Source organism: Arthrobacter sp. UNC362MFTsu5.1 (genome assembly GCF_000685965.1).
Taxonomy (GTDB): domain Bacteria; phylum Actinomycetota; class Actinomycetes; order Actinomycetales; family Micrococcaceae; genus Arthrobacter.
Genome location: NZ_JMLE01000001.1, coordinates 169,739 through 227,409 on the forward strand (window position 1 = coordinate 169,739; position 57,671 = coordinate 227,409).

A 57,671-nucleotide genomic window follows, 5' to 3' on the forward strand; every position below is an offset into this window, starting at 1 on the left:
AGATTCCGGTCGGACGCTTGTCTGCGGTTGATGGCCCCAAATTTACGCGACGATACGTTCCGTGAATCGGCGCATTGCCCCATTTTTGCAGTGACTGATTCAAGCGGCGGCGCAGAGCCCCAGCCGCATTTGGGAACCTCCGTGCCCCACGGTGCGTGTGATAAGCGCACGGAGAACGATATGAGGGCACCCCCCGTGCCTACCCCAATATCCACAATCCCGGCTCCGGTAACGGTGATCCGGCCGCCGGCCTGTAGTGCTCGAACAGCGCTCTTCCGCCACGTCTGTGTGATGGGAGGGCTTGTTCACCAACAACGATAGCGCGATGGCCGGAATCAGAATAGGCGCAATGGGTTATTTTTTGCGCACATGTACTGCGGCCTAGCCTTTGTCGGTCATTTCTTCCGGGACGGCCACCACATGCAGTTCGGTTCCGTCCCGGAGCGCCGAAATGTCCAGCGGCGCTCCGATCGCCTCGGCGAACAGGAGCTTCTGGAGGCTCTCTGCGTTCGAGACGGACTTCCGGCCGACGCTCAGCAGCACGTCTCCGGCGCGGAGGCCCGCCCGTTCGGCGGGTGATCCCGGAAGGACTTCCACCACCAGGAGCCCGTCACGGTGACCGGTCCGGACCACGGAGCTCACCGGAAGCTGGACGGGGGTGTTCACCAGTCCGAGGTAGGCGCGCCGGACCCGTCCGTCCGAGAGGAGCGAGGCGATGATTCGGCGCGAGGTGGCATTGATCGGAACCGCCAGCCCCAGTCCCGCACCGGCGACGGCCGTGTTGATTCCCACGATCCGGCCGCGGGCGTCTGCCAGGGCCCCGCCGGAGCTGCCGGCATTGAGCGCGGCATCGGTCTGGATGACGTCCTCGATCACGCGGCGGTTGCGTCCGGACCATACAGGGATGGAACGTCCCAGGCCGCTGACGACTCCCGCCGTCACGGAGCCCGAAAGCCCCAACGGGTTGCCGACAGCGATAACCAGTTGACCGACTTTGAGGAGTTCAGCGTCACCGAATTCGGCCGGCTGGGCAATCGGTGCCCTCCCGTGGACGATGGCGAGGTCGGACAGGGGATCGGCGCCTACGACTTCCACGGCCGTCCGGGTGCCGTCGGCAAAGACCGCGTGGCCTTTTCCGGCCGAGCCCACCACATGGGCGTTGGTCACCAGGTATCCGTCCGAGGTGAACAGGACTGCCGAGCCTGCGCCCGCGCGGTACCTGCCGTTGCGGCCATTGCCGGTCATTTCGACGGCGGCAACGTGCGGGGTGACGGTTTCGGCCACGCGGATAACCGTGGCGGAATAGGAATCCAAGGGGTCTTCGGTAGCGTTCGCTCCGTTGAATCCGCTGCTGACTGCCTCCATGGCGCGCCTCCTGAGAAGATGCTTACCTATGTCAACGGTTGGGCACCCGGCGGTAGTCCGGCGACGGCTACGCCTTCAGAGAAATCCGGCAGGGAAATCCGTCAGGGAATCCGTCCGAGGAATCAGCGGTGGTCCTGCTGCAGCCGGCGCCAGAGGTCCGGCCAGGCTGTTGCGAACGCCGGGTGCAGTTCCCGGTCCTGAACGGAACCTGCCGGAACCCACCTGAGCTCGATGCTCTCGGCATCGTTGATGGCGGGGTCGAAGGATTCCACGACGCGGACCGCCACCGTGGTGTAGGACCAGTAGCCGACGTCGAACACGGACGTGAACAGCACGCGGACGTTCTCCGGGGGCACGGCGGCTTCTTCGTGGGCTTCGCGCAGGGCGCCGGTGATGGCGTCTTCGCCGTGGTGGAGCGCGCCGCCGGGCAGGCCCCAGGTTCCGCCGTGGTGACTCCACGCGGCCCGGTGCTGCAGCAGGATGCCTTTGGCGGGATCCTGGACCAGGAGCCCGGCCGATCCGAAGCGGCCCCAGAATTTGCCCACCGCGCCTTCGACCCAGGCATCGCCGGGATCGCGCGGGCCGGACGGGTGGCGGAGGTGTTCCGGGAGGCTGGCGGCTGCAGTGTCCATGGGACCAGTTTCCCACGGTCCGTTTTCCGGCCGGTCACAAAGCGTCACCGGTGAGTCGTTGCAGGTGTGGAACCGGACCGTACGGTTCTAGCGGGGCCGCCGTGCGGCGTGTTCCCGCGCCATTACGGCGTAGCGGTCGTCCGGCGTGCCGGCGGTGAAGCTTCCGTATTTGCGCTCCACGGCGGTGCGGATCAGGAAGTCGGCAATGGCTGGATTCTTGGGCAGGAGTGATCCGTGGAGGTAGCTCGCCACGATATTCCGGTAGCGCGCCCCTTCTTTCCCGTCGCTGCTGTTGTTGCCGGTGCCCTTGGAGGTGGTGCCCAGCGGCTGAACGCCGGGGCCGAGGGTCGTCTGGCCGCTGTGGTTTTCGTAACCCAGGATGTCCCCGAACTCGGGAGAGGACACCGTGACATTGCCGATCAGGCGTTCATCGGTGCCGTGCGTCTCGACATCCAAGACGCCGATGCCCGGAATCACCGAACCCGTACGCGTCTTGAAGAACCGTCCGAAGAGCTGGTAGAGCCCGCAGATCAGCAGCATGGGCGTTCCGCCTTCAGCCAGTTCCTTGAGCGTCGATTCACGGGAGAGCAGATCGTCCTGGATCACCAGCTGACCGCTGTCCTGCCCGCCGCCGCCCACGATCAGGTCCACATCGGCCGGAAAGTCGTCGCCGACGTTGTATTCGAGCAGCTCCGGGGTGTAGCCGTGCCAGCGGAGGCGCTGCTGGAGGACCAGGGCGTTGCCCCAGTCACCGTAGATGTTCATGTCGCGGGGATAGAGCTGCAGGACCCGGATGGTTCCCTTGCTTTCTTCGGACGCCGGGCTCATGAGACCACCTCCACTGTGGTGATTTTGGACAGCTCGCGGCGGATGGCCAGCATTGCCGTGTAAGTGCAGAAAATACGCTTGGGCTTGTCCTTGGCACCCTGGATGAATGCGGCAAGAGCCGGTGCGATTTCCGGGTTCACTGCGCCGATTGCCACCTCGTCGTACTGCAGCCGGAGGGCCATGTCGTAGGCCCGGGAACCGGACAACTGGTCCACGCCGCCTTCACGCAGCGAATCGAACTCCACGTCCCAAAGCCAGGACATGTCGCGGCCGTCGGCGTAGTTGTCATTGATCGCCACCATCGTGGCGTAGCCGCCGGCCGGGAAGGACTTCAGGCCCAGCCGGAAACCGCTGGGGTTCTTGACCAGCACCAGGTCCAGCGGCAGGCCGTCAACCACCAGGCTCTCGCCGCGGCCGAAGGCGGGCGCAACCTCGGACAGGGCCTTAAGCAAGCCGCCATGATCCGTGGGCGCGGCGCCGTTCCCGGCGATGCAACGGGCCAGGACAAGCGCGGCCGCGGCATTGAAAATGTTGTAGACGCCGCGGAGCTTCATCCCGGTGGTGACCGTGGCGCCGTCGTACTCAAAATCGGCGTCATCGGTGCCCACCCGGCGCAGTACGACGTCGGCGTGCGGCTTTGCCGGCAGCGCCGGCGCCGGGCTGCCGGGCCCGGCGCGGAGGTCGTCGTCGTTCGGGAACGTGCTGAGCAGGGAATCGTCGAGGCCGAAGTAGCGCACTTCGGGACCGTCCAGGGTGTCCGCTATGCGGGCGACGCGCGGATCCTCACGGTTCAGGACCACGGTGCCGGTGGTCTTGGACGCGATGTGCTGCAGCAGCTGGGCGGTTTTGTCGATTTCGCCGAAGCGGTCCAACTGGTCGCGGAGCACGTTGAGCAGCAGGCTGTAGCGCGGCGGAACCCTGTTGACGAAGTGCACAGCGTGCGCCTCATCCAGTTCCAGTACCGCGATGTCCGCGTCGAGCCGGCCCCGCCAGTCGACATCGCCCAGCAGGGCTGCGGCGACTCCGCGGGTGAAGTTGCTGCCGGTGCGGTTCGTGAAGACCTTCAGCCCCTGGCTCTCCAGCAGCTCCACCACCATTTTGGTGGTGGTGGTTTTGCCGTTCGTCCCGCTGACCACGGCGACACCCAGGGGCAGCGTGGACAGCGTCCGCTGCATGAAACCGGGGTCGACTTTCTCCACTACGAGGCCGGGGAGGGCAGAGCCTCCGCCCCTGAGCCGGGAAACCCGGCGGACGAGCTTGCCGAGCGGAACGCTGAAGTAAAGCATGCTCTGAATATATCCCAGTCACGGCATGGAACCGGGCCGGCCGGCCCCGCGCGGCAAGCCTCCGGCCATGCGGAGCACTATGCTGATTGGATGACCAACCCCCCTTCCACGGACTATTCCCGCGCGGGTGCAGGCCTTCGAATCGGTGTTCTGGCGCTCCAGGGCGACTTCCGGGAGCACCTGCGTTCGGCAGAAGCAACCGGCGCCACCGGCGTCGGAATCCGGCGGCCCTCCGAACTTGACGGCATCGACGGACTAATCATTCCCGGCGGCGAATCCACCACGATCGACAAGCTTGCCCGGGCGTTTGAACTCGCCGACCCCTTGCGCAAGCTCATCGCGGACGGCCTGCCGGTCTACGGCTCCTGCGCCGGCATGATCCTGCTCGCCGACGAAATCGCGGACCCCGCCACCGACCTGGCGGGCAATCCGCAACAGACATTCGGCGGGCTGGACATCACGGTCCGCCGCAACGCTTTCGGCCGACAGCGGGAATCCTTTGAGACCGACCTCGAATTCAAGGGGCTGGAGTTCAGCGACACGGGCGGCGGTGTGGCCCCGGTGCACGCGGTGTTCATCCGCGGGCCCTGGGTGGAGCGCGTGGGCCCGGGCGTGGAGGTCCTGGCGCAGGTGGAACCCGCGGATCCGGTCCACGCTTCGCATGCGGCCGCCCTGCAGGGGACGGCTAGAATTGTTGCAGTGCGTTCCGGCCACCTGCTGGCCACCTCCTTCCACCCGGAAGTGACAGGGGAGAAGCGCGTGCATGAACTGTTTATTCGAATGATCAGAGGAGAAGCGTAAAGCATGTCAGGCCACTCCAAATGGGCGACGACCAAGCACAAGAAGGCCATCCTTGATAGCCGCCGGGCCAAGTCGTTCGCCAAGCTGATCAAGAACATCGAAGTAGCGGCGCGGATGGGCGGCCCGGACCTGTCCGGCAACCCTGGGCTGGAACTCGCGGTCACGAAGGCCAAAAAGACCTCTGTCCCCGCCGACAATATCGACCGCGCCATCAAGCGCGGCGCCGGCCTCACCGGCGAGGTCGTGGACTACACGGAGATCATGTACGAATGCCGCGGCCCGCAGGGTTCGGCGCTGCTGATCGAATGCCTCACGGACAACAAGAACCGTGCAGCCTCCGAGGTCCGGCTGGCCATTTCACGCAACGGCGGCACCATCGCCGATCCCGGTTCCGTCAGCTACCTCTTTTCCCGCAAGGGCGTCGTCACGCTGCCCAAGAACGGGCTCAGCGAAGACGACGTTCTGATGGCCGTGCTCGACGCCGGCGCAGAGGAAGTCAAGGACAACGGAGACACCTTCGAAATCCACTCGGACCCGAAGGACCTCCAGGCTGTCCGCGACGCGCTCAAGGAAGCCGGTATCGACTACGACACCGACGAAGCAGAGTTCGTTCCCTCCATGGAGGTGCCGCTGGACCTCGACGCCGCCAAGAAATTCATGAAACTGGTGGACGCACTGGAGGAACTCGACGACGTCCAGAACGTCTACAGCAACGCCGACCTGAGCGACGAAGTGCAGGCCGCACTGGAAGCCGAGTGATCCGGCAGCCCTGCTGTGAAACTGAGGCCCGGCCTTGACTCTCCGCGTGTTGGGAGTCGACCCGGGCCTCACCCGTTGCGGCATCGGCGTTGTGGACGTCGAGAAGAACCGCCGCGCCACCATGGTGGCTGTCGGCGTTGTGGGAACATCGCCGGAGGAGAGCCTGGACCAGCGGCTGCTGGTGATCGCCACATCCATCGACGACTGGCTGGACCGCTATGAACCGCATGTCCTCGCCGTGGAGCGGGTGTTCTCCCAGTTGAACGTCAGTACCGTCATGGGTGTCGCCCAGGCATCCGGCGTGGTGATTGCCGCCGCCGCACGCCGCGGTATCCCCGTGGCCCTGCACACGCCGTCGGAAGTTAAAGCTGCCGTGACGGGCAGCGGAACATCCAACAAGGATGCCGTCACCAAACTGGTCACGAAGATCCTGCGCCTGGACGCCCCGCCGCGTCCGGCCGACGCCGCCGACGCGCTGGCACTGGCCATCACGCACGCGTGGCGGGCCGGCAGCGGGGCTGCCATCGCGACGACCGGCCCCGGCAGCCAGTCGCTGACCCCTGCCCAGCGGGCGTGGGCAGAGGCGGAAGCCAAAGCGCGCCGTGCACGGTGAATGTCCGGGCTCCTTGCTAGGGTATTCGTAGATATGTTCGGATAGCCGGTTGAAAACCGGTTGCATTTTTTTTGCAGTAGACCCAGGAGCCCGGCCTTGATCAGTTTTCTCCGCGGAACCGTAGCGCACGTCGGGTTGTCGTCCGCCGTGATCGACCTCAACGGCGCCGGCATGAGCGTGAACGCCACACCCCAGACCCTCAGCGGGCTGCGCCTCGGAGAAGAGGGCAAGCTCTACACCTCGCTGATCGTTCGTGAGGATTCACTGACGCTGTTCGGCTTCTCCAGCGATGACGAACGCGAGGTGTTCGATATCCTGCTCAGCGTGAGCGGCGTCGGGCCCCGCCTGGCACTGGCCGTCCTTGCCGTCCACGATCCCGAAGCCATCCGCGTCGCGGCGCACACCGGCGACGGCAAAGCGTTCACCAAGGTCCCCGGCATCGGACCGAAGGTCGCCGGCAGGATAGTCCTGGAACTCGCCGGAAAACTCGTGCCGCACGGCACCGGTTCGGCGGCAGCACCCGCAGCAGCCGCTCCCGCCCCGTGGAAGCCGCAGGTGGTGGCAGCAATGACGAGCCTCGGCTGGTCCGAAAAGGATGCCACTGCCAGCATCGACAAAGCACTGTCGGATTCCCCGGAACTCGAGGCCGGCGGCCAGGTGGCCGAAATCCTGCGGGCCACGCTGCGCTGGCTTGGCCAGGACGGCGCGCGCGCGGGCAACCGGGTAGGCAGTCGTGGCTGAGCCCACCCTGGTTGGCGGGGGAGAGGAGCCGGAGGAGCGGGTCATCGAGGCGGCCCTCCGGCCCAAGAACCTGCACGACTTCGTGGGCCAGCACCGTGTCCGCAAGCAACTGTCCCTGGTGCTGGAAGCATCGCGAATGCGCGGCCGCAGCGCCGACCACGTCCTGTTGTCCGGCCCGCCCGGCCTGGGCAAGACCACGTTGTCCATGATCATCGCGGCCGAGATGAACGCCCCGCTGCGGATCAGCAGCGGTCCGGCCATCCAGCACGCCGGAGACCTGGCCGCCATCCTTTCCTCCCTCTCGGAAGGAGAGGTCCTCTTCCTCGATGAGATCCACCGCATGTCCCGGCCCGCGGAAGAAATGCTGTACATGGCCATGGAGGACTTCCGCGTGGACATCGTGGTGGGAAAGGGCGCCGGAGCCACGGCAATTCCCCTCGAGCTGCCTCCGTTTACCCTGGTGGGCGCCACCACGCGTGCCGGCCTCCTGCCGGGGCCGTTGCGCGACAGGTTCGGCTTCACCGGCCACCTGGAGTTCTATTCCGTTGAGGAACTGGAGCTCGTCCTGAGGCGTTCGGCCGGCCTGCTGGACCTGAAGGTCAACTCGGCGGGCTTCAGCGAAATCGCGGGCAGGTCCAGGGGCACTCCCCGAATTGCGAACCGCCTGCTCCGCCGCGTCCGCGACTGGGCGCTCGTCCACGGCATTGAGCAGATCGATGCGCGCGCGGCCTCTGCCGCGCTTGACATGTACGAGGTGGACAAGAGGGGCCTTGACCGGCTGGACCGCTCCGTCCTCGAAGCCCTGATCACCAAGTTCGGCGGCGGGCCGGTGGGCCTTTCAACACTGGCCATTGCCGTGGGTGAAGAGCCGGAAACGGTGGAGACCGTTGCCGAGCCCTACCTGGTCCGCGAGGGGCTCCTCGGGCGGACGCCGCGCGGCCGGATCGCGATGGCACCGGCCTGGACCCACCTGGGCTACGCGGTTCCGGACGGAGTGTTCGGCCAGGAAACGCTGGCCCTGTTCGAAACGGACGACCTCAGCGTCGAGCCGGTGGCAGGGTGGCTGCCGAACGGCCAATAGCAGCGTCCGGCTTACTTTCCCTTTAGACTGGTATGACGCTCGGCACGTTCGGGTCTTTGTTTCTGTGGGCGGCTCCGGCCGCCGTTGGCTGGGCATGGTTTTTCTGCCGGGTGGGCCGAAACGAAGCCGACGTTGCTGTAAATCAGCTACGCAAGTACAGAACGGAAACTTCCTGTGTTCGGACATATTACTGCCCAGGCCCAGCCGCAGGCCGGCGGCGGCATCGACATCATGACCATCCTGCTCTTCGTGATGCTCGGAGTCTTCATCTTCATGATGTTCCGCCGCAACAAGAAGACCCAGCAGCAGCAGGCAACGCTTCAGTCGCAGTTCGCCCCGGGCGTCGAGGTCATGACCAGCTTCGGACTCTTCGGACGCATCGTCTCCATCAACGAGGACGAAAACAAGGTCGTCATCGAACTGTCCCCGGGCAACCTGGCCACCGTGCACCGCCAGGCCGTCACCAAGATCGTTGAGCCGGTTGTTGCTGCCGAAGAGCCCACCGTCGTTCCGGACGACGCCTCCTCCCTGACCGGACACGACGCCGACCGCGCCGATGCCGTTAACCGCCCCGAGGCCGTCCGCACCGACGTTGCTAACGAGACGCCGGAAGAATCGCTGAAGCGTCTTAACGACGAAGGCAAGAAGGACAGCTAGTCTGGCGTTTCCGCCAAGTCCCGCTAAGTAGAATTAACGACGGTAGCGGGCTGCCGCCGGAGTGTGAGCGGAGCTCGCCCCGGCGGCTCCTCCGTAAACAATAGAAAGATCGACAATGGCACGTACTGGCCCCAAAAACTCAGCACTCAGGGTGCTGGTCTGGCTCGGCGTTATCCTCGCCGTCATGACTGCCGTGCTCGCCGGCGGCTCCATTTCCGGCCAGGCCAGCTGGGCACCAAAGCTTGCACTTGACCTTGAGGGCGGAACCCAGATGATCCTGGCGCCCAAGGTCGAGGGCGGTTCGGACATCAACGAGGATCAGCTCAACCAGGCCGTTGCGATCATTCGCCAGCGCGTGGACGGCTCGGGCGTCGCGGAAGCGGAAATCAGCACGCAGTCCGGCCGCAACGTGGTGGTCAGCCTTCCGGGTACCCCGTCCAAGGAGACCCGCGCCCTCATCCAGGCTTCGGCCGACATGAACTTCCGCCCGGTGCTCCAGGCCGGAGCCGGCGCCGCCGTGCCTACGGAATCCCTGACTCCGGACGACAAGCTGCCCAAGCCGACGGCTGAGCCGGCCAACAGCAGCGACGTCAACTGGGTCACGCCCGAGGTGTACAAGAAGTTCGAGACGCTGGACTGCGACAACCCCTCGCAGGACAAGCAGGAACGCTCGGACCCCGCCAAGCCGCTGGTGACCTGTGAGCCGGCGACGGCCACGTCCCCGGCCATCAAGTACATCCTGGGTCCGGTGGAAGTGAAGGGCTCGAACATCAAGTCCTCGTCCTTCCAGCTGCAGCAGGGAGCACAGGGCGCTGTCACCAACGAATGGGCCGTGAACATCCAGTTCGACGAGCAGGGAACCGCCAAGTTCAAGGAAGTCACTGAACGGCTGTACCAGTTCTTCGTGGCCGCCGGCGGCGAATCGGGCAACGACCCCAAGGCCCAGTTCGCCATTGTCCTCGATGACCAGGTCATCTCCGCTCCGCGCTCCCTTGCTGTGATCACCGACGGCCGTCCCCAGATCACCGGCGGATTCACCGAGCAGTCCGCAAAGGCATTGTCGGACCAGCTGCGCTTCGGTGCACTCCCCATCAGCTTCGAGATCCAGAGCGAGCAGCAGATTTCCGCAACCCTGGGCGGTGAGCAGCTCAAGATGGGCCTGCTCGCCGGTGTGATCGGCCTGCTGCTCGTGGTGGTCTACTCCCTCTTCCAGTACCGGGCGCTCGGATTCGTCACCATTTTCTCCCTTGTGGTGGCCGGAGCCCTGACCTATCTGGCGATTGCCATCCTGGGCTGGACCGAGAACTACCGCTTGTCACTCGCCGGCGTCGCCGGCCTCATCGTGGCCATCGGCCAGACGGCTGACTCGTTCATCGTCTACTTCGAACGAATCCGTGATGAACTGCGCGAAGGCCGCGGGCTCGTCTCCGCCGTGGAAAACGGCTGGAAGCGTGCCAAGCGCACCGTCCTGGCCTCCAAGGCAGTGAACCTGCTGGCAGCGCTGGTCCTCTACTTCGTCGCTGTGGGCAACGTGCGCGGCTTTGCGTTCACCCTGGGCCTGACCGCCATCGCCGACCTCATCGTCGTGTTCATGTTCACCCACCCGACCCTGCAGCTCCTGGCCCGCACCAAGTTCTTCGGCGAGGGCCACCGCTTCTCCGGCCTTGACCCCAAGCGCCTCGGCGCCGTGCCGCTCTACCGCGGTGCAGGCAGGCTCCGCACACCGGAAGAAAAGCCGGGTGTGGTGCGCGCCAAGAACACCGGCGCCGCAGCTGAAGCCGAGCGCCGGATGACCATTGCAGAACGCCGCCTGGCGGAAAAGCAGGAGCAGCTTGCCGGTTCCTCCAAGAGCACGTCCAAGGAGGGCAAGTAAATGACCACGAATTTTGCCACGTTCGGCAATGAGCTCTACACGGGCAAGCGCTCGTACAACTTCGTCGGTTCCAAGAAGATCTGGTTCATCATCGCGGCCGTCGCCGTGGCGCTGTCCATCCTCCTCCCGGTGGCCAAGGGCGGATTCAACCTCGGCATCGAGTTCCGGGGCGGGTCCGAATTCACCGTCTCCAACGTGAAGACCACGGAAGCGTCCCTCGGCGAGAAAGCCGTCCAGGACGTCGTGGAGGGCAGCATTCCACGCGTGGCCAACGTCGCCGGCAGCACGATGCGGATCCAGACGGACAAGCTCACCGATGACGAAACCCTCCGCATCAAGGAAGGGCTGACCACCGCCTACGGTGTCACGGACAACGAGGTGACCTCCACCTTCGTGGGTCCCACCTGGGGTGCTGACGTCACCAAGCAGGCGCTCCTGGGCCTGGTGATTTTTGTCGTCATCGCGGCCGTCCTGATGGCGCTCTACTTCCGGACCTGGAAGATGTCGCTTTCGGCGCTGGTAGGCATGCTCGTGACCATGTTTGTCACTGCGGGTGTGTACGCCCTCAGCGACTTCGAAGTGACGCCGTCCGCCATTATCGGGTTCCTTACGGTGCTCAGCTACTCGCTGTATGACACGGTGGTGGTCTTCGACAAGATCCGCGAGAACACCGCAGACCTTGACGCCTCCACCCGCCGCACGTTTGCCGAAGAGGTCAACCTTGCCGTCAACCAGACGCTGGTCCGGTCCATCAACACGATGATGGTGGCCATTCTTCCCGTGGGCGCCATCCTGTTCATCGGTGCCGGCCTCCTGGGCGCGGGCACCCTGCGCGATCTGTCGCTGGCCCTGTTCGTTGGAATCCTGATCGGCACGGCAGCAACCATCTTCATCGCGGCCCCGCTGTATGCCTGGCTGAGGCAGAGCGAACCCGCGCTGGTCAAGCAGGCAGAGCGCGTTGAACGCCGCCGTAGCGAGTCGGCTGCGAAGGCAGCCGCTGCGCCGGAGACTGCAACAGCCTAATCTGTTCGGCTGCCGAGGGCCGGACTCCGTCATTCGTGACGGGGTCCGGCCCTTCGCATCTGCGTCCCGGTTACGGATGTGTCCTGCCGCGGGAATAGACTGGGATAATTAACGGGTCGTGAGGGGTGCTTCATTGGAAGAACGTTCGACGTCGGCGCCAACGGCCGACGGTGGTGAAGGTCCGGGCCAGGGTCCGCAGACCGGTTTGGTCGCGCCCGGGCACCCGGATGCAGGCGTGCCGGTTGACAGTTCAGGGTTCCGTCCCACCTTCCCCGGACGCCGCGAACGCACCAGGTCCAGACTGGCGCGGCTGACCGGCCGCGGTACGGCAACGTACTCGCCCATCCTGGAACCGCTACTCCGCACCGTTCGGGCCAACAACCCGAAAGAGGATTTCGACCTCATCCAGCGGGCCTTCGTGGTGGCCGAACAGAGCCACCGGGGGCAGAAACGCAAGAGCGGCGATCCGTACATTACCCACCCCGTCGCGGTGGCCACCATCCTGGCCGAACTCGGACTGAGCGGCACCACCCTGGCAGCCGCCCTCCTGCACGACACCGTTGAAGACACCCCCTACACGCTTGCGGACCTCAAGAGGGACTTCGGCCCCGAGGTCGCCATGCTGGTTGACGGCGTGACCAAGCTGGACAAGGTGAGCTTCGGCGAAGCCGCACAGTCCGAAACCGTCCGCAAGATGGTGGTCGCGATGGCCAAGGACATCCGCGTGCTGATGATCAAACTCGCGGACCGGCTGCACAATGCGCGCACCTGGCGGTTCGTGTCCGCGGAGTCATCGGCCCGCAAAGCCCGCGAAACGCTGGAAATCTTCGCACCGCTGGCACACCGCCTCGGAATGAACACCATCAAGTGGGAACTTGAAGACCTGTCCTTCGCGGCGCTGTACCCGAAGGTATACGAGGAAATCGTGCGCATGGTGGGGGACCGGACCCCGGAGCGCGAAAAGAGCCTGAGCGTCATCCGGAACCAGATCACCGACGATCTCCGGACCGCCAAGATCAAGGCCACCATCACGGGCCGGCCCAAGCATTACTACTCGATTTACCAGAAGATGATTGTCCGCGACAAGGACTTCGACGACATCAACGACCTGATGGGTGTTCGCGTCCTGGTGGATTCCGTCCGGGACTGTTACGCCGCCCTGGGCACGCTGCATTCGCGCTGGAACCCGCTTCCGGGCCGGTTCAAGGACTACATCGCGATGCCGAAGTTCAACATGTACCAGTCCCTACACACCACGGTCATCGGGCCGGGCGGCAAACCGGTGGAAATCCAGATCCGCACCCACGAAATGCACCGCCGCGCCGAGTACGGCGTCGCAGCGCACTGGAAGTACAAGGATCAGCCGAACAGGACGGCCGCCGGCCCCGGCAGCCCCCGCGACGGCGACATGGGCTGGCTCCGGTCCCTGGTCGACTGGCAGCAGGAAACATCCGACCCCGGCGAGTTCCTGGACTCCCTGCGGTTTGAAATCAATGCCCGTGAAGTGTTCGTGTTCACGCCCAAGGGTGAAGTGATGGCACTGCCTGCCGGATCAACGCCCGTGGACTTCGCCTATGCCGTCCACACCGAAGTGGGCCACCGGACCATCGGAGCCAGGGTCAACGGCAAGCTGGTTCCCCTCAACAGCGAGCTCAACCACGGTGACTGGGTTGAGATCTTTACCTCCAAGGCGGAGGGCGCCGGCCCCAGCCAGGACTGGCAGCACTTCGTCAAGAGCGCCCGAGCCCGCAACAAGATCCGGCAATGGTTCAGCAAGGAACGCCGCGAAGAGGCAATTGACCGCGGCAAGGAACTCCTGACCAAAGCGATGCGGAAGCAGAACCTTCCCCTGCAGCGCCTGATGACCCATGACGCCCTGGCCGAAGTCGCCGAGCACTTCAAGTATGTGGACATCTCCGGCCTCTACGCCGGGGTGGGTGACGGGCACACGTCGGCCCAGTCCGTCATGGAGCGCCTTGTGGAGACCCTCGGCGGGAACGAGGGCCCGGAGGATGACCTGACCGAGGTCAGCATCCCCACCCAGGTGAGCAAGACGAAGTACTCCGACTCCGGCGTGATCGTCCGCGGTGTGGGGGACGTCTGGGTCAAGCTCGCCCGCTGCTGTACGCCGGTGCCTCCGGATCCCATCCTGGGGTTCGTGACCCGGGGATCAGGAGTGTCTGTGCACCGCACGGACTGCACCAATGTCTCCGACCTGAAGGACCAGCCGGACCGCATCGTGGAAGTTGACTGGGCTCCCACCCAGTCCAGCGTGTTCCTCGTGGAGATTCAGGTGGAGGCCCTGGACCGGAAGTCGCTGCTGTCCGACGTCACCAGGATCCTCTCCGAAAATCACGTCAACATCCTTGCCGCCAGCGTGCACACGTCAACGGACAGGGTGGCCATCTCGAAGTTCGCATTCGAGATGGGGGACCCCAAATACCTCAGCCACGTGCTCAGTGCGGTGCGCCGGATCGACGGTGTGTTTGATGTTTACCGGACCACAGGAAACCGGCGGCGCAGCTAACAACCCGTCGGGGGAACCGGCCGCGGCTAAACCTGTCGGGGGAACTAGCCGCGGCTATCCGGGCTCGGGCTTTAGGGCCGAGAGTATCTCCAGGGCCGCCTTCTTGTGCGGAACCCGGGGCGTGGCCTCGACGGCCAGCGTGAGCAGCCGCAGCCTGACATCCAGCTCAGGGCGTGCCAGCATCTTCCGCAGGGCCGGCAACGCCCGTTCCGCGTCCACGTGCAGGGCGATGTCCAGGGCTGTACGCAGCGGACTGGAAACCATCAGCCCGCCCAGGCTGACGACGTCGAACGGGCCAAGCCTGACTTCGTGCAGGGTGCAACCGCGGGTGGACCTCAAGCTGGAAACCCGGCGGGTGGCATCCACGAGGAGCGCAAGGCGGTCCGGTTCCCCGGCGCAGCCGTAGATCCATGCCGCCGTCATCCTGCCCGCCACGACCCGCTGCCGGATACCCGGCGGGACGGCAAAGGAGGCCGCGCGGGCCCGCAGCTGCGGAGTGGCCGCAGTACCAGGCAGCATGTACCCGCGCTGGTACAACTGGCTCAGGAGGCCGTCCGCGGCCATCGCCTGCAATTCCGGCCACGAGAATACACGGCCGGGCGAATAGAGTTCCGTGGGCCCGGGGACTGCGGGCACATGGTGCGCCGGCACGGTGCGTGGGGTGAGCGGAGACGAGGTAGCCATTCAGCCATCTTTTCCTGCCGGCTTAAACGGGTACAGGCCCCGTTCCGGATATGTGGATAAACGGAACGGGGCCTGTACTTGGCGCCTGTGTGCTTATGACAGTTCGCTGGCCGAGCGGGAGATCTGGTCAAGCCACGCCTGGCGTGCCTCCAGGGCTTCCTGGGCGGCCTTGATCTTGCGCTGGTCCCCGGCCTTCTCCGCCTTCGCGAGGTCTTCCTTCAGCCCGGCGATGGCGGCTTCCAGCTGCGACAGGGCGCTATTGGTCCGCGCCTTCGTCTCCGGGTTGGACCGCTTCCAGTTTTCGTCCTCGGCGTGGCGGACAGCGTCCTCCACCTTCCGGAGCCCGGCTTCGATCCGGCCCATGTCCGCACGAGGAACCTTGCCGGCCTCCTCCCAGCGGTCACGGATGGACTGGAGCGCCTTCTTGGCCGTGCCGAGATCCTTGATCGGCAGCAGGGCGTTCGCTTCGACCAGAAGGGCTTCCTTCACGGTCAGGTTCGCGCCGTATTCCTGGTCGATCTCGTCGTTGGCTGCCTGCCGCGAGGTGAAGAAGACGTCCTGAGCGGCGCGGAAGCGCGCCCACAGTGCGTCGTCGTCCTTGCGGCTTGCCCGCGGTGAGGCCTTCCATTCGTCCATCAGGCGGCGGTATTCACCGGCGGCGAAACCCCAGTCGGTGGAGGAAGACAGTGCCTCAGCTTCAGCGATCAGCTTTTCCTTCGCGGCCTTGGCTGCGGAGTTGTTGCTGTCCAGCTGCGAGAAGTACGCCCGGCGGTGGCGGTCGAAGACCGTCCGCGCTGCCCGGAACCGCTTCCAGAGAGCGTCCTCGTTGCTGCGGCCCAGCCGGACGCCGTTCTTCTGCGCCGTCTTCCAGCTTTCGAAGAGTTCGTTCATCCGGGCGCTGGAGGTCTTCCACTGGATCTGCGCGGGATCATGACCGGAAATTTCTTCAGCCTCCGCAACGATCGCTTCGCGGGCGGCCAGTTCGGCGGCGCGCACGGCGTCGTGTTCGGCCTTTTCGGCCTTTTCCAGTTCCGCAATCTGGGTGGACAGCGTGTCGAGACGGGCCTCGGCCGAGCGGAGATCGCCCACCATGTTCCGTTCAGCGAGCTGCTCGCGCAGGTGCGTCACGGTTTTCTGCATGTCGGTGGTCGGGGCCTTGGAGCTCACCCGCTGTTCAAGCAGGACAATCTGGGCCACCACGTCGTCGTACTTCCGGGCGAAGTAGCCAAGGGCTTCCTCGTCGCTGACGTCCGGGTACTGACCGACGGGGTGTTCTTCGCCGTCGATGGTCAGGAAGACGTGGCCGTCGCCTTCGACGCGGCCCCAGCGTGCGGCTTCGGCCAGGGATGCAGCCGAGGAGACCGGAGCGGGGACGGGAACGGCAGGGGAGGACGCAGCCTTCGGCCGTGCCGCGAAGGCAGCCGGTGAAGGCGCCGGGCGGGCTGCCGGACGCGGAGCCGGCGCTGGCGCGGCGGGAGCGTCAGCCTCCGCAGCCGGAGTCTCTGAGGCCGGAGCCTCAGCAGGCACGTCAGCCTCTGCGGACGGAGTCTCTGCCGCCGGAGCCTCGGCGGGCACGTCAGCCTCCGCAGCCGGAACCTCGGCCTCGGCGGGCACCTCAGCCTCCGCAGCCGGAACCTCGGCGGGCACCTCGGCCTCCGTAGCCGGAACCTCGGCCGGGGCCTCAACCTCAGCCTCAGGTGCGGAAGTTTCCTGGTCCGCTGACTGCGCATCTGCCGTAGCTTCGGGGGCTGCGTCGTTGCCGGCCGCCTGTGCGTCGTCAACCACCTGAGCGCCGGTCTCGGCTTCGTCGGAGGCTGCTGTTACTGTTTCGTCGGATTTCTGACTGTCTGTCACCGCTAAAAGTCTTTCGCTTGGAGGGAAATACCTGCACCCGCAGCGTGGAGGCCGGGGCTGGTTACTTCAGAGAGAACGAGTCTATCGTGACTGGTTCCGCAGGAGCGCCGTCTGTTGCGCTTCCGCCTGTCTTAATACCGCCTGCGGCGATATTTGCCACCACATCAAGGCCGGATGTCACCTTGCCCACTACCGTGTAGCCGCCGGCCTCATCGGCCGGAATGACCGTGTCCTTATAGACGATGAAGAACTGGGTGCCGTTTCCGTAGGCGTTGCCTCCGGTCCGCGCCACTGCAATGGTTCCGGCCGGATACTTGTTGTCTGCCGGCGTGTTTTCCAGCGGACCCCAGGTGTACGCGGGGTCGCCCTGTCCGTCACCGGTTTTCGACCCGCACTGCAGGACGCCGAACGTCTCGCCCGTGGTCAGCCGGTGGCAGCTGATGCCGCTGTAGTAGTTCTCGTCGGCCAGGGATTTGAAGACCGCGGCCGCCTGCGGTGCCTTGGTTCCGTCCAGTTCAACGGCCAAAGCCCCGCTGTTCAGCTTGAGCTCGCCGGTAAAGACCTTGCCCGCCGCGGTCTCCGGCTTAGGGATATTGGTGCCGTTTGTGGCCGCCGGCGTCGGTGACGCCGAAGGGCTGGTCAGCCCGGCCTGCGCTGCCGCGTACTCGTCCTCTGAGGGGTTGCTGGCGAAGACGGTGAGTTGAAGGACGACGGCGAGGACCAGCGCCCCGGCGCCCGCCCCGACAGCAAGGAGGTTGTCGCGCTTACGGCGTTTTTCCTGCTGCCGCCGCAACTCGCGCTTCGCTTCCATCTGCAGGATGCGCCGCTTAGCCTCGCGGGCGCTCCGTGAACTGGCCGCCAAAAGTCCTCCTGGGTGTCGGGCCGGCCCGCCGGACGGGCCAAGGGCGACGTCCGGTGTCCGGCAGCAAGCGGCAGGCGGTGCTCCGGGCACCTCCATTAGAAGTTGCAGGCGCCGAAAGCATAAACTGACTGCCGCACATAGTTTATGCATGACTGGCTGGACTCCCGCCCTTACCGCCGCTTTTTGATCACATGGCGGAATCGGATCACCGGGCAGGGTACTCCGGCCTTCTGTTACCTGAGGAGAAAATCCACCATGGCACGCACCGCCTCCCTGTCCGGATTCCCCGAGTGGCTTCCCGAGGAGCGGCTGGTGGAGCTGCATGTGCTGGACACCTTGCGGCGTGTCTTCGAACTGCACGGCTTCTCCTCGATCGAGACCCGCGCAGTGGAAACCGTGGGACAGCTGCTCCGCAAGGGCGAGATCGACAAAGAAGTTTATGGACTCAGCCGCCTGCAGGAGGATGAAGAGGAGTCCAGGGCCGCCAAGGGTGACCACCACGCCCTCGCCCTGCACTTCGACCTGACCGTGCCGTTCGCCCGTTACGTCGTGGAGAACGCCGGCTACCTCGCATTTCCGTTCCGCCGCTACCAGATCCAGAAGGTGTGGCGCGGCGAGCGTCCGCAGGAGGGCCGCGCCCGCGAATTCACCCAGGCGGATATCGACATTGTGGGCGACGGCGTGCTGCCGTTCCGCTACGACGTCGAAATCGCGCTGGTCATCGCCGAAGCCCTCGGCGCCCTCCCGATTCCCGACTTCCGCCTGCGCATCAACAACCGCAAGCTGGCCGAGGGCTTCTACCGCGGGATCGGCCTGACGGACACTGCCGGAGTCCTGCGGAGCATCGACAAGCTGGAGAAGATCGGCCCTGCCAAGGTGGCCGAGCTGCTGAAGACGGAGCTGGGAGCCACTGAGGAACAGGCGCAGGCCGCCCTGAGCCTGGCCGGCATCCGGACCGAGGACACCTCCTTCGTTGAAAAGGTCCGTGCCCTGGGCGTGAAGGACGAGCTGCTGGAGGAAGGGCTGAACGAGCTGGAGCAGGTCATCGCAGCCGCCGTGCACCGTGCTCCCGGCAAGGTGGTGGCGGACCTGAGCATCGCCCGCGGCCTCGACTACTACACCGGAACCGTGGTGGAAACCGTCCTGGTGGGCCATGAACAACTCGGCTCCATCTGCTCCGGCGGGCGCTACGACGCCCTGGCCAGCAAGGGAAACCGTAAGTTCCCGGGTGTCGGCCTCTCCATCGGCGTCACCCGCCTCGTCTCCAGGATCCTGAGCCAGGAACTGGCCCAGGCCACCCGCAAGGTACCCACGGCAGTGCTCGTCGCGCTGAACAACGACGACAGCTGGGGCGCGGCCCAGGATGTCGCCGCGCAGCTCCGCTCCCGCGGGATCTCCACCGAGGTGGCGGCGAAGGCTGAGAAGTTCGGCAAGCAGATCAAGTTCGCGGACCGGCGCGGCATCCCGTTCGTCTGGTTCACGGACGACGACGGCAAGCACCAGGTCAAGGACATCCGTTCGGGCGAGCAGACGGACGCCGACCCCGCCACGTGGACTCCGTCGGACGAGGACCTGTACGTCCGGGTGGTTAACGCCTAAGCGGCCGTCACGGACGCAGCCGCCGCTTCCGGAGGCGCAGCACCAGGAAGCGGCCGGCTACTCCGGCGGCCAGTACGGCCGCCATGCCGGCCACCGAAGCCAGCGGCAACGTGAAGGCCAGGACCAGGCATCCGACAAAACCGGCGGCATTCAGCCAGCGGGGTGCGGTGCCCGGCCGCTCGGCCATGGTGAAAGCGGCAGCATTCGTCACCGAGTAGTAGATCAGCACGCCGAAACTCGAGAAGCCCACCACGGTGAGCACATCCGTGGTGACGAGCAGTGCCACCACTGCGGCAGCCACTGACAGCTCGGCGACGACAGGCACGGTGTGGCGGCCGCCCACCCGGGCCAGGGGAGACGGGAGGTCCCGTTCCCGGGCCATAGCCAGTGCCGTGCGGCCCACTCCGGTAATGAGGGCCAGCAGGGCTCCCAGGCAGGCGGCTGCTGCTCCGGCCTGGACGAAAGGTCCCCCGGCGCTGAATCCCGAGAGGAGCACCGCGTCCAGCAGCGGTGACACGGATTCCGCCAGCCGGGCCGGGGAGAGGTGCCAGAGCAGAAGCACGGCAAGGCCAAGGTAGATCACGAAAGCCGCGGCCAGGGCCGCCAATATCGCCCGCGGTATGGTCCGCGCGGGATCCTTGACTTCCTCGCCCAGCGTGGCGATCCGGGCGTAGCCGGCAAAGGCGAAGAACATCAGCCCGGCGGCCGGCAGGATTCCCCAGGCGCTGCCGGCATTTGCCGCCAGGGCGCCGGGTTCCGGGTGGGGGCCGGATAGGCCGGCAACGGCAACAAACACCAGGGTGGCCAGCACGATCCCGAGCAGGATCCGGGTCAGCAGCGCGGTGCGGGTGATGCCCATGAGGTTGACCACCGTGAGTACTGCGACGGCGGCGATGGCCACGGGCGTGGCATAGCCCGGTGCCGCGTAATGGCCGAAGGTCAGGGCCATGGCCGCGCAGGATGCGGTTTTTCCGGTGACAAAACCCCAGCCGGCGATGAAGCCCGGCCATTCGCCCAGCTGTTTGCGGCCGTAAACATACGTCCCTCCGCTGGCCGGGTATTTGGCAGCCAGCTGGGCTGACGCAACGGCATTGCAGTAGGCAATCGCGCCGGCGACCAGCACGGAGACAATCATGAGCGGGCCGGCCAGGGCGGTGGCCGGGGAGAAGACGACGAACACGCCGGCACCGAGCATGGAGCCAAGCCCGATTGCGGTGGCGTCAAGCACTCCGAGCCGGCGCTGAAGCCGTTGATGGGTCTGCATGGCGGAAGGAAAGCCTCTCCAACGGGTAAACTCGAACGGGGCTGTTCCCGTAACGGTCCTATTCAACATCATCTCTGTATTCCTGCTGTCTCCTTCAGAAAGGCGTGCTGTGCTGCGCACACATGACCTCGGATCCCTTCGCTCCGAGCACATTGGACAAACCGTAACCCTTGCCGGCTGGGTGGGCCGGCGTCGTGATCACGGTGGTGTGGCATTCGTTGACCTTCGCGATGCCTCCGGCGTCGCCCAGGTGGTAGTCCGGGAAGAAGAGGTTTTCCACGGCCTCCGCAATGAGTACGTGCTCCAGGTCATCGGGACGGTTTCGCAGCGTCCGGAGGGCAACGAAAACCCGGCCCTGGCCACCGGCCAGATCGAGGTCATCGCGGAGAAGGTGACCATCCTCAACACCTCGGATCCGCTGCCCTTCCAGATCGACGAGCACGTCGAGGTGGGCGAGGAAGCCCGGCTCAAGCACCGTTACCTTGACCTGCGCCGCCCGGGCCCCGCCCGCAACATGCGCCTGCGTTCAGAGGCAAACCGCGTGGCCCGCGAGCTGCTCCACCGCGACGGTTACGTGGAGATTGAAACCCCCACCCTGACGCGCTCGACGCCGGAAGGCGCCCGCGACTTCGTGGTCCCCGCACGCCTCGCACCGGGTTCCTGGTACGCGCTGCCGCAGTCGCCGCAGCTTTTCAAGCAGCTCCTGCAGGTGGGCGGCTTCGAGAAGTACTACCAGATCGCGCGCTGCTACCGCGATGAGGACTTCCGCGCGGACCGCCAGCCGGAATTCACCCAGCTGGACATCGAAGCGAGCTTCGTGGAGCAGGACGACATCATTTCGCTCGGCGAAAACATCGTCAAAGCCTTGTGGCAGCTGATCGACGTCGAAATCCCGACGCCCATCCAGCGCATCACCTACGCCGACGCCATGGCACGCTACGGCTCGGACAAGCCGGACCTCCGCTTCGGCCAGGAACTGACCGAACTGACGGAATTCTTCAAGGACACCAACTTCGGCGTGTTCAAGGCGCCCTACGTCGGTGCCGTGGTCATGCCGGGCGGCGCCTCGCAGGCACGCCGCGCCCTGGATGCCTGGCAGGAATGGGCCAAGCAGCGCGGCGCCAAGGGCCTTGCCTACGTCCTGTTCAAGGAAGACGGCGAGCTGACCGGTCCCGTGGCCAAGAACCTCACGGACACCGAGCGGGCCGGCCTGGCCGACGCCGTCGGTGCCAAGCCGGGCGACTGCATCTTCTTCGCTGCCGGCGAGAAGACGCCCTCCCGTGCACTCCTCGGCGCCGCGCGCGTTGAAATCGGGCACCGCACCGGCCTGATCAACCCCTCGGACTGGGCGTTCTGCTGGGTGGTTGATGCCCCGATGTTCGAGCCGGCCGCTGCCGCGGTGGCCTCGGGCGATGTTGCTGTCGGTGCCGGCCAGTGGACCGCGGTCCACCACGCCTTCACGTCGCCCAAGCCCGAATTCATGGATTCCTTCGACCAGGATCCGGAGTCCGCCCTGTCCTACGCTTATGACATTGTCTGCAACGGCAACGAAATCGGCGGCGGTTCCATCCGTATCCACGAGCGTGACGTGCAGGAACGCGTGTTCGAGCTCATGGGCCTGGACAAGGCGGACGCCGAGACCAAGTTCGGGTTCCTGCTGGAAGGCTTCAAGTTCGGCGCTCCGCCGCATGGCGGCATCGCCTTCGGCTGGGACCGCGTTGTCGCACTCCTGGCCGGCGTGGAGTCGATCCGCGACGTCATCGCCTTCCCGAAGTCCGGCGGCGGCTACGACCCCCTGACCCAGGCTCCCGCGCCGATCACCGCGCAGCAGCGCAAGGAAGCCGGCGTCGACTTCAAGCCGGAAGCCAAGAAGGACGACAGCGCCAAGTAGCACCGCATGATCAGCAGCAAAGGCTCTCCGGGAAACCGGGGAGCCTTTGCTGTCCCGCCAGCAAATGAATGAGGAGTCCGATGGAACGGCAGACGATGCCTGCCCTGGAGGAATTGATGGATGCGGCCTGGCCCGCTCCCGACCGGGAGGAATCCGGCGGCTGGGTGCTTCGCGCTGCGGGCGGCGTGACCCAGCGGGCCAACTCGGTCTGGCCGCGGTCCGAGCCGGCGGGAAGCCTGCACCACCGGATGGTGATGCTGCGGGATGCGCGGGCCTGGTACCGCAGCCGCCGTCTTCCCGTCATCTTCCAGGTCTTCGACGACTCCCGCCGTGCCGCCCTGAACGCTGTCCTCGACGAGGAAGGCTTCACGAGGCAGTCCGAGACCTTGATCCTGGTGCGCGACGCCGGCGCGGCTACCGCAGCCCCAGGGGCGGCACCGGACGCCGGCGTCGAGATTTCAGGGGTCGAGATGTCAACGGAACCGTCGGAGGAATGGCTGCGCCTCTGGTGGAGCGTGGACGGCCGCGGTGGCGAGGAGTCCCTCGCCACCGCCCGCACCATTCTGGAGGGCTGCCGGTCGGCCTACGCATTGGTGAGGGACGACGACGGCGTGCCGGCCGCCGTCGGACGCCTTGCCGTTCCTTCGGTCGGCGGGGAGGGTGGCCTGTACTGCATGGCCACGCGTCCGGATGCCCGCCGGAGGGGTTTCGGCTCCCGGGTCCTCGCGTCCCTGCTGCGTGAGGGTGACGCCCGGGGCGTCAGCAGCTACTGGCTGCTGGTGACCGCGGCCAACGCCGGTGCCCGGGAGCTGTATGCCCGTTCGGGCTTCACGGAAGCCGGCCGCTATTACTACCGGCAGGAGCGGCCGAAGCGGCACCTGACCGGCTGCTAGGAACCCCGGCCGCCGTGCGGCGGGCGGTACCGGCCAGGTAGGGAGCACCCAGTTCCTCGATCGGCGTCTTGAACGTCTCGCGGGAGTAGTACACCGAGGCGGCTGCGACGAGCATGCAGGCTGTGCCGAACACCGCCACGGGAACCCAGCCGGTGGCGCCCGGGGTCAGGAGCATGCCGGCGATCATGGGCGCGAAGCCGGCCAGGACGAGTCCCAGCTGGTTGCCCATCGCCATGCCGGTGTAGCGCACCGGGGCGGCGAACTGTTCGGCGAAGAACGAAGGCCAGATGCCGTTGAAGCCCGAATACAGCACGGTCATGTTCAGGAAGGCCGCCAGGAAGACCAGGACGATGTTCCCGGAGGACAGTGCCAGGAAATACAGGAAGATCGTGGCTGAGCACCCGAAGGCGGCAGTGAGCAGCAGCGGCCGGCGGCCGATCCGGTCCGACAGCCTGGCCGCCAGCGGCATGGCGAACATGGACAGGCCGATGGCGACGGCGTTGACGGTCAGGATGGAGCCGCGGTCAAAACCTGCCGTGGAGGTGGCGTATGCCAGGCCGAAGACCGTGAAGATGGTCTGCATGACGGACATGATCGACATTCCCACAACACGCAGCACGTCCGCGCCTTGGAACCTGAGTACTTCCTTGACGGGCATCGGGGCGACCTGGCGGCTCTCCTGGGCTTCCTCGAAAACCGGTGTTTCGTCCAGGTGGGTCCGGACCCAGTAGGCGATGGCCAGCACCACGATGGAGAGCCAGAAGGGGATGCGCCAGCCCCAGCTCAGCATCGCATCCTGGGGGAGCGCGGTGACCGGAATGAAGACCAGGGTGGCCAGCACCATGCCGGAGGCATAGCCGGTCATCACGAAGCTGGTGAAGAAGCCGCGCCGTCCTTCGGGCGAGTGTTCGAGCGTGAGCGTGGAGGCGCCGGCCGATTCCGCGCCGGCCGAGAAGCCCTGTGCCAGCCGGCCGGCCACGAGGAGGATCGGGGCCCAGACGCCCACCTGTTCGTAGGTGGGCAGGAAGCCGATGCCGAGCGAGGCCAGGCCCATGATGCCGAGAGTAAGCAGCAGGATCTTCTTCCGGCCCAGCTTGTCACCGAAGTGGCCCATGACCAGGCCGCCCACCGGCCGGGCCACGTAGGCCACGCCGAAGGTGGCGAAGGCGCCGATCAGCCCGATGGCGGGGTCCGCCGAGGGGAAGAACAGGTGCGGGAACACGAGTGCTGCCGCGGTCCCGTAGATGAAGAAGTCGTAGTACTCCAGGGTGCTGCCGAGGAATGATGCCAGGGCTGCCTTGGCTGGCGTTTTCCGAGGGGCAGTACGGGGGATAGTGCCTGCGGTCTCGTGCCGGGTCTGGCCCGGTGTTGTCCGGGCTGCGCCCGGTGTTGCGGGTGAGGTGTGCATGGGGATCTCCTTAAGACGTCGGTGTCTTAGTGGCAGCCGGTGTGGAATCCCCGAGGTGGAAGTCCACCGACAGGATCTGCTGGCTGTTGGGGAATGAGTAGGCCTTCAGTGGCTCGTGCAGCGGATGGGTGTTGTACACCGCGATGTCCTCGACGGTTTCGAAATCGGCCACAATGGCGTAGTCGAAGGAGCGCTCCGTGTTGAGCACGTCCGGGCCGTGGGTCAGGCTGAGCATGCCGGGGATATTCCCGGCCATCCGGCCGAGCCCGGCGATCCAGGCCTGCTTGTCGGCGGGCGGGAAGTCCGGTTTGAACTTGAAGAGTACGGTGTGGCGGATCATCTCAGGCTCCCACCAGGTCCATGGCCTGCCCGGCCTGTTCGGCGGCCTGTTCAGCAGGACGGTACTCCGGGGATTGGCCGGCGATGGTGCGCCCTGCCAGGTACCCCATGGTCATGATCGGTCCAAGGGTGGCGCCGGCGCCCGGGTAGCCCGCGGCGTAGGCGTTTTCGGTGGTGTTGCCTGCGGCGAACAGGCCCTCGATGGGGTGGTTGTCGACGTCGAGCACGCGGGCCAGGCCGTCGGTTGCCACGCCGCCGTTGGTGCCGAAGGCGCCGTTGACCACTTCCATGGCGTAGAAGGGCCCGGTCTGCAGCGGTCCGAGGGACGGGTTCGGGTACAGGTTGTCCTCGTCGCCCCAGTACTTGTCGTACGCGCTTTCGCCGCGGCCGAAGTCCGGGTCTTCGCCCTTGACGGCATACTCGTTGAACCGGGCCACTGTGGCGCTGAGGTTTTCTGCCGGCACGTTGATCTTCTCCGCCAGTTCGTCCAGCGTTGCGGCTTCGGTCAGGTAGGCGGGGGCGGGCTGGCCGGCGCGGTGGGCCAGGATGCCGTAGCGCTCCATGTAGGCGTGGTCCACGATCACGTGGGCCGGAGTGTTGAGGGTCCGGTTCGCGGCGGAGTCCCAGGACTGCAGGCTCCGGGCGAGGTCGTTGTAGTTCTGCGACTCGTTGGCGAAGCGGCGGCCGTGTCGGTTCACCATGATCGACCCCGGGCCCTGGCGTTCGAAGCGCAGCAGGGTGCCGATCGGCTGCCCGTCGCGGGTGTCGCCGGTGACCGACATGGGGGCCCACCAGGCTTCCCTGGTGCCGCGGGTCTGGCCGCCGATCCGCTGGGCCATCCGCAGGCCGTCGCCGGTGTTCGAAGGCGGCGAGCACATCGTGTAGAGCCGCGAGGCGAGCATCGAGTCGGCCAGTGCCTTGTCCCATTCGAAGCCGCCGGTGGCCAGCACCACGCCGTCGTTCGCGTGGAACAGCTCACCGGATTCAAGCTCGACGCCGGTCACCCGGCCCCCGGCGGTGAGCAGGCGGTGCCCCCGGGCACCGGTGACGAGCGCTGCCCCGTCACGGACCAGGCTGGCGAGCAGCATGGACACGAGAGCCTGGCCTTTGGCGACCAGCCCGTTTTCCTGGCGCTGGCTGAGGGCGTCCCAGGGGAACTTGGTGAAGGCGCCCCAGTTTTCGTATTCCTGCATGGTGAACGGGGCACGGCCGTCGCTGCGGACATGTTGCTTGAGGTCGCCCAGGGCCTCCCGGCTGTTGAACAACTCCGGTTCCACCGTGCGGCCCCCTTCCACGGCGCCGGGGAGGTCCTGGCGGTAGTCGGGGAAGTTGTTGAGGAAGATGAAGCGGAGCCCGCACTCGTCTTCGACGAAGCGGAGCATCCGGTCGCCGTAAGTGAGTGCTGCATCCAGCAACTCGTCGCGGCCGCGTCCCCGGGCCACGGCGCGAACGTACTCTGCGGCCGCTTCCTTGGAGTCGGCAATACCGGCCTCGCGGGCGTGGTGGTTGTCCGCCACCCAGAGCATGCCGCCGGAGACGGCCGACGTCCCGCCCAGCAGGGCGCTCTTTTCCAGGACGACGACGGACTTGCCGGCCCGGGCAGCGGTGGCCGCGGCGGTGAGGGCGCCGGCACCGGAACCGACGACGACGACGTCGTACTTGTCCGCTGCGGTTCCATTAACGAATTTCATGGGTGTTGCCTTTCAAGAAAAGAAGATGAGGGTGCTGCAACCGGTGTGTCTCAGACGGCGGTGTAGCCGCCGTCGATCACGAGCTCGGAACCTGTGGTGAAGCGGGATTCGTCGGAGGCCAGGTACAGCACGCCATAGGCGATTTCGTCCGGCTTGCCCTGCCGGGGAAGGGGGTTCGAGCCCACGAGCTGCTTGTAGTAGGCCTCGGGGCCGATCTCCGACTGCTCGGCGGAGCGCCGGCTCATCCGGGTGTCCATGGAGCCCGGGTGGATGGAGTTCACCCGGATGCCGTGGACCCCGTAGGCCGCGGCATCGGACTTGCTCAGGAGCCGGACGGCGCCCTTGGTGGCGTGGTACAGAGGCACGTTCCGCCCGCCCGTGATGCCGTGGATGGAGGAGAAATTGATGATGCTGCCGGCGCCCTTGTCGATCATGCCGGGGACCACGTGCTTGGTCATCAGCCAGACACCCTTGACGTTGACGTTGAAGATCGTGTCGAAGTCCGTCACCGAGGCGGTGTGCGAAGCTCCGGCGGGGCCGATGATTCCGGCGGCGTTGACCAGGATGTCCGGTGTGCCCAGTTCGTCGCGGACCCGGCGGATGGCAGCGGCGACGCTGTCCTCGCTGGTGACGTCGACGTCGAACTCGCTGATATTCGCATGGGCCGCGCCGGCCGGGATGCCGGCAACGTCGAGGCTGGCGACGACGGCGCCGTGCGCAGCCAGCAGGGCGGCTGTGGCGCTGCCCAGGTCGCCGCGGCCGCCGGTAACGATGGCGGTCTTGCCGGCCACGCGGTTCGCTGTGGTGTTCATGTGGTGTGCTCCTCGTAACTCCTGCAGCCTCATTGCTGCGTCCTAGCCAGAGTTGCAGGGGAGGTGTGACTGGAACCACAGGATTACCGATGAACGGCAAAAGCGCCGTTGAGTGGCTCTGTTAAGTTGCCCTGTTGAGTTGCCCTGCGCACTGGCTCTCCTAACTGGCCCTGCTCAATGGCTCTGGCGAAGAGTGCCTTTAAGCTCGCCGCGCCAGCCGAGGGCCCTGGAGATGCCCCGGGCAGCGGCCATGAGGACGGGGACCCTGGCGGGCGTGTTCTCCTCGTTGCGCGGGACCACCACGCTGAGCGCGGCGCGGACGCTGTTGTCCGGTCCGAAGACGGGGACGGCGATCCCGCTGGATTCGGGCACGATCACGCCCGGCATGGCGGCAAAGCCGCGCTGCCTGATCTCGGCCAGGTGGCGGCGCAGCAGGGACGGTTCGGTGAGGGTGGTCTCGGTGAACTTCGTCAGGGGCCGGGCCAGGAAACTGTCCTGGTAGGCGGCCGGAGCGTGCGCCAGCAGGACCAGGCCGGAGGACGTGGCGTGCAGCGGCAGCCTGCCGGCAATTTTGGTGATGTCCACGATGGTCTTGTCGGAGCCCAGCCGCTCGATGTACAGCACCTCGTCCGAATCCAGGATGCCGAGGGTGGTGGAGTGCTGCACCACGGCCTGCACGTCCTCCATGAACGGCAGCGCAGCCTCCCGCAGTCCAAGCATTTTGGACCCGCGGGAGACGAGCTCCCACATCCTGGTTCCGATGTGGACGTCTCCGCCGGGTTCGCGTTCGAGGAGCCGTTCCGCGAGGAGGTCGTTGACCAGCCGGTAGGTGGTGGTGACGGGCAGTCCGGTCCGGCGGCCCAGTTCTGCGACGGTCATGGACGTGTGGCGGTCGTCGAACGCACTCACGATTTTCACGAAGCGGCCGATAATCGACTCGCCGGACGCGGAATTGGCCACTGTTCCTCCTCAGGATTCCCGCTCAATGGTAATCCTCCTGCCAACAGCCGGAACCGCCGGGTCTACTGGGGCTTTAGCCTTCCACCCGGCTGCCGCAAGGATGCGGACGGCCGACTGAATGGAGCAGGATTTATGAGCACCGCAAGCACCATGAACAAGACACCGGCCGCGGGCACCACCGTCTGTGACGTCCTCGTCATCGGCTCCGGCGTGGCCGGGATGGCCGCCGCCTTGAAGGCCGCGTCGCAGGGCCTGACGGTAATTGTTGCGGAAAAGGAGCAGTACTTTGGCGGAACCACGGCCATTTCCGCCGGCTGGGCGTGGGTCCCCGGCAATAAGCAGGGCGTGGCGCAGGGTGATACCCGGGAGGACGCCGAAACGTACCTGAGGAACCTGGCCCCGGAGACGTTCAACGAGGCGGGCGTCCGGGATTTCCTGGATACGGTGCCCGAGGCGATCGCTTTCTTCGAGGACGAAACCGAGGTGAAGTTCACCTACCCGGAAAAGTCGCCGGACTACCAGATGGACCTGCCCGGGGCGAAACTCTCGGGCCGCGCGATCCTGCCGCAGGATGTTGACGCACGTGTGCTGGGCGACAAGCGGCTCCTGATGCAGCCGTACATGAGCTCCTACACGGTGTTCGGCTACATGCCGCAGGTGGGCCCCGACATCAACGAGTTCTTCCACGTGAACCAGTCGGTGAAATCGTTCGTTTATGTGGCGAAGAAGCTGCTGCGCACGTGGGCCGACGCCGCCCGCTACAAGCGTCCCGTCCTGCGTTCGAACGGCAACGCGCTGATGACCCGCATGGTCATGAGCGCCGACCAACTGGGCGTGCGGCTGTGGAAGTCTTCGCCCGCCCTGTCACTGACCCGTGACGATGCCGGGACCGTCACCGGAGCGGTGCTCGGGGGAGAGCATGCCGGCCTGGTGACGGCACGGCTCGGTGTGATCCTCGCCGCCGGCGGCTTCTCGGGCAACAAGGAACTGCGTCAGCAGTACTTCCCGCACGACGCCGACGGCGATGACCACTTCACCCCGACACTGGGCCACGGCGGGGACGCCGCCACCCTGGCGATCAGTGCCGGCGGACAGATTGATGACTCCGTGTCCAGTGTGGGCTCCTGGGCCCCGGTAACGGTGTTCAAGTACCTCAGCGGCAAGGAGCGGCTCTTCCCGCACCTCCGGGCCATCGGCCTGCCGGGCCTGATCGCCGTCGACCGTCACGGCAAGCGCTTCGGCAACGAGGCGCTGAGCTACCACGACTTCGGCGGCGCGATGATCGGGCACAACAAGGACGAGGACAAGACGTTTGGCTACGTGATCGGCGACGCGAAGACGATGCACAAATACGGCATCGGCTACGCCAAGCCCTGGCCGATGCCCCGCGGCTATTTCTACCGGACCGGATACCTGGTCAAGGGGAACACGCTGGCGGAGCTGGCCGGAAAGCTCGGCATCGACGCCGGAGGCCTTGCGGCCACCGTGGCTGAATTCAACCCGGCGGCCGTGCGCGGTGAGGATCCGGCGTTCGGCCGGGGTTCCACCCTGTACAACCACTTCCGCGGCGACCTTGAACACCAGCCGAATCCGAACCTGGCCCCGGTCGGCAAGGGCCCGTATTTCGCCGCAAAGATCCAGATGGGTGACCTCGGTACTTTCGCGGGCGTCGGCGTCAACGAGCATTCGGAAGTCGTCACCGCCGACGGGGCGGCAGTCCCCGGCCTCCTTGCCGTCGGCGCGGCCGCTGTCAGCGTCTTTGGCGGCGGCTACCCGGGATACGGCTCGCATATCGGGCCGGCCCTCGTGTTCGGCTACCGGGCGGGCCGTGACATCGCCAGGCTTGCGGCCGGCCGGGACGCGGACCGCGCCGCCAGCGTCGCAGCAGTCTAGGGCAGCGGCCGGAGGCGTCCATGGCTAACTCACCGTCGGGTGAATCCGTCATCAGCCGCGTCGTGCGGCTCATGAGTGCGTTCGACCGGGACCTGCCCACCATGACGCTCTCCGGCCTCGCCCGCCGCGCGGGCCTGCCCCTGACCACAGCCCACCGGCTCGTGGACGACCTCGTCCTGCACGGCCTCATTGAGCGGTTGCCGGACGGGAACCTGCGCTCCGGGATGCGGATGTGGGAGCTGGCAGCGCGGGGGTCGCGTGCGCTGAACCTCCGCGAGCTGGCACTGCCGTTCATGGACGATGTCCAGGCGGCCGTGCATCAGCACACCACCCTTGCCGTCCTGGACCACGGGACGGTGCTCTACGTGGAGCGCCTGTCCTCGCCGGAATCCAGCCTGGACGCGGCCCACATTGCCCAGCGGATGCCGGTTCACGCAGCCTCGTCCGGGCTGGTGCTGCTGGCCTACTCTCCGCCTGCATTCCAAGACGAGGTCCTCGCGCGCCCGCTGCCGGCGGTGACCGCCGAGACCATCACCGACCCGGCCCTCATCCGGAAGCATCTGGCCGAAATCAGGCAGCGCGGCTATGTGGCACTGCCGGGAATTGGCGTCACGGAGTGGACCGGCATCGCCGTGCCCGTCTTCGGCCCGGACAACGGCATCGCCGCGGCGCTGAATGCCATTGTTCCGCGGCAGGAAGCGGCCGTTCCCCTGACGGTTCCTGCGCTGCTGACTGCCGCGCACGGGATTTCGCGGGCGTTGAAGGCCTCCCGGGCGCCCCGGCGCTAGCCTTTCACAACCGATGAACGGAAGTCCTATGGGGCAGGCGTGGGCCAGGTCGGCATTGTTGCCTGAGACGTAAATCACGTCTGAAAACTCCGAAAGAAGGACAACGATGTCTTCCGCCACGACAGAGATTTCAGCAGCACCTGCTCCGGTGGCCCCGTTCGTCGGGGCCCCGGACCTGCCCCCGTATTCGCATGAACTGGGCTGGCCGGAGGGCATGGCCCCGTTCAAGGTGGTCGACGACGGTACGCAGGGGGACCCCTATGCCCACTATGAATGGATGCGGGAGCACGCCCCCGTGCTCCGTGCCCATTCCCCCGTATCGGACGTGTGGTTCATTTCCCGCTACGACGACGTACGCAAGGCGATGCGCGCCCCCAAGGTCTTCTCCTCCCAGGTGGTGGACCCGGTTCCGCTGACCTTCCTGACCCTCTTCGACGCCCCCAACCACACCAGGCTGCGGCAGGTGGTGGCGCAGGCCTTCATCCCGAAGGCCATAGCCCGCTTCGAGGAACGGGTTCGCGAAAACGCCGAAAAGTACCTGGCCCCGATGCTCGCCGCCGGCGGCGGGGACGCCGTGGACGACTATGCGATCCCGCTCAGCATGTCCACCATCAGCGCCCTGCTCGACGTTCCGGCCGAGGACTTCGAGAAGATGAAGTTCTGGTCCGATGAGACCTTCAGCTATTTCGGCCGGCTGGCCCGCAACGCCCAGGGCACCGGAACCGACGAACAGAGCACCTTTGAGTTCTTCGCCTATCTGAAGGACACCATGGAGCGCCTGCACAGGGAGGAGAGCGACTCCGTCGGCGGCCACATTGCCCGGATGTGGAAGGACGGCCTGCTCAGCGAAAAGGAAGCCAAGGAACTCTGTGCCTTTGTCTTCGTCGCCGGACACGACACCACCACCATCCTGCTGGCCAACGCGTTCCGCGTCTTTAGCGAGCAGCCCGGACTGCTGGAGCGGATCCGCCGGAACCCGGACGACGCGAGCCTCTTTGTCGAAGAACTTGCCCGCTACCGCGGCACGGTGCAGCGGGCCAGCCGGATCACTACGGAGGAGGTGGAGGTTGCCGGGGTGACGATTCCGGCCGGTGCCATCGTCCGGCTGCTGCCCGCCGCAGCGAACCGGGACAGCAACAAATACCCCGACGGCGAACGCTTCGATATCGACCGGAACACCGACGGCCATCTGGGCTTCGGCCACGGCGTCCACAGCTGCCTCGGCGCGCCCCTTGCTCGGCTTGAGGTCCTGGTGACCGTAAAGCTCCTCGCCGAAAAGCTGGGATCCCTCAACCTGGACCCCGACAAACCGATCGAATACGTGCGCGGCAATAACCTGACAAACTCGGGCCCCGAACACCTCCATGTGCTGGTGGAGAAGACCAATGCATGATCCGGAAGCGAACACGCGCAAACCAATGAACCGGGAAGCAATGAAACATGAACTGATGGCCGGGCCCGCTGCGCCCGTGGTAATCGTAGGCGCCGGACACTCCGGTGTCGCAGTGGCCGCTGGGCTCCGGGCCCGCGGCTGGGAAGGCGGCATCCTGCTGCTCGAAGCAGAGAAGGGGACGCCCTACGAACGCCCGCCGCTGTCCAAGGAACTCCTGAAGGACGGTGCACCGGACGAGTCCGCTGTCCTGCGCAAGGAGAAGTTCTACCAGGACAAGCGCATCGACCGTGTTGCGGGCATCGCCGTCGACTCTGTGGACAGGGCGGGGCGGACGGTCCTGCTGTCCGACGGCAGCCGCCGCGACTACCACCGGCTCGTCATCGCCACAGGTTCGCGGGCGAGGGCCCTGACCGTGCCGGGCGCTGCCCTTCCCGGGGTGCAGGCGCTGAGAACACGGGACGACGCCCTCGAGCTCAAGCGGCTCCTGGTGGCCGGCGCCCGGGTTGCCATCATCGGTGCCGGGTACATCGGCTTGGAAGTGGCTGCTGCGGCCGCCGCGAAGGGCTGCGAGGTGACGGTACTGGAGTTCCAGGACCGCGTGATGAGCCGGGTCACGTCAGCGCCGGTATCGCACCACTTCGAACAGCTCCACCAGCGGCACGGCGTCCGGTTTGTCTTTAGTGCGGCGGTGACTGACATTGAAGGGGACCACCGCGCCGAGCGGGTGGTCACGGCCGACGGCCACGTTTTCCAGGCCGACGTCGTACTGGCCGGAATCGGCGTTGTCCCCAACCAGGAACTGGCCGCGGAAGCCGGTCTGGAGTGCCGTGACGGCATCCTCGTGGACGGCCACGGCGTGACGTCTGATCCAGCCATTTACGCCACCGGTGACGTCACGCGGTTCACCAGCCCGATCGACGGCGCCAGCCAGCGCCTGGAATGCATCCAGAACGCGCAGGCGCAGGCAGACAGGGTTGCCGCCCACATCACCGGACAGCCGGCAGCAGTTCCGGAGATCCCCTGGTTCTGGACCGTCCAGCATGGCGTCAGGCTCCAGACCGCCGGAGTGCGCCGCCCGGACGACGATGTGATCGTGCGCGGCAACCCCGCCGGCGGCAGTTTCTCGGTGGTATATCTCCGGGACGGCCGCGTCGCCGCGGTGGACACTATCGGCGGCCTGGCCGACTTCCGGCCGGCCCGGAAACTGATCGCCCGGGGAGACCGGATGGACCCGGCGCTGGCCGCGGATCCCCGGGTTCCCCTCACCGAGGCCACGCTCACCGGCGCGGTACTCAACGCGCCCGCCCCCATCCACGCTGATCCTGCAACAGCCCGAAGCTAAAGGAACCACCCATGAGCAACAACAAACTCACCGTCATCGACCGCGAAGGCTCCACGCACCGCCTGGAATGGGAACCGGACCAGACACTGATGGAAGCCCTCCGTGACAACGACCTGCCCGTCCTGGCGTCCTGTGGCGGCACAGCGTCTTGCGCCACCTGCCACGTGTTCCTCGAGCGGGAGGCCTTCGACACGCTGGGTGAGCGCAGCGAGGATGAACTGGAGCTGCTCGTGGAGGCCGAGGGCTACCAGGCGTGCGGCTCCAGGCTCTCCTGCCAGCTCGACTTCAGTCGGGAACTCAACGGAATAACCGTCACCCTGGCACCCGAGGACTAGGCGGGGCAGCCGCGGGGGCTAGGCCGGCGGGTCGGTCACCACAATCCGGACCGAACAGGCGTCTGCCGCGGCCCGCTTCAGCACGGGGGCACGCGGATCAGGTACGTCCAGGAACGGCAGCCGGGTCAGCGCCGCGTAGCGTTTCAACGCCGGTTCGCCGAGTACCTGTTCCGCCAGGGCCCGGTCGCCGCCCGGCACCAGATATTCGATCCGGTGCTCGCTGAAGATCCGGCCGGCGTGCTCTGCGACTGCCTCCACCAGCGCATCCGCCTGGTTGGCCCGCCGCCGGGCGAAGCGCTGCTGGGACCAGCCGCCGGCAGCGGTCCTGGACGGGATGTGGCGGGTGCCGGTCTTCGCGGCCAGGGCGGCACCGTCACGGACCACGGCCACGGAGTATCCGCCACGGCGGACCAGCACCAGCCCGAGCGTCCGGGACTGGGCGGCCAGCGATGCCATGCGAGGCACGGCATCGCGGCCGCTGCCGGGCCGTCCGTCCGCAGGCCACGGCGGCTGCAGCAGCGCCACGGCACCGTCCGCCGCGGACAGTTGCAGGCCGCCGTCGACCTCTTCCGCGGCGACGCTGCCGTGGCTGGCAGCGAAACGCTCCACCCAGCCGGGCAGGCGCTCACCGGAGACGAACGCCACACGGGAGTCTGGGGTGGGCATTGCGCGGGTCTCCGTTGTTAGTGGGGTGATGAACTAGAAGTAGCCTATCTATGTGGATGATCTCTTTGGCCAAGGGCCGGACAACGACGACGACGGAACGGCGGCGCCGTCCGGGTCGGCAGTTTCCGGGCCGGCCGCCGGGCGGACGCAGCCCCGGAGCCCGCTGGCCGTGCGGATGCGGCCGAGGACCCTTGACGACGTCGTGGGCCAGCAGCACCTGCTGGGGCAGGGATCGCCGCTGCGCCAGCTGGCCGCCGGCGCAGGAGCCGATTCCTCCGGACCCGCCGGACCGACATCTCTCATCCTGTGGGGACCCCCGGGAACAGGAAAGACCACTCTCGCCCATGTGATCGCCAAGGGTCCGGGCCGGAAGTTCGTCGAACTTTCCGCAATCACCGCGGGCGTCAAGGACGTACGCCGCGTGATGGACGAGGCGCTCACGGCCCGGGACCTTTACAAGACCACCACCGTGCTTTTCCTCGACGAGATCCACCGCTTCAACAAAGCCCAGCAGGACGCGCTGCTGCCTGGCGTAGAAAACCGCTGGGTGGTGCTCGTGGCTGCAACCACCGAGAATCCGTCCTTCTCGGTGGTCTCCCCGTTGCTGTCCCGTTCGCTGCTGCTCACGCTCCGCCCCCTGACGGATGCCGACGTCGAGGGGCTGGTCCAGCGCGCCGTGGCTGATCCCCGCGGGCTGAACAGCGCGGTCAAGCTCAGCGAAGAGGCACTGGCCCACCTGGTCAGGTTGTCCGGCGGGGACGCGCGCCGCGCGCTGACAGCGCTGGAGGCGGCTGCCGGTGTGGCGTTCGGTGACGCAGACGACGCCGACGAGGGCCCGGTGGCCGTGGAACTGCGGCACACCGAACGCGCCCTTGATGTTGCCGCCGTCAGGTACGACCGCGCGGGTGACCAGCACTACGACGTCGCGAGCGCCTTCATCAAATCCATTCGCGGCTCTGACGTGGATGCCGCACTGCACTACCTGGCACGCATGCTGGAAGCGGGGGAGGACGCGAGATTCATCGCCCGGCGGATCGTGATCTCGGCCGCGGAGGATGTCGGCATGGCGGATCCCACCGCGCTGCAGACCGCCGTTGCCGCGGCGCAGGCCGTGCAGCTGATCGGCATGCCCGAGGGGCGGATTGTGCTTGCCGAGGCGGTCGTCCACCTGGCAACGGCCCCGAAGTCCAACGCCGCGTACATGGGCATCAACAAAGCCACCGCCGACGTCCGGGCGGGCCTGGGCAACGGCATCCCGGCGCACCTGCGGGACGCGCACTATCCGGGATCCAAACAACTCGGGCACGGCCAGGGCTACAAATACGCGCACGACGCCCCGCACGGCGTGGCCACACAGCAGTATCCGCCGGACGACCTCGTAGGCCGGGACTACTACCAGCCCACCGCGAATGGCGCCGAACGCGATATTTCCACCCGGCTGGAGCGGCTCCGGAAGATCATCCGCGGCGGCTGAGGGATGGCGCCGGGACCCGGACTGCCGCGGCGGACAGCCGCCGGCGTCCGCCCCGTTGACTTCCGGCGGGGGAGGGCTAACGTTGAATTACGCCAGCACAGATCTGTTGGACGTGCGTGCCTTGAGGGGGACATCGCACAAATGCCGGTTACTCGCATCCTCAGGCCCCAGGTCGGCGGCCGGCACAGAATTTGCTTGGCACAACCTTTATGCGTCTCCGTCCCAGTCTTCAGGTAGTGTCCCATGTCCGTAAATTTCGTCACAGCAGTATCCGTTAAGTCCTTCGATCTCCCGGACAAGAAACGGTGCCCGGACAAGGCGGAATTCGACCTTGTCACCGTCAACGACTACTCAGTGGCCCGGCTGATCCTCAACCCCGGCTGGCGGTGGTCCGAAAGCATCAAACCGTTCGAGAAAACCGACTTCTGCCAGCACAACCACCTCGGATTCTGCGTGTCCGGTGTGATGGAGGTGGAAACCTCCGACGGTGTCCGTTCGACGATCCATGCCAACGACACCTACACGCTGCCTCCCGGCCACGATGAGTGGGTGGTGGGCGACAAGCCGTTCATCGCCGTCGAGTTCCTGGGCGCCGCTTCCTTCGGCCGGCAGGCAAGCCGCGGAGTTCACGCACGGACCTGACAGGAACCGCGGGGGAGCCCGAGTGTGCATCGTGGTAGGATTGTTCGTTGTCTGGCAAGGCACGGACGCGCAATCCCACCAAAATTTCTTTTGATGAGGTTACGCCTGTGCCCAGTAGCAAAAGGCAGCGGTTGGCCGATGCTCTCCATCGTGGAGGCCAGTAACACTGACACACCGCAGATATTGGAAGGACACAAGTGGCTAACAACACTCGTGCTCGCCGTACCGCACGCCTCTCGCGTGCACTCGGCATTGCTCTGACCCCCAAGGCCGCCAAGTACATGGAGCGCCGCCCGTACGGCCCCGGTGAGCATGGCCGTGCCCGCAAGAAGCAGGACTCCGACTACGCCGTACGTCTGCGCGAAAAGCAGCGTCTGCGCGCCCAGTACGGCATCCGCGAAGCCCAGATGACCCGTGCCTTCGAAGAAGCACGCCGCACCAAGGGCCTGACCGGTGAAAACCTGATCGAACTGCTCGAAATGCGTCTCGACGCCCTCGTGCTGCGTGCCGGCTTCGCCCGCACCATCGCCCAGGCCCGCCAGCTGGTTGTGCACCGCCACATCCTGGTTGACGGCATCCGCGTTGACCGCCCGTCCTTCCGCGTCGGCGAGGGCCAGCTGGTCCACGTTCACAGCCGCAGCGAAACCATGCCTCCGTTCCAGGTTGCAGCAGCCGGCGCGCACCGCGACGTCCTGCCCCAGGTTCCGGCTTACCTGGACGTCAAGCTCGACGCCCTGCAGGCACGCCTGGTTCGTCGCCCGAAGCGCTCCGAGGTTCCCGTAACCTGCGAAGAGCAGCTCGTCGTCGAATTCTACGCACGCTAAATACCAGCAGCGTATACAAAGAAGCCCGTGGCAAGCGCCGCGGGCTTCTTTGTATGTAAGGTACTGGGGGGAGTTCCGCAAGGGCGGCCATCAGGCTGCTGCGGGACCCGCAGCAGCCCACGGAAACACAAGGAGATGAACGTCTATGTCTGGTGGCGATATTGCCGGCCTGATCGCGGCAGGGGTGTTTGCGCTCCTCGTGCTGATACTCGCCGTGCCCATCCTGAAGCTCGGACGGGTTTTCGACGAAGTCCGGACGTCCATCCGTGCAATCAGCGACGGCGCCACCCCGCTCATGGACGAAGTCACGGCCACGGTTTCCACCACCAACCAGCAGCTCAAGAAGGTTGACGGCATCTCGTCCAACGTCTCGGACGCGTCGGCCAATATTTCCGCGTTGTCGTCCCTGGTGGCGGCCACTGTCGGATCGCCGCTGATCAAGGTGGCAGCGTTCAGCTACGGAGTCCGCTCCGCCCTCTCCGCCCGCAAGAAACCCGCCACCGGCCGCCGCAGCCGCTAATTCCGACGGAGCACTCAATGAAAAGAATCCTCTGGATGGGAATCGGCGTCGCCATTGGCGTGATCGCCTTCCGCAAGATCACCGAGGCGCAGACCACCCTGGGGCCCGAAGGCCTCAACCGGGCCGTGGGCCGGCTGGCCGACGGCATCTACGATTTCGCCGACGCCGTCCGTGAAGGCATGCAGGAACGGGAAACCGACCTGAGGGCAGCCCTGGGCATCGAATCCCAGGACATGGTGCGGCGCTAGCCGCCGCTGCGGGAGAATTAAACGGGCAGTATCCGTTGTTCCGGTACTGGCCATCAGAATCAAACTGTCGCGCGGCAGAACGCGTGAACCAAGAAGGGTAAGTAACCAGGTTATGAAGTCGCAGGAGATCACCAAGCGCTGGATCGACTTTTTTGTCAGCAAAGGCCACACGGCGGTGCCTTCGGCGTCCCTGGTTTCCAGCGACCCCTCCCTGCTGTTCACGGTGGCCGGCATGGTCCCGTTCATTCCGTACCTGACGGCCCGCGAAGAGGCGCCTTACAACCGCGCCACCAGCGTGCAAAAGTGCATCCGCACCGGCGACATCGAGGAAGTCGGCAAGACGGCACGCCACGGCACGTTCTTCCAGATGTGCGGAAACTTCTCCTTCGGCGACTACTTCAAGGAAGACGCCATCAAGTTCGCCTGGGAACTGCTCACCACGAGCGTTGCCGACGGCGGCTACGGCCTGCCGCCGGAGAAGCTGTGGGTCACCGTCTACGAAGAGGATGACGAAGCCGAGCAGCTGTGGCTCAAGAACACCGGCATGCCGGCCGAGCGGATCCAGCGGATGGGCAAAGCGGACAACTACTGGTCCACCGGCCAGCCCGGCCCGGCCGGCCCCTGCTCCGAGATCTACTACGACCGCGGCCCGTCCTATGGCGTCGAGGGCGGCCCCATCGCCGACGAAAACCGCTACGTGGAAATCTGGAACCTGGTGTTCATGCAATACCAGATCGACAACGTCCGCTCGAAGGTGGACTTCGACATCACCGGCGAACTGCCCAAGAAGAACATCGACACCGGCCTCGGCATGGAGCGCCTCGCGATGATCCTGCAGGATGTCGAGAACATGTACGAGACCGACCAGGTCCGTCCCGTGATCGACCGGGCCGCGGCGCTCTCCGGCCGGGAGTACACCTCGGCGGAGTCGGCAGACGACCCGCACCACACCGACGACGTCCGGATGCGTGTTGTTGCCGACCACATCCGCTCCTCGCTCATGCTGATCGCTGACGGCGTGACGCCCTCCAACGAGGGCCGCGGCTACGTGCTGCGCCGCCTCATCCGCCGTGCCGTGCGCTCCATGCGCCTCCTCGGCGTCGAAAAGGCCTGCCTGCCCGAACTGCTGCCGGCCTCGCGGGACGCCATGAAGGGCGTCTACCCCGTAGTGGAGACGGACTTCGAGCGCATCAGCCGCATCGCCTACGCCGAAGAGAAGGCGTTCCTGCGCACCATCGCCTCCGGCACCGCGCGCCTCGAGGACGCCGTCAAGGATTCCAAGGAAGCCGGCCGGCCGCTGTCCGGCGCCGATGCCTTTGCCCTGCACGACACCTACGGCTTCCCCATCGACCTGACCCTGGAAATGGCGGAAGAAGCCGGCCTCAAGGTTGACGAGCCCGAGTTCCGCAAGCTGATGCTCGAGCAGCGCCAGCGCGCCCAGGCCGACGCCAAGGGCAAGAAGGGGTCCCACGCCGACCTCAGCGCCTTCCAGGAGCTGCTGGCCGAGGGTGAGACGGTCTTTACCGGCTACACGGAACTGGCCGGCGAATCGAAGGTCCGCGGCATCCTGTCCGGCGGCCGCAAGGTTTCCCAGGCCTCCACGGGCGACGAGATCGAGCTCGTCCTCGCGGAGACCCCGTTCTATGCCGAGGCCGGCGGCCAGGCCGCCGACACCGGACTGATCACGGGCGACGGATTCGTCGTCGAGGTCCTGGACGTCCAGCGTCCAGTCAAGGGCCTGAGCGTGCACAAGGCGATTGTCCGCGAGGGCGAAATCGGTGCGGACTCGCTCGTGCAGGCCGCAGTGGACCGGGAACGCCGCCACTCCGCGGAGCAGGCCCACACCGGAACGCACATCGTGCACGCCGCCCTGCACCAGATCCTCGGCCCGGAGGCCCTGCAGCGCGGTTCCTACAACAAGGCCGGCTACCTCCGCTTCGACTTCGCCTGGGGCGAGGGGCTCAGCGCCGCCACGCGCTCCGAGATCGAGGAAGTTTCCAACCTCGCCATCCGTAACAACTTCACCGTTGAGACCAAGGTCATGCAACTGGCAGAGGCCAAGGCCCTCGGCGCCATGGCGCTCTTCGGCGAGAACTACGGCAATGAAGTCCGCGTGGTGGAGATCGACGGCGCCTGGTCCCGTGAGCTTTGCGGCGGCACCCACGTGGCCAACACCTCGCTCATCGGCAGCCTGTCCCTGCTGGGCGATCAGTCGGTAGGGTCCGGAAACCGCCGCGTGGAGGCTTTCGTGGGAATGGAGGCGTTCCGGCACCTTGCCGCTGAGCGCGCCCTCGTCACGGAGCTCACCGAAATGCTGAAGGTACCCTCCGGCCTGCTGGCGGACCGCATCGCCACCACGCTGACCAAGCTCAAGACGGTTGAGAAGGAACTGGAGCGCCTGCGCAAGGAGCAGCTGACCGCTGCCGCGGCGCAGCTGGTCGGTACGGCCAAGGACGCTTCCGGAGTAAAGGTCATCGCGCACGACGCCGGACAGGTCAGCGGCGCTGACGACCTCCGCGGACTGGCCCTTGACCTGCGCAGCCGGCTGGGGTCCGAGGCAGCCGCCGTTGCAGTGGCCGGCGTGAGCAACGACCGTCCCGTCATCCTGGTCGCCACCAACGAGGAAGCCCGCGCAGCGGGTGTCAAGGCAGGGGCCCTTGTCCGGCTCGCGGCCGGGATCCTCGGCGGCGGCGGCGGAGGCAAGGACGACGTCGCCCAGGGCGGCGGCACCGACGCTTCGAAGGTGCCGGCGGCTCTTGCCGCCGTCGTGGACGCCATCACGAGGCGATAACCGAACCGTGAATGAATCTGCTGCACCCGACGCCTACCCCCGGGGCATCAAACTGGGGGTGGACGTGGGCACCGTCCGTGTGGGCGTTGCCGTCTGCGACCGCGACGGCATCCTTGCCACACCCTTGAAGACGCTCGAACGGAATGCCAAGAAGAACACGGACGTCCGGGTGCTGGCTGCCCTGGCGACCGAGCTGGGCGCCGTCCAGATCTTCGTTGGCCTGCCGCGCACGCTCAAGGGCGAAGAGCACGCTTCGGCCAGGATGGCTACGGACTACGCGGAACTTCTGGCCGGAGCCCTTGCGGGACTCGGGTCAGACATTCCGGTGCAGCTTGTTGATGAGCGTTTGAGCACGGTGACAGCCCACCGCAACCTGCACGAAGCTGGCATGAGCAGCCGGAATCACCGTAAGGTGGTGGATCAGGTTGCCGCCGCAGGAATTCTGCAGCACGCGATCGACATGCAAAAAGCCAGGGGAACGGATGTTGGAAGCCGCGTGTTCGCGGTTTCGCAGACGGGGCTTTCGGGGGACGCCGCAGCGGGAAACGCTGAGCAGGCAGTCTCCGGAAACAATGTGCAATCTTCAGAAAATGGAAGGCTACAGTGAGCCCGGTCAACAGCGGCGAGTCCTCAGGTGAGGAATTCAGTGACTCCGGACGTCAACTGACGCGCAAGGAAATTCGTGCCAGGGAGAAATTCCTGACAACCGAAGGCAATGACGTCGTCCCACCGCAGGCGTTCGAGACACCCGGTGACGAGGCGCAGGTGCCGCCCGCCATGCCGGCGGAGCCGCCGACGGTGCAGCAGCAGGCGGTCCCGCTCCACGACGAACGTCCTGTGCACCCTCCGGAAGCAGTGCACCCCGAGGAAGCCGCGCCCGCTGCGCCGCTCCACCACGAAGAGGCTGTGCACCCCGAGGAAGCCGCGCCCGCTGCGCCGCTCCACCACGAAGAGGCTGTGCACCCCGAAGGCTCCGCGGAGTTCGATGCACATGCCTACGACCCGCACACTGAGCTGCACCCGGAAGCCGGGCACCACGACGCCGGGCACCACGAGTATGTGGAGCACGGCTACGCAGAGCACGGCTACGCTGACAACGCCGCTTACGCAGGGCACCACGAGGACGAGGCACACCATGTCTACGACGACGCCGACGTCTATCCGCCCGCGGAGCACCACGAACATCACGCTGACGAACCCGGCCACCCGCTGATGGCCGGTGCCTCTTCCGTTGGCGTCGCCCCGGCCAAGTCCAAGAAGGTGCGCCGCCGCCGCCGCTGGCTGGCGCTCCTGCTGACGCTTGCGGTCTTCGTCACGGCCCTCGTGGTGGGCGCCCAGTTCCTGAAACCGCTGCTCGGCGCGGACACCATCGCCGATTACCCCGGACCCGGTGCAGGAGAAGTGAACGTGTCCGTGGAGCCCGGCGAAGGCACCAGGTCGGTTGCCACCAAGCTCCAGGACCAGAAGGTCGTGGCCAACGCGGATACCTTCCTGCGGGAGCTCACCGCTTCCGGCGGGACCATTGCTCCGGGGCAATTCCAGTTCCGCCAGGAAATGAAGAACTCCGACGCGGTGGCTGTCCTGCTGGGCAAGGGCGAGGGCAAAGTCATGTACTTCGCCCTGAGCGCGGGACTCCGGATTGGCGAGTCGCTGCAGGCAATTTCCCAGGGATCCGGAATCCCCGTCGCGGAGCTCAAGGCCCTGAGCGACTCCCCGGCGCAGTTCGGGCTGCCGGAGAAGGCCAAGAACCTGGAAGGCTACCTGGCCCCTGGTGAGCACCGTTTCCCGGTGGGTACGCCGGCCAAGGAGATCCTCCAGAAGCTCGTCACCGTTACGACTGACGAGCTGAAGGCGCAGGGGGTCACCGACCCCGCAAAACAGTACGACGTCGTCACGGTCGCCAGCATCGTCCAGGCCGAAGGCGGGCAGGCCGAGTACGGGGATGTTGCCGGCGCCATCTACAACCGGCTCAAGCCGAACAACACCGAGACGGCCGGCCTGATCCAGTCCGACGCCACGGTGACCTACGGGCTGGGAATCAAGAGCTTCCACATCGACGAGGCTCAGAAGGCCGACAAGTCGAACCCCTACAACACGTATGCCAACCAGGGTCTTCCGGTGGGACCCATCGGTTCACCGGGCAAGAACGCCATCGACGCGGCAGCGAAGCCAAAGGCCAACGAGTACATGTACTGGGTGACCATCAACCTGGACACCAAGGAGACGAAGTTCTCCAAGACGCTGGCTGAGCACAATGTGTATGTGGAGCAATACAACACCTGGTGCGCCGCCAATGCGGGACGCTGCACGTGACCCTGAAGGCTGCCGTCCTAGGGCATCCGATCGGCCACTCGAAGTCCCCGGCACTGCATCGGGCCGCGTACGCCCGCCTGGGCGTTGACGTGGCGTATTCCGCCATCGACGTGACCGTTCCTGAGCTTCCGGCATTCATGGCGGCCGTGCGCAACGAGCCAGGCTGGCGCGGACTGTCCGTCACCATGCCGCTCAAGACCGCCATGGTTTCCGAGGTTGACGAAGTCCGCGGAGTGGCAGGCATCCTGGGCGTGGTGAACACCGTGGTGTTTGAAGCCGAAGGCGGTTCCGTGCGCCGGGTCGGCTACAACACCGACGTCGCCGGCATCGTGAACGCCGTGCGGCATGCCGGCGTGGCCGCCGCGCCGTCCGCGGTGGTCCTGGGCGGCGGCGGCACAGCTGCGGCTGCAGTCGCCGCGCTCAAGGACCTCGGCGCACCGTCTGCGGACATTTACGTACGCGACGTGCGGCGGGCGGCGGAAGCCCGGGCCGCGTCCGACGGCGTGGGCCTTCCGGTCCGTATCCTTCCACTGACCGGCGCGGCCGACGCAATGGCCGCCGCCGACGTCGTAATTTCCACCCTCCCTCCCCACGGGGCAGACGCCCTGGCGGAGCAGCTCGCGGGCCTCAGGACCCCGACTCCCGGGGTCCTGCTCGATGTCGCCTACGATCCCTGGCCCAGCCGGATTGCCTCCGTCTGGCAGCACGGGGGAGGATCCCTGGTTCCCGGCCTGGAGATGCTGCTGTACCAGGCGGTGGAGCAGGTGCGGTTTTTCAGCGGCCTCGGCGACGACGTCACGGCCGATGTCATAGATGTGATGTGTGACGCAGTCGGGGCACCCCGACGAGTGTTCTAACCGCCCTACGTGGCAGGATGGATTTTATGTTGCGTTGGTTGACTGCCGGTGAATCCCATGGCCCGGCACTGGTCGGAATAATTGAAGGCGTGCCTGCCGGTGTAGAACTCACCAGCAGCCAGATCGCCGATGCCCTGGCCCGTCGGCGCCTCGGCTACGGCCGCGGTGCCCGGATGAAGTTCGAGCAGGACGTCGTGACCGTGCTTGGCGGCGTCCGCCACGGCATCACGCAGGGCGGTCCCGTGGCCATCCAGGTGGGCAACACCGAATGGCCCAAATGGGAGCAGATCATGGCCGCGGACCCGGTGGCGCCGGAAATCCTCGCCGACCAGGCGCGCAACGCACCACTGACCAGGCCCCGCCCCGGACACGCGGACTTCACGGGAATGCAGAAGTACGGCTTCGACGAGGCCCGCCCTGTTCTGGAACGGGCCAGCGCCCGCGAAACCGCCACCCGCGTAGCACTCGGAACCGTGGCCGCGCAGTTCCTCAAGCAGCTGGGCATTGAGCTTGTCAGCCACACCGTCTCGATCGCCAGCGTGACCGTACCCGAAGGACGGCCGTTGCCGGTTCCGGACAACGTCATTGCCCTTGATGCGGATCCGCTCCGCTGCTTCGACCGGGAAACCTCGGACGCCATGGTGGCCGAGGTCGACGCCGCGCACAAGGAAGGCGAAACCCTGGGCGGCGTGGTCGAGGTGCTGGCCTACGGCCTTCCCCCCGGACTCGGCAGCTACGTCCACTGGGACCGCCGCCTGGACTCCCGGCTTGCCGCTGCCCTCATGGGCATCCAGGCCATCAAGGGTGTGGAGGTGGGCGACGGGTTCCTTACCGCCTCGCGCCGCGGCTCCGCCGCGCACGACGAAATCGTCAAGGACTCCGACGGGCGGATCATCCGCACCAGCAACCGGGCGGGCGGCATCGAGGGCGGCATGAGCATCGGCGACGTCCTGCGCGTCCGTGCCGCGATGAAGCCCATTGCCACCGTTCCGCGCGCCCTGAAGACCATCGACGTGAGCACCGGCGAGGCCGCCAAGGCCCACCACCAGCGCTCTGACGTCTGTGCCGTCCCGGCCGCGGGCGTCGTGGCCGAGGCAATGGTGGCCCTGGTGCTCGCCGAGGCAGTGGCAGAAAAGTTCGGCGGAGATTCGGTCGCGGAGACCGCCCGCAACATCAAGGGTTACCTGGACAACATTCCGGCGTCCCTGGACTCGATCGGCCAGTAGTGCCGGGCAGCATCAGGCACGGCGCTGTGCCACGACGGCCCATCGCCCTCATCGGACCCATGGCGGTGGGAAAGTCGGCGATCGGCCACCAGCTTGCGCAGCAGCTCGGTGCGGCGTTCGTCGACACCGACGTCGTCATCGTGGAAAACCACGGCACCATCGCGGACATCTTCGCCGCCCGCGGCGAGACCGCGTTCCGGGAGATCGAAGCCCGGACCGTGGCGCGGGTCATCGAAGACGCCGGGAACGCCAGCACTGTCATTTCGCTCGGCGGGGGAGCCGTGCTTGACTCCGGCACCCAGCAGCTGCTCCGCCGCTGCACCGTGGTGTACCTCGAATGCGACGCCGACACGGTTTCCGAGCGGATTGCCCGGAATTCGGGCCGGCCGCTCCTGGCAGGTGACGCCATGGGCCGCTGGCGTGCACTGTTTGCCACCCGGCAGCCCGTGTACGAACGGCTTGCCGATCTCGTTTTCGATGTCCGCCACGGAACCGTCGCGGATCTCGGGCATCGGCTGGAAGAGGCGCTGCGTGAGTACGCGGCGGCACAGACCGCGGCGGCGGAGCCAGTGGCCGCAACAAAGGAAGTTGAAAAGTGAGTAGCGAATCAACCGTCATCAAAGTCACCGGCAAGTCTGCCGCTGACAACTACGACGTCGTTGTGGGCCGCGGCCTGCTCGAACGCCTTCCGGAACTGCTGGGGGAGCGGGTCAAACGCGTCCTGGTCATCCACCCGCGGACCCTGCGGCTCACCGGGGATACCGTCCGCGACGAACTGGCCTCGGCCGGATTCACCGCGCTGACAGCCGAAATCCCGGACGCCGAAGAGGGCAAGCACATCCAGGTGGCCGCCTTCTGCTGGCAGGTCCTCGGACAGAACGACTTCACCCGCTCCGACGCCGTGGTGGCTGTCGGCGGCGGCGCAGTCACGGACCTCGCCGGGTTCGTGGCCGCGACCTGGCTCCGCGGGGTCAAGGTCATCCACATGCCCACCAGCCTGCTCGGCATGGTGGACGCAGCCGTTGGCGGCAAGACCGGCATCAACACGGCCGAGGGCAAGAACCTGGTGGGCGCCTTCCACCCGCCCGCGGCCGTACTCGCCGACCTTGACACCCTCAGCACGCTGCCCAGGAACGAGCTGATTTCGGGGATGGCCGAGGTCATCAAATGCGGCTTCATCGCAGACCCCGCCATCCTGGACCTGGTGGAAAAGGACCCGTCCGCCGTCACCGATCCGCAGTCGGCGATCCTCCGCGAGCTGATCGAACGGGCCATCGCAGTCAAAGCCGACGTGGTGTCGGAGGATCTGAAGGAGACCGGCCGGCGGGAGTTCCTCAACTACGGGCACACGCTCGGACACGCGATCGAGCTCGTGGAACGGTACTCGTGGCGGCACGGCGCTGCCGTGTCTGTGGGCATGATGTTCGCCGCTGAACTCGCCCGCAGTGTGGGGCGCCTCAGCGACGCTGATGCCGACCGCCACCGCGCCATCCTGGAATCTCTCGGACTGCCGATCACCTACCGCCGCGACCGGTGGCAGGGGCTGTTGGACGGCATGCGCCGGGACAAGAAGTCCCGTGGCGACCTGCTGCGGTTCGTCGTCCTCGACGGCGTTGCGCGGCCCGGAATCCTCGACGTTCCGGACACGTCCCTGCTGTTTGCCGCCTACCAGGAGATTGCCTCTTGATGACGACCGACGTCATGATTGATTCCATGGGCGGCACGAGCGAGTGGCCGGATGCGGGGTTCCCGGGTATCAAAATCAACCCGGACACGCTGATGCCGGGAATTGTCAACGAAGAAGTATGTAACCTGGCGCTGCAGGCATCGACCGACCCGGCGGACCGCATCATGGTCCTGCTCGCGGAAGGCCATGCCGCAGACGCCGCGGAGCTCCTCGCCGAGGCACGCTACAACGACCCCGAATCCTTCAGGCTGCGCACGTTTGAAGCCGAAGTCCTTCGCGTGTCCAAGCGTTTTGACCGGGCTGTGGACCTTTTCCGCCAGCTCTTGGGCGAAGTCCAGGGAACCGAGCTGGAGGCCCTGGCGCACCAGCACCTGGGGCGGGCCTACTATGCCGGCGGCAACACCGCAGCGGCCGTCGACGAGTTCGCCAAGGCCCTTGACCTGCGCGTCGCGGGATCTGCCGATGCCGCGCTGATCTACTCATCCACCGTCGCACTGCAACGGGCGCGGAACGTCCTGGAAATGTCGTCCTAGGGGCCCTCGCAGCAGCCCGCCCGCATTACCGGTAGAATGGTTCTTGGATTTTTGACAAACACTCGCTGGCAGCCTTTTGGCGTGCCTGCGTGACATAACCGGCTGGCGGCTTGAAGCGGTCAGATACAAACCAGAGGATACCAGTGGCAACCACAAACGACATCAAGAACGGAACCGTGCTGAAGCTTGAGGGCCAGCTCTGGAACATCATCGAGTTCCAGCACGTCAAGCCGGGCAAGGGCGGCGCGTTCGTCCGCACCAAGATGCGCAACGTCATGTCGGGCAAGGTGGTCGACAAGACCTTCAACGCCGGCCTCAAGATCGAGACTGCCACGGTTGACCGCCGCGACTACCAGTACCTGTACCAGGACGGTGCCGACTTCGTGTTCATGGACACCTCGGACTTCGACCAGCTCACCGTGTCCGCCGAGACCGTTGGCGACGCCACCAACTTCATGCTCGAGAACCAGATGGTGAACATTGCCATCCACGAAGGCACTCCGCTATACATCGAACTGCCGCCGAGCGTCGTTCTCGAAATCACCTACACCGAGCCGGGCCTGCAGGGCGACCGCTCCTCGGCCGGCACCAAGCCTGCCACCCTCGAGACCGGCTACGAGATCCAGGTGCCGCTGTTCGTTGAGAACAACACCAAGGTCAAGGTCGACACCCGCGACGGCAGCTACCTCGGCCGGGTCAACGACTAGTGAGCGCCCGCGGTAAGGCCCGTAACCGGGCCCTGGATGTTCTTTTCGAGGCGGAGCAGCGCTCCCTCTCGGCTTTTGATGTGCTGCGGTCGCGGCGTGAAATAACCGACCAGATCGTCAACCCCTACACCCTTGAAATCGTTGAAGGCGTGGTCTCCCACCAGACCGCCATCGACGAATTCCTGGAGACCTACTCCCAGGGCTGGACGCTGGAACGCATGCCGTCCGTGGACCGCATCATCCTGCGCATCGGTACGTGGGAACTGCTCTATAACGACGACGTTCCCGACGGCGTGGCTGTCAGTGAAGCTGTGGCCCTGGCCAAGACGCTGTCCACGGACGAGTCGCCGTCGTTCATCAACGGCCTCCTGGGCCGGCTGCAGCAGCTGAAGCCTTCGCTGCTGGCGTAGTCGCCCGGTGCCTGGCTGCGGTCGTAACCGCAGCGTTTCACCCATGGAAAGGACCGGTCCCCGCCAAAAGGCGGGGGGCCGGTCTTTTTCGTTTCCGCGCAGCCTGTTTCCGCTCAGCCTGTTTCCGCCCAGCTGGCTACCGCTCAGCGAAGCACGGCGTCCCGCCGTGCCGAGATTTCCGCGAGCTGGCGGTGCTCGTCGAGCTGGTGTGCGGGAACGTCCCGGCCGCTGAGGATCCGCTGCCGGATGAAGGCAAGCTGCGTGGCCGCGTGCAGGAAGGCCTTCATCTGTTGCCCCCGGCCGAACTGCTTGGCCCAGCGGACCGCTGCACGGCGGCCGCCGGCGGTCGCGAGCATGTCCACTTCCGGCGGCGTGAACCACCCCGCGGCCGCATATTCCAGGAGCCGCTGGCGCGTCAGCCGGTTCTCCGCCACGCGCAGCAGGACTATCACGATGACAGCCAGGACGAAGATGGGCACCTGGACCACGATGTACTGGAGCAGGAAGTCCTGGCCCATGCTGTTCCACATGCTGTGCAGCAACATGGCCGGGACCAGGCCGGCGAAGAACGCCACGACAGACATCCCGGTGTGCCAGCGGCGCGCCGCAAAGCCGAGGATCAGCCCCGTGGTCCCGGTAAAGATGGCGTGGGCGAAGGGGGACATCACGCCCCGCAGGAAGAAGACAACCGCGAGGTCCGCGCCCGGAGTGCTGGACTCGGCGATGGCCCGGCCGAAATAGAGGATGTTTTCCGTGAAGGCAAAGCCGCCGGCGATCGTGAAAGCGAACACCACACCGTCCACTGGTCCGTCGAAGTGCTTCCGCGCCAGCAGCAGGAGCAGAAGCAGGCCCAGGGACTTCGCGAATTCCTCCACCACCGGGGCCTGGACCGTGACGGCAAACGTCCTGTAGTCCATGCCGGCGGGCGGCGCCGCGGCCAGTGCAAAGAACGGCTGGATCAGCAGCGTGACGGAAATGGACACCACAGCGCCCCAGAGGAAGGCGAACAGCAGCAGGCGTTTCGGCTCGGGTTCCCAGCGGTCAATAAGGTAGACGGCCAGAAGAACGGCGCCCAGTGGAATCAGGGAGGCGATGAAGCCGATCACGAACCCGGTGACGCCGGTGTTGCCCACCAGGTACGGGAGAACCAGGAAGAGGCTTGCGAAGGCCAGGAAACCGCCGCCGCCCACAAGGCCTACCACCCCCGCACTCGAACGTTTGCGCACGGCGGCCGGCGGCATGACCGTGGTCACCGCAGGCGCGTTGTTGTTCGCGGGTGCCGCACGGTAGAGGCCGGGACGGACCTGGCCCATCCAGGTGGGGTTGGTCTGCTGCGGCAGGTCCCGCCCGGGCCATGGGGGCTGCTGCCCGTTTCCACGGCCGCCGGACGGATCGTGCTGCGGCCAAGGCGCGTTCGATGTCATGGGTCCGAGCCTATGTCCCGCCAACCGCCGCATCCAAGGCAGGCTTTGGTGCGGCGGCGGCGGACTGGAGGCAACCATAGGCAACACCGTGCCGGCGACCAGCCCGGGGCAGCCTCACGGCCCGGCGGATGTGATGTTAAACGCTCTCCGCGCGCCCGGCGGGCAGCCGGGCCGGGATGGCGCGTGTGGTAATTTTGAAGGGCAAATGTTCCTTTTTTAATTCCGTCCCGTGAGGCGGGGAAAGGGGAGACGAGCGTTGACATCAGTCACAGAAGCACCGGTTCCGGCCAGGGTTGTACTCAACTCTGCGGACATTGACCGTGCACTCACTCGTATCGCCCATGAGATCCTCGAGGCCAACAAGGGTTCCCAGGATCTGGTGCTGCTGGGCATTCCGCGCCGCGGCTATCCGCTGGCCGTGCGCCTGGCCAAGAAAATCGCCGCCGCCGATCCCACCGTGGATGCCGCCGCCATCGTGGGCCAGCTGGACGTCACCATGTTCCGGGACGACCTCTCCCACCAGCCCACGCGGCCGCCCTATCCCACGCAACTGCCCCGAACCGGCATCGACAACAAGGTCGTCGTGCTGATCGATGACGTCCTCTACTCCGGCCGGACCATCCGCGCGGCACTGGATGCCATCGTCGACCTGGGCCGCCCGCGCATCGTCCGGCTCGCGGTCATGATCGACCGCGGACACCGTGAACTTCCGATCCGGGCCGACCACGTCGGAAAGAACCTCCCCACGTCCTCCTCCGAAAAAGTCCGGGTCCGGCTTGAAGAGACCGATTCCGTTGACGGCACACCGGTCAACGAAGTGGTCATCGAGGCAGGCGCATGAAGCACCTGCTTTCCACCGAAGACCTCAGCCTGGCCAACGCCATCCGCATCCTCGACACGGCCGAGGAGATGGCCGCGGTGGGGGAACGCGAGGTCAAGAAGCTCCCGGCCCTGCGGGGCCGCACCGTGGTGAACCTGTTCTTCGAGGACTCCACCCGCACGCGCATCTCCTTCGAGGCCGCCGCGAAGCGGCTGTCGGCGGACGTCATCAACTTTGCCGCCAAGGGATCCTCCGTCTCCAAGGGCGAATCCCTCAAAGACACGGCGCAGACGCTGGCCGCCATGGGGGCAGACGCCGTCGTCATCCGCCACTGGGCCTCCGGTGCGCCGCACCGGCTGGCCGCCACGGACTGGATCGACGCCGCCGTCATCAACGCCGGTGACGGCACCCACGAACACCCCACCCAGGCGCTGCTGGATGCCTTCACCATGCGGCGGCACTGGGCACAGCTCCACGGGACGCCGTCCGCGGGGGCTGACCTGAAGGGCATGCGGGTGGCCATCGCCGGTGACGTCCTGCACTCCCGGGTGGCCCGGTCGAACGTCTGGCTGCTCCGCACGCTCGGCGCGGAGGTCACGCTGGTGGCGCCGCCCACGCTGCTGCCCATCGGCGTCGGGCAGTGGCCCTGCAGCGTCAGCTACGACATGGACGAAACCCTGGCGAAGGGCGTGGACGCCGTGATGATGCTGCGCGTCCAGGGCGAACGGATGAACGCCTCGTTCTTCCCCACAACGCGTGAATACTCCCGCCGCTGGGGCTTCGACGACAACCGCCTCCGGGCCCTGGACACCCTGGGACTGAAGGACACCATCATCATGCACCCCGGCCCCATGAACCGGGGCCTTGAAATATCGTCCGCCGCCGCGGACTCTCCCCGTTCCACCGTGCTGGCACAGGTCCGCAACGGCGTATCCGTCCGGATGGCCGCCCTGTACCTGCTGCTGTCCGGGGACACCCGGGAACCGGCAGCCACCGCCTCTTCCGGCACAGCCTCTTCCAGCACCGCATATTCCAACGCCGCCCATTCCACCAAGGAGAGCCACTGATGGCACACGAACAACAGGATGCAGCCCGCACCGGGTCATACCTCATCCGCGGCGCGGCGATTCTCGGCGGCGCAGCCCAGGACCTCCTGATCCGCGACGGCATCATCACCGGACGCGGCACCGACCTGGCCGGCAGCGACGCGGCTGACGGCGCCACCGTCATCGAAGCCGCCGGCCTGGTGGCCCTGCCCGGCATGGTGGACATCCACACGCACCTCCGCGAACCCGGACGGGAAGACGCCGAAACGGTGGAGACCGGCACCCGCGCCGCCGCCCTCGGCGGCTACACGGCCGTGCACGCCATGGCCAACAGCAACCCCGTCGCGGACACCGCAGGCGTGGTGGAACAGGTGCACACCCTGGGACGCGCCGCCGGCTGGGTGGACGTCCGTCCCGTGGGCGCGGTCACCGTCGGCCTCGCCGGCGAACAGCTGGCCGAGCTCGGCGCCATGGCCGATTCCCGCGCCAAGGTGCGGGTGTTCTCCGATGACGGCATCTGCGTCCACGACCCCGTGCTGATGCGCCGGGCCCTCGAATACGTCAAGGCGTTCGACGGCGTGGTGGCCCAGCACGCCCAGGAACCCCGGCTCACCGCCGGCGCCCAGATGAACGAAGGCGACGTCTCGGCAGTCCTCGGACTGACGGGCTGGCCCGCTGTGGCCGAGGAAAGCATCATCGCCCGTGACGTCCTGCTGGCCCAGCACGTCGGGTCCAGGCTGCACGTCTGCCACGTCTCCACGGCAGGTTCGGTCGAGATCATCCGCTGGGCCAAGGGCCGCGGCATCAACGTCACCGCCGAAGTGACCCCGCACCACCTCCTCCTGACCGACGAACTTGTCCGCAGCTACGATCCCGTCTACAAGGTGAACCCGCCGCTGCGCACGGACTCCGACGTCCAGGCGCTCCGCGCGGCCCTGGCAGACGGCACCATCGACGTCGTCGGCACGGACCACGCCCCGCACCCGAGCGAACACAAGGAATGCGAATGGGCGCAGGCGGCCATGGGCATGACCGGCCTGGAAACCGCACTGTCCGTGGTGCAGGCGACCATGATCGAGACCGGCCTCATGGGCTGGGAGGACTTCGCCCGGGTCACCTCCACCGCTCCCGCCGTCATCGGACGGGTGGCCGACCAGGGACGTCCGCTGGAGGTGGGCGAACCCGCGAACGTCACACTGGTGGACCCGGCTGCGCGCTGGACCGTGGACCCTTCTAAGATGGCAACCATGGGCCGTAACTCTCCGTTCGCCGGAAGGGAACTCCCGGGCAAGGTTGTGGCGACGTTCTTCAAGGGTCATCCCACCGTCCTGAACGGCGAGCTCAATACCCCGTACCGTCACGGATCCCACCCGGAAACAACCGGTCCGGCGGGCGCCAACTGATGGACAACAAAGCCCTCACCCTGGTCATCACGCTGCCGCTCATCGCGCTCGTGCTGGCCATGATCGGCGCCGGCTGGCGGAGCCGCCTGCGGCGCCAGTCCGACGTCGAACAGTTGCCCGCGGTGCCGGCGGAACTGAGCCTGCCGCTTGCCGCGGCCGACGGCCAGTACGTCGCCACCACCACGGCGGGGGACTGGCTGGACCGCATTGCCGTTCAAGGCCTGGGAATCCGCACCAACGCCGAACTGACCGTCCACCCCGAAGGCGTGCTGTTCGAGCGGTCAGGTGCCGGACCGGTCTTCATCCCGGCCGGCAGGCTCACCGGAGTCCGGCAGGACAGCGGCATGGCCGGCAAGTTCGTCGAGAAAGACGGACTCCTGGTGCTCAGCTGGACACTGGGCGGCCGTGAACTGGACACCGGATTCCGGACCCGGCGCGCCGCCGACAAACCGGCCATCCTCGACGCCTTTCAAGAATTGATCTCCGCAGCCCCTCAGGCAGATGCCGATAGTGGAAAGTAACAACGTGACAGAAACCCAAGTAACAGCAAACGCAGATACTGCACCTGAACAGGGAACGTCGGCGCCCGCCGTGCTGGTGCTCGAGGACGGCCGCTTCTTCCGCGGCAGCAGCTACGGCGCCACCGGCACCGCCCTGGGCGAGGCGGTCTTCGCCACCGGCATGACCGGCTACCAGGAGACCATCACCGATCCCTCCTACGCCCGCCAGCTGGTGGTCCAGACGGCACCGCACATCGGCAACACCGGCGTCAACGCCGACGACGCCGAGTCCCGCCGCATCTGGGTGGCCGGCTACATTGTCCGCGACGCTGCGCGCCGGCCCTCCAACTGGCGCTCCGAGCGGTCCCTCGACGACGAACTCGTGGAACAGGGCATTGTGGGCATTCAGGGCGTCGACACCCGGGCCATCACCCGGCACCTGCGCGAACACAAGACCATGCGCGCCGGGATCTTCTCCGGCGACGCGGCCCGGGCCACGGACAAGGAACTGCTCGACGCCGTACTGGCCAGCGCGCCGATGGAAGGCGCCCGCCTCGCCGAGGAAGTCAGTGTTGACGAGGCCTACATCGTGGAACCGAAGGACTGGGGCTGGGACGGCGAGCCGCGCTTCAGCATCGCCGCAATCGACCTCGGCATCAAGCGCATGACCCCCATCCGCTTCGCCGAGCGCGGCGTCCGCGTCCACGTCCTGCCGGCGACGGCCACCCTGGCCGACGTGAAAGCGGTCAACCCGGACGGATTCTTCATGTCCAACGGTCCGGGCGACCCCGCCACGGCCGACAACCAGGTCAAGCTGCTCCGCTCGGTGCTGGACGAGAAACTTCCGTACTTCGGCATCTGCTTCGGCAACCAGATCCTGGGCCGGGCCCTCGGCTTCGGCACGTACAAGCTCCGCTACGGCCACCGCGGCATCAACCAGCCCGTGATGGACCGCCGCACCGGCAAGGTGGAGATCACCTCGCAGAACCACGGCTTTGCCGTGGACGCCCCGCTCGACGGCGCCACCCAGGCCCCCGAGGAACGGTTCGGCCGCGTCGAGGTCAGCCATGTGAGCCTCAACGACGACGTCGTGGAAGGCCTTTCCTGCCTGGACATCCCCGCCTTCTCGGTGCAGTACCACCCCGAGGCCGCCGCCGGGCCGCACGATGCCGCCTACCTTTTTGACCGCTTCATCGAGCTGATGGCGGACACCAAGAAGGCTGCCGCCCCCTCCGCTGGCGCCGACTCCAAAACTTCCACCGAATCCAAGACTGAGGACAAGAAGTAATGCCCAAGAGAACTGACCTTAAGAGCGTCCTGGTCATCGGTTCCGGTCCGATCGTGATCGGCCAGGCCGCCGAGTTCGACTATTCCGGCACCCAGGCTCTCCGCGTCCTCAAGGAGGAAGGCCTGCGCGTTATCCTGGTCAACTCCAACCCGGCCACCATCATGACGGACCCCGAGTTCGCCGATGCCACCTACGTGGAGCCCATCACCCCCGAGGTGGTGGAAAAGATCATCGCCAAGGAACGGCCGGATGCGGTCCTGCCCACCCTGGGCGGCCAGACGGCCCTCAACACCGCCATCGCGCTGGACAAGAACGGCGTGCTCGAAAAGTACAACGTGGAACTGATCGGCGCGAACATCGCCGCGATCGAACTCGGCGAAGACCGCGAAAAGTTCAAGGGCGTTGTGGAACGCTGCGGTGCGGAGTCAGCCCGCAGCCACATCATCCACACCATCGACGAGGCCCTGAAGGCCGCTGAAGACCTCGGCTACCCGATGGTCGTCCGGCCCTCCTTCACCATGGGCGGCCTTGGCTCCGGCCTGGCCTACGACGAGGGCGACCTCCGCCGGATCGTCGGCCAGGGCCTGCAGTACAGCCCCACCAGCGAGGTGCTGCTCGAAGAGAGCATCCTCGGCTGGAAGGAATACGAGCTCGAGATGATGCGGGACAAGAACGACAACGTGGTGGTTGTCTGTTCCATCGAGAACTTCGACCCCGTGGGCGTGCACACCGGAGACTCCATCACGGTGGCTCCCGCCCTGACCCTCACGGACCGCGAATACCAGCGCCTGCGCGACATCTCCATCGCGGTCATCCGTGAAGTGGGCGTGGACACCGGCGGCTGCAACATCCAGTTCGCCGTCGAACCGGACACCGGACGCGTCGTCGTCATCGAAATGAACCCGCGCGTCTCCCGGTCCTCGGCGCTGGCCTCGAAGGCCACGGGGTTTGCGATTGCCAAGATCGCCACCAAACTGTCCCTGGGCTACACCCTGGATGAGATCCCGAACGACATCACGCAGAAGACCCCGGCGTCGTTCGAACCGACGCTCGACTACGTCGTGGTCAAGGTTCCGCGGTTCGCGTTTGAGAAGTTCCCGGCAGCGGACCCGACCCTCACCACCACCATGAAGTCGGTGGGCGAGGCCATGGCCATGGGCCGCAACTTCACCGAGGCACTGCAGAAGGCGCTCCGCTCCCTCGAGCAGAAGGGCTCGCAGCTGGACTTCAGCCACGTTCCCGAATGGGAAGTCCCGGAGCTGATCGAAAAGTCCAAGCGGCCCACCACCGAACGCCTGCACCAGGTGCAGCGCGCCCTGCTGGGCGGCGCCACGGTGGAGCAACTCTTCGAAGCCACCAAGATCGACCCGTGGTACCTGGACCAGCTCCAGCTGCTGAACGAGATCTCGCAGGAAATCCGCAAGTCCACCGCCCTGACCCAGGAGATGCTGCAGCGCGCCAAGCGCCACGGCTTCTCCGACGAGCAGATCGGCGCCCTCACCAACAACCAGGAGGCCGTGGTCCGCGGCGTCCGCCAGGCGCTGGGCATCCGCCCGGTCTACAAGACCGTGGACACCTGCGCCGCCGAGTTCGCCGCCTACACCCCGTACCACTACTCGTCCTACGACGAGGAGGACGAGGTGGCGCTGCACTCCAAGCCGTCCATCATCATCCTGGGTTCGGGCCCCAACCGCATCGGCCAGGGCATCGAGTTCGACTACTCCTGCGTGCATGCCTCCATGGCGCTCCGCAAAGCCGGCTACGAGACCGTCATGGTCAACTGCAACCCGGAAACCGTCTCCACCGACTACGACGTCTCCACGCGCCTTTACTTCGAACCGCTGACCCTCGAGGACGTCCTTGAAGTCATCGCGGCGGAGGAGCGCACCGGCGGCGTCATGGGCGTGTTCGTCCAGCTCGGCGGCCAGACCCCGCTCAAGCTCGCCCAGCAGCTGGCCGACGCCGGCGTGCCGATCCTCGGCACGTCACCGGAAGCGATCGACCTCGCCGAACACCGCGGCGCATTCTCCCGCGTGCTGGACGAGGCCGGGCTCATCTCGCCCAAGAACGGCACCGCAGTGTCCTTCGAGGACGCCAA

The 57,671-nt window shown here is 66.3% G+C and carries 53 protein-coding genes (1 of these 53 cut by a window edge); 38 read left to right on the top strand and 15 right to left on the bottom strand.

Annotated features, from left to right (window positions below; translation table 11 throughout):
- Positions 1–381: 381 nt before the first annotated feature.
- The 4 genes from BS38_RS0100860 to BS38_RS0100875 all read right to left on the bottom strand — a co-directional run bounded on the left by BS38_RS0100860 (position 382) and on the right by BS38_RS0100875 (position 4,111).
- A complete protein-coding gene (locus tag BS38_RS0100860) occupies positions 382–1,365 on the bottom strand; it encodes a S1C family serine protease (RefSeq protein ID WP_028269078.1) in 984 nt (327 codons plus the stop codon).
- Positions 1,366–1,487: 122 nt separating this feature from the next.
- Complete coding sequence (locus tag BS38_RS0100865) at positions 1,488–1,997, bottom strand: NUDIX domain-containing protein (protein ID WP_028269079.1); 510 nt, start codon at positions 1,995–1,997, stop codon at positions 1,488–1,490.
- Positions 1,998–2,084: 87 nt separating this feature from the next.
- Positions 2,085–2,825, bottom strand: coding sequence for a type 1 glutamine amidotransferase (locus tag BS38_RS0100870; RefSeq protein WP_028269080.1), 741 nt, complete (start codon positions 2,823–2,825; stop codon positions 2,085–2,087).
- Entirely contained in the window at positions 2,822–4,111 is a 1,290-nt protein-coding gene (locus BS38_RS0100875) for a Mur ligase family protein (protein ID WP_028269081.1), read from the bottom strand. The genes BS38_RS0100870 and BS38_RS0100875 overlap by 4 nt, the downstream gene beginning before the upstream one ends.
- Before the next feature lie 90 nt (positions 4,112–4,201).
- Between BS38_RS0100875 and pdxT the strand changes: the two genes are divergently transcribed.
- The 9 genes from pdxT to BS38_RS0100920 all read left to right on the top strand — a co-directional run bounded on the left by pdxT (position 4,202) and on the right by BS38_RS0100920 (position 14,186).
- Entirely contained in the window at positions 4,202–4,912 is a 711-nt protein-coding gene (pdxT, locus tag BS38_RS0100880; protein WP_028269082.1) for a pyridoxal 5'-phosphate synthase glutaminase subunit PdxT, read from the top strand.
- Between the two features lie 3 nt (positions 4,913–4,915).
- Positions 4,916–5,671 carry a YebC/PmpR family DNA-binding transcriptional regulator gene (locus tag BS38_RS0100885; protein ID WP_028269083.1) on the top strand — a complete coding sequence of 252 codons (756 nt, stop codon included), beginning with the start codon at positions 4,916–4,918 and terminating at the stop codon, positions 5,669–5,671.
- Between the two features lie 34 nt (positions 5,672–5,705).
- Positions 5,706–6,284: a crossover junction endodeoxyribonuclease RuvC gene (gene ruvC / locus BS38_RS0100890; protein WP_028269084.1), complete on the top strand. Its 579-nt coding sequence runs from the start codon at positions 5,706–5,708 to the stop codon at positions 6,282–6,284.
- A 96-nt stretch (positions 6,285–6,380) separates the two neighbouring features.
- The gene (gene ruvA / locus BS38_RS0100895; protein WP_028269085.1) at positions 6,381–7,025 is read left to right on the top strand and encodes a Holliday junction branch migration protein RuvA; all 645 of its coding nucleotides are present in this window, start codon (positions 6,381–6,383) and stop codon (positions 7,023–7,025) included.
- A complete protein-coding gene (ruvB, locus tag BS38_RS0100900; protein ID WP_028269086.1) occupies positions 7,018–8,106 on the top strand; it encodes a Holliday junction branch migration DNA helicase RuvB in 1,089 nt (362 codons plus the stop codon). Before ruvA ends, ruvB begins: the two co-directional genes overlap by 8 nt.
- A gap of 231 nt (positions 8,107–8,337) precedes the next feature.
- The gene (yajC, locus tag BS38_RS0100905) at positions 8,338–8,763 is read left to right on the top strand and encodes a preprotein translocase subunit YajC (protein ID WP_028269087.1); all 426 of its coding nucleotides are present in this window, start codon (positions 8,338–8,340) and stop codon (positions 8,761–8,763) included.
- Between the two features lie 115 nt (positions 8,764–8,878).
- A complete protein-coding gene (gene secD, locus BS38_RS0100910; RefSeq protein WP_028269088.1) occupies positions 8,879–10,636 on the top strand; it encodes a protein translocase subunit SecD in 1,758 nt (585 codons plus the stop codon).
- Positions 10,637–11,659 (top strand): protein translocase subunit SecF, encoded by a 1,023-nt coding sequence (gene secF, locus BS38_RS0100915; RefSeq protein ID WP_028269089.1) that lies wholly within the window; start codon positions 10,637–10,639, stop codon positions 11,657–11,659.
- A gap of 133 nt (positions 11,660–11,792) precedes the next feature.
- Entirely contained in the window at positions 11,793–14,186 is a 2,394-nt protein-coding gene (locus tag BS38_RS0100920; RefSeq protein ID WP_028269090.1) for a RelA/SpoT family protein, read from the top strand.
- Positions 14,187–14,240: 54 nt separating this feature from the next.
- Here BS38_RS0100920 and BS38_RS0100925 read toward each other — a convergent pair whose 3' ends face one another.
- The 3 genes from BS38_RS0100925 to BS38_RS0100935 form a co-directional block, all read right to left on the bottom strand.
- Positions 14,241–14,870 (bottom strand): type IV toxin-antitoxin system AbiEi family antitoxin, encoded by a 630-nt coding sequence (locus tag BS38_RS0100925; protein ID WP_028269091.1) that lies wholly within the window; start codon positions 14,868–14,870, stop codon positions 14,241–14,243.
- A 93-nt stretch (positions 14,871–14,963) separates the two neighbouring features.
- A complete protein-coding gene (locus BS38_RS0100930) occupies positions 14,964–16,724 on the bottom strand; it encodes a DUF349 domain-containing protein (RefSeq protein WP_028269092.1) in 1,761 nt (586 codons plus the stop codon).
- A 61-nt stretch (positions 16,725–16,785) separates the two neighbouring features.
- Complete coding sequence (locus BS38_RS0100935) at positions 16,786–17,586, bottom strand: peptidylprolyl isomerase (protein ID WP_028269093.1); 801 nt, start codon at positions 17,584–17,586, stop codon at positions 16,786–16,788.
- A 255-nt stretch (positions 17,587–17,841) separates the two neighbouring features.
- Between BS38_RS0100935 and hisS the strand changes: the two genes are divergently transcribed.
- Positions 17,842–19,185, top strand: a complete 1,344-nt coding sequence (gene hisS / locus BS38_RS0100940) for a histidine--tRNA ligase (protein WP_028269094.1) — start codon at positions 17,842–17,844, stop codon at positions 19,183–19,185.
- Between the two features lie 7 nt (positions 19,186–19,192).
- Here hisS and BS38_RS0100945 read toward each other — a convergent pair whose 3' ends face one another.
- Positions 19,193–20,449 carry an APC family permease gene (locus BS38_RS0100945; RefSeq protein ID WP_028269095.1) on the bottom strand — a complete coding sequence of 419 codons (1,257 nt, stop codon included), beginning with the start codon at positions 20,447–20,449 and terminating at the stop codon, positions 19,193–19,195.
- A 109-nt stretch (positions 20,450–20,558) separates the two neighbouring features.
- On the opposite strand from BS38_RS0100945, the gene aspS reads away from it, so the two are divergent.
- Together aspS and BS38_RS0100955 are read left to right on the top strand one after the other, a co-directional pair.
- Positions 20,559–22,340, top strand: a complete 1,782-nt coding sequence (gene aspS / locus BS38_RS0100950; protein ID WP_028269096.1) for an aspartate--tRNA ligase — start codon at positions 20,559–20,561, stop codon at positions 22,338–22,340.
- A gap of 80 nt (positions 22,341–22,420) precedes the next feature.
- Positions 22,421–23,233 carry a GNAT family N-acetyltransferase gene (locus BS38_RS0100955; RefSeq protein ID WP_028269097.1) on the top strand — a complete coding sequence of 271 codons (813 nt, stop codon included), beginning with the start codon at positions 22,421–22,423 and terminating at the stop codon, positions 23,231–23,233.
- Here BS38_RS0100955 and BS38_RS24095 read toward each other — a convergent pair.
- The 5 genes from BS38_RS24095 to BS38_RS0100980 form a co-directional block, all read right to left on the bottom strand.
- Complete coding sequence (locus BS38_RS24095; RefSeq protein WP_231510976.1) at positions 23,169–24,641, bottom strand: MFS transporter; 1,473 nt, start codon at positions 24,639–24,641, stop codon at positions 23,169–23,171. The genes BS38_RS0100955 and BS38_RS24095 overlap by 65 nt on opposite strands.
- A gap of 10 nt (positions 24,642–24,651) precedes the next feature.
- Positions 24,652–24,981, bottom strand: coding sequence for a Dabb family protein (locus tag BS38_RS0100965; protein ID WP_028269098.1), 330 nt, complete (start codon positions 24,979–24,981; stop codon positions 24,652–24,654).
- Position 24,982: 1 nt separating this feature from the next.
- Positions 24,983–26,671: an FAD-dependent oxidoreductase gene (locus tag BS38_RS0100970; RefSeq protein WP_028269099.1), complete on the bottom strand. Its 1,689-nt coding sequence runs from the start codon at positions 26,669–26,671 to the stop codon at positions 24,983–24,985.
- 50 nt (positions 26,672–26,721) lie between these two features.
- Positions 26,722–27,483, bottom strand: coding sequence for an SDR family NAD(P)-dependent oxidoreductase (locus BS38_RS0100975; protein ID WP_028269100.1), 762 nt, complete (start codon positions 27,481–27,483; stop codon positions 26,722–26,724).
- Between the two features lie 174 nt (positions 27,484–27,657).
- Positions 27,658–28,443: an IclR family transcriptional regulator gene (locus BS38_RS0100980; protein WP_028269101.1), complete on the bottom strand. Its 786-nt coding sequence runs from the start codon at positions 28,441–28,443 to the stop codon at positions 27,658–27,660.
- 132 nt (positions 28,444–28,575) lie between these two features.
- On the opposite strand from BS38_RS0100980, the gene BS38_RS0100985 reads away from it, so the two are divergent.
- The 5 genes from BS38_RS0100985 (at position 28,576) to BS38_RS0101005 (ending at position 34,194) form a co-directional block, all read left to right on the top strand.
- Positions 28,576–30,336 (top strand): FAD-dependent oxidoreductase, encoded by a 1,761-nt coding sequence (locus BS38_RS0100985; RefSeq protein ID WP_043437331.1) that lies wholly within the window; start codon positions 28,576–28,578, stop codon positions 30,334–30,336.
- Between the two features lie 20 nt (positions 30,337–30,356).
- Complete coding sequence (locus BS38_RS0100990; protein WP_028269103.1) at positions 30,357–31,124, top strand: IclR family transcriptional regulator; 768 nt, start codon at positions 30,357–30,359, stop codon at positions 31,122–31,124.
- A gap of 106 nt (positions 31,125–31,230) precedes the next feature.
- Positions 31,231–32,517, top strand: coding sequence for a cytochrome P450 (locus BS38_RS24100; protein ID WP_081818770.1), 1,287 nt, complete (start codon positions 31,231–31,233; stop codon positions 32,515–32,517).
- A 40-nt stretch (positions 32,518–32,557) separates the two neighbouring features.
- Positions 32,558–33,859 (top strand): NAD(P)/FAD-dependent oxidoreductase, encoded by a 1,302-nt coding sequence (locus BS38_RS24105; protein ID WP_051628657.1) that lies wholly within the window; start codon positions 32,558–32,560, stop codon positions 33,857–33,859.
- A gap of 11 nt (positions 33,860–33,870) precedes the next feature.
- Positions 33,871–34,194, top strand: coding sequence for a 2Fe-2S iron-sulfur cluster-binding protein (locus BS38_RS0101005; protein WP_028269104.1), 324 nt, complete (start codon positions 33,871–33,873; stop codon positions 34,192–34,194).
- An 18-nt stretch (positions 34,195–34,212) separates the two neighbouring features.
- Here BS38_RS0101005 and BS38_RS0101010 read toward each other — a convergent pair whose 3' ends face one another.
- Complete coding sequence (locus tag BS38_RS0101010) at positions 34,213–34,860, bottom strand: acVLRF1 family peptidyl-tRNA hydrolase (protein ID WP_028269105.1); 648 nt, start codon at positions 34,858–34,860, stop codon at positions 34,213–34,215.
- 52 nt (positions 34,861–34,912) lie between these two features.
- Here BS38_RS0101010 and BS38_RS0101015 point away from each other — a divergent pair, with 52 nt between their 5' ends.
- From BS38_RS0101015 to nusB, 15 genes are all read left to right on the top strand, one after another.
- A complete protein-coding gene (locus BS38_RS0101015) occupies positions 34,913–36,334 on the top strand; it encodes a replication-associated recombination protein A (RefSeq protein WP_028269106.1) in 1,422 nt (473 codons plus the stop codon).
- 243 nt (positions 36,335–36,577) lie between these two features.
- Positions 36,578–36,976, top strand: a complete 399-nt coding sequence (locus BS38_RS0101020) for a cupin domain-containing protein (protein WP_028269107.1) — start codon at positions 36,578–36,580, stop codon at positions 36,974–36,976.
- Between the two features lie 197 nt (positions 36,977–37,173).
- The gene (gene rpsD, locus BS38_RS0101025; RefSeq protein WP_011692125.1) at positions 37,174–37,800 is read left to right on the top strand and encodes a 30S ribosomal protein S4; all 627 of its coding nucleotides are present in this window, start codon (positions 37,174–37,176) and stop codon (positions 37,798–37,800) included.
- A 145-nt stretch (positions 37,801–37,945) separates the two neighbouring features.
- The gene (locus BS38_RS0101030) at positions 37,946–38,320 is read left to right on the top strand and encodes a DUF948 domain-containing protein (RefSeq protein ID WP_028269108.1); all 375 of its coding nucleotides are present in this window, start codon (positions 37,946–37,948) and stop codon (positions 38,318–38,320) included.
- 17 nt (positions 38,321–38,337) lie between these two features.
- Positions 38,338–38,568, top strand: a complete 231-nt coding sequence (locus BS38_RS0101035; RefSeq protein WP_028269109.1) for a DUF6167 family protein — start codon at positions 38,338–38,340, stop codon at positions 38,566–38,568.
- Positions 38,569–38,680: 112 nt separating this feature from the next.
- A complete protein-coding gene (gene alaS, locus BS38_RS0101040) occupies positions 38,681–41,359 on the top strand; it encodes an alanine--tRNA ligase (RefSeq protein WP_028269110.1) in 2,679 nt (892 codons plus the stop codon).
- Between the two features lie 7 nt (positions 41,360–41,366).
- Positions 41,367–41,966, top strand: a complete 600-nt coding sequence (gene ruvX, locus BS38_RS0101045; RefSeq protein WP_028269111.1) for a Holliday junction resolvase RuvX — start codon at positions 41,367–41,369, stop codon at positions 41,964–41,966.
- A gap of 170 nt (positions 41,967–42,136) precedes the next feature.
- Entirely contained in the window at positions 42,137–43,672 is a 1,536-nt protein-coding gene (gene mltG / locus BS38_RS0101050) for an endolytic transglycosylase MltG (protein WP_081818789.1), read from the top strand.
- A complete protein-coding gene (locus BS38_RS0101055; RefSeq protein WP_028269113.1) occupies positions 43,669–44,529 on the top strand; it encodes a shikimate dehydrogenase in 861 nt (286 codons plus the stop codon). The genes mltG and BS38_RS0101055 overlap by 4 nt, the downstream gene beginning before the upstream one ends.
- Before the next feature lie 26 nt (positions 44,530–44,555).
- Positions 44,556–45,755 (top strand): chorismate synthase, encoded by a 1,200-nt coding sequence (gene aroC / locus BS38_RS0101060; RefSeq protein ID WP_028269114.1) that lies wholly within the window; start codon positions 44,556–44,558, stop codon positions 45,753–45,755.
- A 59-nt stretch (positions 45,756–45,814) separates the two neighbouring features.
- A complete protein-coding gene (locus BS38_RS0101065; RefSeq protein ID WP_051628686.1) occupies positions 45,815–46,354 on the top strand; it encodes a shikimate kinase in 540 nt (179 codons plus the stop codon).
- Complete coding sequence (aroB, locus tag BS38_RS0101070) at positions 46,351–47,442, top strand: 3-dehydroquinate synthase (RefSeq protein ID WP_028269116.1); 1,092 nt, start codon at positions 46,351–46,353, stop codon at positions 47,440–47,442. Before BS38_RS0101065 ends, aroB begins: the two co-directional genes overlap by 4 nt.
- Before the next feature lie 14 nt (positions 47,443–47,456).
- Entirely contained in the window at positions 47,457–47,975 is a 519-nt protein-coding gene (locus BS38_RS0101075; protein WP_028269117.1) for a tetratricopeptide repeat protein, read from the top strand.
- Positions 47,976–48,118: 143 nt separating this feature from the next.
- Positions 48,119–48,682: an elongation factor P gene (gene efp / locus BS38_RS0101080; protein ID WP_028269118.1), complete on the top strand. Its 564-nt coding sequence runs from the start codon at positions 48,119–48,121 to the stop codon at positions 48,680–48,682.
- Complete coding sequence (nusB, locus tag BS38_RS0101085) at positions 48,682–49,092, top strand: transcription antitermination factor NusB (RefSeq protein ID WP_028269119.1); 411 nt, start codon at positions 48,682–48,684, stop codon at positions 49,090–49,092. The genes efp and nusB overlap by 1 nt, the downstream gene beginning before the upstream one ends.
- Positions 49,093–49,235: 143 nt before the next feature.
- Here nusB and BS38_RS0101090 read toward each other — a convergent pair whose 3' ends face one another.
- Positions 49,236–50,516 carry a PrsW family intramembrane metalloprotease gene (locus BS38_RS0101090; protein ID WP_028269120.1) on the bottom strand — a complete coding sequence of 427 codons (1,281 nt, stop codon included), beginning with the start codon at positions 50,514–50,516 and terminating at the stop codon, positions 49,236–49,238.
- Positions 50,517–50,772: 256 nt separating this feature from the next.
- Between BS38_RS0101090 and pyrR the strand changes: the two genes are divergently transcribed.
- The 6 genes in view from pyrR to carB are tightly spaced (each overlapping or abutting the next) and all read left to right on the top strand, a layout consistent with a single transcriptional unit that may run on beyond the window.
- On the top strand, positions 50,773–51,357 hold the full coding sequence (pyrR, locus tag BS38_RS0101095; RefSeq protein WP_028269121.1) for a bifunctional pyr operon transcriptional regulator/uracil phosphoribosyltransferase PyrR: 585 nt from the start codon (positions 50,773–50,775) through the stop codon (positions 51,355–51,357).
- The gene (locus BS38_RS0101100; RefSeq protein ID WP_028269122.1) at positions 51,354–52,403 is read left to right on the top strand and encodes an aspartate carbamoyltransferase catalytic subunit; all 1,050 of its coding nucleotides are present in this window, start codon (positions 51,354–51,356) and stop codon (positions 52,401–52,403) included. The genes pyrR and BS38_RS0101100 overlap by 4 nt, the downstream gene beginning before the upstream one ends.
- Positions 52,403–53,785, top strand: coding sequence for a dihydroorotase (locus BS38_RS0101105; protein WP_028269123.1), 1,383 nt, complete (start codon positions 52,403–52,405; stop codon positions 53,783–53,785). Before BS38_RS0101100 ends, BS38_RS0101105 begins: the two co-directional genes overlap by 1 nt.
- Positions 53,785–54,306: a PH-like domain-containing protein gene (locus BS38_RS0101110; protein ID WP_028269124.1), complete on the top strand. Its 522-nt coding sequence runs from the start codon at positions 53,785–53,787 to the stop codon at positions 54,304–54,306. The genes BS38_RS0101105 and BS38_RS0101110 overlap by 1 nt, the downstream gene beginning before the upstream one ends.
- Positions 54,287–55,573, top strand: a complete 1,287-nt coding sequence (gene carA / locus BS38_RS0101115) for a glutamine-hydrolyzing carbamoyl-phosphate synthase small subunit (RefSeq protein WP_028269125.1) — start codon at positions 54,287–54,289, stop codon at positions 55,571–55,573. Before BS38_RS0101110 ends, carA begins: the two co-directional genes overlap by 20 nt.
- Positions 55,573–57,671: the 5' portion of a carbamoyl-phosphate synthase large subunit gene (gene carB / locus BS38_RS0101120; protein ID WP_028269126.1), read on the top strand. It continues 1,201 nt past the right edge of the window; the window shows 2,099 of its 3,300 coding nt (coding positions 1–2,099); the start codon lies at positions 55,573–55,575; its stop codon lies off the right edge, out of view. Before carA ends, carB begins: the two co-directional genes overlap by 1 nt.

Bases quoted from the DNA above. Each gene is read 5' to 3' on its own strand.
- mltG (WP_081818789.1), top strand. From the start codon at position 42,137: ATGCCGGCGGAGCCGCCGACGGTGCAGCAGCAGGCGGTCCCGCTCCAC.
- BS38_RS0100955 (WP_028269097.1), top strand. From the start codon at position 22,421: ATGGAACGGCAGACGATGCCTGCCCTGGAGGAATTGATGGATGCGGCC.
- BS38_RS0101005 (WP_028269104.1), top strand. From the start codon at position 33,871: ATGAGCAACAACAAACTCACCGTCATCGACCGCGAAGGCTCCACGCAC.
- BS38_RS24105 (WP_051628657.1), top strand. From the start codon at position 32,558: ATGAAACATGAACTGATGGCCGGGCCCGCTGCGCCCGTGGTAATCGTA.
- BS38_RS0101110 (WP_028269124.1), top strand. From the start codon at position 53,785: ATGGACAACAAAGCCCTCACCCTGGTCATCACGCTGCCGCTCATCGCG.
- BS38_RS0100945 (WP_028269095.1), bottom strand. From the start codon at position 20,449: ATGCAGACCCATCAACGGCTTCAGCGCCGGCTCGGAGTGCTTGACGCC.
- BS38_RS0101065 (WP_051628686.1), top strand. From the start codon at position 45,815: ATGGCGGTGGGAAAGTCGGCGATCGGCCACCAGCTTGCGCAGCAGCTC.
- BS38_RS0101105 (WP_028269123.1), top strand. From the start codon at position 52,403: ATGGCACACGAACAACAGGATGCAGCCCGCACCGGGTCATACCTCATC.
- carA (WP_028269125.1), top strand. From the start codon at position 54,287: ATGCCGATAGTGGAAAGTAACAACGTGACAGAAACCCAAGTAACAGCA.
- aroC (WP_028269114.1), top strand. From the start codon at position 44,556: ATGTTGCGTTGGTTGACTGCCGGTGAATCCCATGGCCCGGCACTGGTC.
- BS38_RS0101030 (WP_028269108.1), top strand. From the start codon at position 37,946: ATGTCTGGTGGCGATATTGCCGGCCTGATCGCGGCAGGGGTGTTTGCG.
- BS38_RS0100870 (WP_028269080.1), bottom strand. From the start codon at position 2,825: ATGAGCCCGGCGTCCGAAGAAAGCAAGGGAACCATCCGGGTCCTGCAG.
- BS38_RS0100970 (WP_028269099.1), bottom strand. From the start codon at position 26,671: ATGAAATTCGTTAATGGAACCGCAGCGGACAAGTACGACGTCGTCGTC.
- BS38_RS24100 (WP_081818770.1), top strand. From the start codon at position 31,231: ATGTCTTCCGCCACGACAGAGATTTCAGCAGCACCTGCTCCGGTGGCC.
- BS38_RS0101090 (WP_028269120.1), bottom strand. From the start codon at position 50,516: ATGACATCGAACGCGCCTTGGCCGCAGCACGATCCGTCCGGCGGCCGT.
- BS38_RS0100975 (WP_028269100.1), bottom strand. From the start codon at position 27,483: ATGAACACCACAGCGAACCGCGTGGCCGGCAAGACCGCCATCGTTACC.
- BS38_RS0100990 (WP_028269103.1), top strand. From the start codon at position 30,357: ATGGCTAACTCACCGTCGGGTGAATCCGTCATCAGCCGCGTCGTGCGG.
- BS38_RS0100875 (WP_028269081.1), bottom strand. From the start codon at position 4,111: ATGCTTTACTTCAGCGTTCCGCTCGGCAAGCTCGTCCGCCGGGTTTCC.
- BS38_RS0101075 (WP_028269117.1), top strand. From the start codon at position 47,457: ATGATTGATTCCATGGGCGGCACGAGCGAGTGGCCGGATGCGGGGTTC.
- BS38_RS24095 (WP_231510976.1), bottom strand. From the start codon at position 24,641: ATGCACACCTCACCCGCAACACCGGGCGCAGCCCGGACAACACCGGGC.
- secD (WP_028269088.1), top strand. From the start codon at position 8,879: ATGGCACGTACTGGCCCCAAAAACTCAGCACTCAGGGTGCTGGTCTGG.
- pdxT (WP_028269082.1), top strand. From the start codon at position 4,202: ATGACCAACCCCCCTTCCACGGACTATTCCCGCGCGGGTGCAGGCCTT.
- hisS (WP_028269094.1), top strand. From the start codon at position 17,842: ATGGCACGCACCGCCTCCCTGTCCGGATTCCCCGAGTGGCTTCCCGAG.
- yajC (WP_028269087.1), top strand. From the start codon at position 8,338: ATGACCATCCTGCTCTTCGTGATGCTCGGAGTCTTCATCTTCATGATG.
- BS38_RS0100985 (WP_043437331.1), top strand. From the start codon at position 28,576: ATGAGCACCGCAAGCACCATGAACAAGACACCGGCCGCGGGCACCACC.
- BS38_RS0101010 (WP_028269105.1), bottom strand. From the start codon at position 34,860: ATGCCCACCCCAGACTCCCGTGTGGCGTTCGTCTCCGGTGAGCGCCTG.
- BS38_RS0100885 (WP_028269083.1), top strand. From the start codon at position 4,916: ATGTCAGGCCACTCCAAATGGGCGACGACCAAGCACAAGAAGGCCATC.
- BS38_RS0101020 (WP_028269107.1), top strand. From the start codon at position 36,578: ATGTCCGTAAATTTCGTCACAGCAGTATCCGTTAAGTCCTTCGATCTC.
- BS38_RS0100925 (WP_028269091.1), bottom strand. From the start codon at position 14,870: ATGGCTACCTCGTCTCCGCTCACCCCACGCACCGTGCCGGCGCACCAT.
- BS38_RS0100965 (WP_028269098.1), bottom strand. From the start codon at position 24,981: ATGATCCGCCACACCGTACTCTTCAAGTTCAAACCGGACTTCCCGCCC.
- BS38_RS0100865 (WP_028269079.1), bottom strand. From the start codon at position 1,997: ATGGACACTGCAGCCGCCAGCCTCCCGGAACACCTCCGCCACCCGTCC.
- BS38_RS0101100 (WP_028269122.1), top strand. From the start codon at position 51,354: ATGAAGCACCTGCTTTCCACCGAAGACCTCAGCCTGGCCAACGCCATC.
- BS38_RS0101035 (WP_028269109.1), top strand. From the start codon at position 38,338: ATGAAAAGAATCCTCTGGATGGGAATCGGCGTCGCCATTGGCGTGATC.
- alaS (WP_028269110.1), top strand. From the start codon at position 38,681: ATGAAGTCGCAGGAGATCACCAAGCGCTGGATCGACTTTTTTGTCAGC.
- secF (WP_028269089.1), top strand. From the start codon at position 10,637: ATGACCACGAATTTTGCCACGTTCGGCAATGAGCTCTACACGGGCAAG.
- BS38_RS0100860 (WP_028269078.1), bottom strand. From the start codon at position 1,365: ATGGAGGCAGTCAGCAGCGGATTCAACGGAGCGAACGCTACCGAAGAC.